Origin of the sequence: Vibrio hippocampi (assembly GCF_921292975.1) — a bacterium.
Lineage (GTDB): Bacteria > Pseudomonadota > Gammaproteobacteria > Enterobacterales > Vibrionaceae > Vibrio > Vibrio hippocampi.
In genome coordinates this window covers 1,326,441-1,383,641 of the sequence record NZ_CAKLCM010000003.1, presented here as the reverse complement: position 1 = coordinate 1,383,641, position 57,201 = coordinate 1,326,441, and the positions used below count along the sequence as shown (strand labels likewise).

Annotated in this window: 59 protein-coding genes and 2 riboswitches (2 of these 61 running past the window's edge); of the genes, 31 read left to right on the top strand and 28 right to left on the bottom strand. The window is 44.8% G+C overall.

Annotated features, from left to right (window positions below; genetic code table 11):
* Together L9Q39_RS19225 and L9Q39_RS20680 are read left to right on the top strand one after the other, a co-directional pair.
* Positions 1-492: the 3' portion of a DUF2058 domain-containing protein gene (locus L9Q39_RS19225; protein WP_237486750.1), read on the top strand. 30 nt of this gene lie to the left of the window's left edge; 492 of the gene's 522 nt are visible here — the last part of the coding sequence; its start codon lies beyond the left edge, outside the window; it ends in the stop codon at positions 490-492.
* A 131-nt stretch (positions 493-623) separates the two neighbouring features.
* Positions 624-1,181, top strand: coding sequence for a pilus assembly FimT family protein (locus L9Q39_RS20680; RefSeq protein WP_290369174.1), 558 nt, complete (start codon positions 624-626; stop codon positions 1,179-1,181).
* Positions 1,182-1,299: 118 nt separating this feature from the next.
* Here L9Q39_RS20680 and L9Q39_RS19215 read toward each other — a convergent pair whose 3' ends face one another.
* The 3 genes from L9Q39_RS19215 to L9Q39_RS19205 form a co-directional block, all read right to left on the bottom strand.
* Complete coding sequence (locus L9Q39_RS19215) at positions 1,300-2,913, bottom strand: methyl-accepting chemotaxis protein (RefSeq protein ID WP_237486748.1); 1,614 nt, start codon at positions 2,911-2,913, stop codon at positions 1,300-1,302.
* Between the two features lie 199 nt (positions 2,914-3,112).
* Entirely contained in the window at positions 3,113-3,406 is a 294-nt protein-coding gene (locus L9Q39_RS19210) for an ArsR/SmtB family transcription factor (RefSeq protein ID WP_237486746.1), read from the bottom strand.
* 91 nt (positions 3,407-3,497) lie between these two features.
* Positions 3,498-3,950 (bottom strand): DUF2850 domain-containing protein, encoded by a 453-nt coding sequence (locus tag L9Q39_RS19205; protein ID WP_237486744.1) that lies wholly within the window; start codon positions 3,948-3,950, stop codon positions 3,498-3,500.
* Positions 3,951-4,103: 153 nt separating this feature from the next.
* Between L9Q39_RS19205 and ppnP the strand changes: the two genes are divergently transcribed.
* From ppnP to L9Q39_RS19185, 4 genes are all read left to right on the top strand, one after another.
* Positions 4,104-4,385 carry a pyrimidine/purine nucleoside phosphorylase gene (gene ppnP / locus L9Q39_RS19200; RefSeq protein ID WP_237486742.1) on the top strand — a complete coding sequence of 94 codons (282 nt, stop codon included), beginning with the start codon at positions 4,104-4,106 and terminating at the stop codon, positions 4,383-4,385.
* A 53-nt stretch (positions 4,386-4,438) separates the two neighbouring features.
* A riboswitch (purine riboswitch) is annotated at positions 4,439-4,538 on the top strand.
* A gap of 90 nt (positions 4,539-4,628) precedes the next feature.
* Complete coding sequence (locus L9Q39_RS19195) at positions 4,629-5,642, top strand: adenosine deaminase (protein ID WP_237486740.1); 1,014 nt, start codon at positions 4,629-4,631, stop codon at positions 5,640-5,642.
* Between the two features lie 270 nt (positions 5,643-5,912).
* Positions 5,913-6,806, top strand: a complete 894-nt coding sequence (mepA, locus tag L9Q39_RS19190) for a penicillin-insensitive murein endopeptidase (RefSeq protein WP_237486739.1) — start codon at positions 5,913-5,915, stop codon at positions 6,804-6,806.
* Between the two features lie 379 nt (positions 6,807-7,185).
* A complete protein-coding gene (locus L9Q39_RS19185; protein WP_237486736.1) occupies positions 7,186-8,301 on the top strand; it encodes a GGDEF domain-containing protein in 1,116 nt (371 codons plus the stop codon).
* A gap of 111 nt (positions 8,302-8,412) precedes the next feature.
* On the opposite strand, the gene L9Q39_RS19180 is transcribed toward L9Q39_RS19185, so the two are convergent.
* Complete coding sequence (locus L9Q39_RS19180) at positions 8,413-9,018, bottom strand: leucine-rich repeat domain-containing protein (protein WP_237486734.1); 606 nt, start codon at positions 9,016-9,018, stop codon at positions 8,413-8,415.
* A 78-nt stretch (positions 9,019-9,096) separates the two neighbouring features.
* Positions 9,097-9,393: a YfcZ/YiiS family protein gene (locus L9Q39_RS19175; RefSeq protein WP_237486732.1), complete on the bottom strand. Its 297-nt coding sequence runs from the start codon at positions 9,391-9,393 to the stop codon at positions 9,097-9,099.
* A gap of 457 nt (positions 9,394-9,850) precedes the next feature.
* Between L9Q39_RS19175 and L9Q39_RS19170 the strand changes: the two genes are divergently transcribed.
* Positions 9,851-10,312, top strand: coding sequence for a TetR/AcrR family transcriptional regulator (locus L9Q39_RS19170; protein ID WP_237486730.1), 462 nt, complete (start codon positions 9,851-9,853; stop codon positions 10,310-10,312).
* An 82-nt stretch (positions 10,313-10,394) separates the two neighbouring features.
* Here the strand turns inward: L9Q39_RS19170 and L9Q39_RS19165 are convergent, their stop codons facing one another.
* The 6 genes from L9Q39_RS19165 to L9Q39_RS19140 all read right to left on the bottom strand — a co-directional run bounded on the left by L9Q39_RS19165 (position 10,395) and on the right by L9Q39_RS19140 (position 15,138).
* On the bottom strand, positions 10,395-11,183 hold the full coding sequence (locus L9Q39_RS19165) for a heme ABC transporter ATP-binding protein (protein ID WP_237486728.1): 789 nt from the start codon (positions 11,181-11,183) through the stop codon (positions 10,395-10,397).
* Positions 11,180-12,214, bottom strand: a complete 1,035-nt coding sequence (locus L9Q39_RS19160; protein ID WP_435532855.1) for a FecCD family ABC transporter permease — start codon at positions 12,212-12,214, stop codon at positions 11,180-11,182. The genes L9Q39_RS19165 and L9Q39_RS19160 overlap by 4 nt, the downstream gene beginning before the upstream one ends.
* A gap of 151 nt (positions 12,215-12,365) precedes the next feature.
* Complete coding sequence (locus tag L9Q39_RS19155) at positions 12,366-13,226, bottom strand: heme/hemin ABC transporter substrate-binding protein (protein WP_237486724.1); 861 nt, start codon at positions 13,224-13,226, stop codon at positions 12,366-12,368.
* A 16-nt stretch (positions 13,227-13,242) separates the two neighbouring features.
* Positions 13,243-13,659: an ExbD/TolR family protein gene (locus L9Q39_RS19150; RefSeq protein WP_237486722.1), complete on the bottom strand. Its 417-nt coding sequence runs from the start codon at positions 13,657-13,659 to the stop codon at positions 13,243-13,245.
* Positions 13,652-14,350, bottom strand: a complete 699-nt coding sequence (locus tag L9Q39_RS19145) for a MotA/TolQ/ExbB proton channel family protein (protein WP_237486720.1) — start codon at positions 14,348-14,350, stop codon at positions 13,652-13,654. The genes L9Q39_RS19150 and L9Q39_RS19145 overlap by 8 nt, the downstream gene beginning before the upstream one ends.
* Before the next feature lie 2 nt (positions 14,351-14,352).
* Entirely contained in the window at positions 14,353-15,138 is a 786-nt protein-coding gene (locus L9Q39_RS19140; protein WP_237486718.1) for an energy transducer TonB, read from the bottom strand.
* A gap of 167 nt (positions 15,139-15,305) precedes the next feature.
* Between L9Q39_RS19140 and hutW the strand changes: the two genes are divergently transcribed.
* The 3 genes from hutW (at position 15,306) to hutZ (ending at position 17,926) form a co-directional block, all read left to right on the top strand.
* Complete coding sequence (gene hutW, locus L9Q39_RS19135; protein WP_237486716.1) at positions 15,306-16,694, top strand: heme anaerobic degradation radical SAM methyltransferase ChuW/HutW; 1,389 nt, start codon at positions 15,306-15,308, stop codon at positions 16,692-16,694.
* A gap of 21 nt (positions 16,695-16,715) precedes the next feature.
* Entirely contained in the window at positions 16,716-17,222 is a 507-nt protein-coding gene (gene hutX, locus L9Q39_RS19130) for a heme utilization cystosolic carrier protein HutX (protein ID WP_237486715.1), read from the top strand.
* Positions 17,223-17,386: 164 nt separating this feature from the next.
* On the top strand, positions 17,387-17,926 hold the full coding sequence (gene hutZ / locus L9Q39_RS19125) for a heme utilization protein HutZ (protein WP_237486713.1): 540 nt from the start codon (positions 17,387-17,389) through the stop codon (positions 17,924-17,926).
* A 114-nt stretch (positions 17,927-18,040) separates the two neighbouring features.
* Here the strand turns inward: hutZ and L9Q39_RS19120 are convergent, their stop codons facing one another.
* Positions 18,041-18,220, bottom strand: a complete 180-nt coding sequence (locus L9Q39_RS19120) for a hypothetical protein (RefSeq protein ID WP_237486710.1) — start codon at positions 18,218-18,220, stop codon at positions 18,041-18,043.
* 245 nt (positions 18,221-18,465) lie between these two features.
* Positions 18,466-18,530, top strand: a riboswitch (Fluoride riboswitch).
* Between the two features lie 98 nt (positions 18,531-18,628).
* On the opposite strand from L9Q39_RS19120, the gene L9Q39_RS19115 reads away from it, so the two are divergent.
* The 3 genes from L9Q39_RS19115 (at position 18,629) to L9Q39_RS19105 (ending at position 21,141) form a co-directional block, all read left to right on the top strand.
* Positions 18,629-19,321: an iron-sulfur cluster assembly scaffold protein gene (locus L9Q39_RS19115; RefSeq protein WP_237486708.1), complete on the top strand. Its 693-nt coding sequence runs from the start codon at positions 18,629-18,631 to the stop codon at positions 19,319-19,321.
* A gap of 14 nt (positions 19,322-19,335) precedes the next feature.
* Positions 19,336-20,310, top strand: coding sequence for a GGGtGRT protein (locus L9Q39_RS19110; protein ID WP_237486706.1), 975 nt, complete (start codon positions 19,336-19,338; stop codon positions 20,308-20,310).
* A 147-nt stretch (positions 20,311-20,457) separates the two neighbouring features.
* Entirely contained in the window at positions 20,458-21,141 is a 684-nt protein-coding gene (locus L9Q39_RS19105; RefSeq protein ID WP_237486704.1) for a hypothetical protein, read from the top strand.
* Between the two features lie 48 nt (positions 21,142-21,189).
* Here the strand turns inward: L9Q39_RS19105 and L9Q39_RS19100 are convergent, their stop codons facing one another.
* On the bottom strand, positions 21,190-21,591 hold the full coding sequence (locus tag L9Q39_RS19100; RefSeq protein ID WP_237486701.1) for a hypothetical protein: 402 nt from the start codon (positions 21,589-21,591) through the stop codon (positions 21,190-21,192).
* Between the two features lie 177 nt (positions 21,592-21,768).
* Positions 21,769-22,653, bottom strand: a complete 885-nt coding sequence (locus L9Q39_RS19095; RefSeq protein ID WP_237486699.1) for a LysR family transcriptional regulator — start codon at positions 22,651-22,653, stop codon at positions 21,769-21,771.
* Between the two features lie 155 nt (positions 22,654-22,808).
* Between L9Q39_RS19095 and L9Q39_RS19090 the strand changes: the two genes are divergently transcribed.
* Positions 22,809-23,849 carry a porin gene (locus L9Q39_RS19090; protein ID WP_237486698.1) on the top strand — a complete coding sequence of 347 codons (1,041 nt, stop codon included), beginning with the start codon at positions 22,809-22,811 and terminating at the stop codon, positions 23,847-23,849.
* A gap of 169 nt (positions 23,850-24,018) precedes the next feature.
* On the opposite strand, the gene L9Q39_RS19085 is transcribed toward L9Q39_RS19090, so the two are convergent.
* The 6 genes from L9Q39_RS19085 to napF all read right to left on the bottom strand — a co-directional run bounded on the left by L9Q39_RS19085 (position 24,019) and on the right by napF (position 28,615).
* Positions 24,019-24,162 (bottom strand): TIGR02808 family protein, encoded by a 144-nt coding sequence (locus L9Q39_RS19085; protein WP_237486697.1) that lies wholly within the window; start codon positions 24,160-24,162, stop codon positions 24,019-24,021.
* Between the two features lie 9 nt (positions 24,163-24,171).
* The gene (locus L9Q39_RS19080; protein ID WP_237486695.1) at positions 24,172-24,750 is read right to left on the bottom strand and encodes a NapC/NirT family cytochrome c; all 579 of its coding nucleotides are present in this window, start codon (positions 24,748-24,750) and stop codon (positions 24,172-24,174) included.
* A gap of 26 nt (positions 24,751-24,776) precedes the next feature.
* The gene (locus L9Q39_RS19075; protein WP_237486693.1) at positions 24,777-25,238 is read right to left on the bottom strand and encodes a nitrate reductase cytochrome c-type subunit; all 462 of its coding nucleotides are present in this window, start codon (positions 25,236-25,238) and stop codon (positions 24,777-24,779) included.
* Positions 25,239-25,313: 75 nt separating this feature from the next.
* Positions 25,314-27,803 (bottom strand): periplasmic nitrate reductase subunit alpha, encoded by a 2,490-nt coding sequence (gene napA / locus L9Q39_RS19070; protein WP_237486691.1) that lies wholly within the window; start codon positions 27,801-27,803, stop codon positions 25,314-25,316.
* Positions 27,800-28,108 carry a chaperone NapD gene (locus L9Q39_RS19065; protein WP_237486689.1) on the bottom strand — a complete coding sequence of 103 codons (309 nt, stop codon included), beginning with the start codon at positions 28,106-28,108 and terminating at the stop codon, positions 27,800-27,802. The genes napA and L9Q39_RS19065 overlap by 4 nt, the downstream gene beginning before the upstream one ends.
* 27 nt (positions 28,109-28,135) lie before the next feature.
* Complete coding sequence (napF, locus tag L9Q39_RS19060; protein WP_237486688.1) at positions 28,136-28,615, bottom strand: ferredoxin-type protein NapF; 480 nt, start codon at positions 28,613-28,615, stop codon at positions 28,136-28,138.
* 221 nt (positions 28,616-28,836) lie between these two features.
* Here napF and narQ point away from each other — a divergent pair, with 221 nt between their 5' ends.
* From narQ to L9Q39_RS19045, 3 genes are all read left to right on the top strand, one after another.
* Complete coding sequence (gene narQ / locus L9Q39_RS19055) at positions 28,837-30,561, top strand: nitrate/nitrite two-component system sensor histidine kinase NarQ (RefSeq protein ID WP_237486686.1); 1,725 nt, start codon at positions 28,837-28,839, stop codon at positions 30,559-30,561.
* Between the two features lie 4 nt (positions 30,562-30,565).
* Positions 30,566-31,180, top strand: a complete 615-nt coding sequence (locus L9Q39_RS19050) for a response regulator (protein WP_435532866.1) — start codon at positions 30,566-30,568, stop codon at positions 31,178-31,180.
* A gap of 253 nt (positions 31,181-31,433) precedes the next feature.
* On the top strand, positions 31,434-35,315 hold the full coding sequence (locus L9Q39_RS19045) for a chondroitinase-B domain-containing protein (protein WP_237486682.1): 3,882 nt from the start codon (positions 31,434-31,436) through the stop codon (positions 35,313-35,315).
* 143 nt (positions 35,316-35,458) lie between these two features.
* Here L9Q39_RS19045 and L9Q39_RS19040 read toward each other — a convergent pair whose 3' ends face one another.
* Entirely contained in the window at positions 35,459-36,358 is a 900-nt protein-coding gene (locus L9Q39_RS19040) for a LysR family transcriptional regulator (RefSeq protein ID WP_237486680.1), read from the bottom strand.
* Positions 36,359-36,474: 116 nt separating this feature from the next.
* Between L9Q39_RS19040 and L9Q39_RS19035 the strand changes: the two genes are divergently transcribed.
* Positions 36,475-37,686: a multidrug effflux MFS transporter gene (locus L9Q39_RS19035; RefSeq protein ID WP_237486678.1), complete on the top strand. Its 1,212-nt coding sequence runs from the start codon at positions 36,475-36,477 to the stop codon at positions 37,684-37,686.
* On the opposite strand, the gene L9Q39_RS19030 is transcribed toward L9Q39_RS19035, so the two are convergent.
* A complete protein-coding gene (locus L9Q39_RS19030; RefSeq protein WP_237487086.1) occupies positions 37,676-38,569 on the bottom strand; it encodes a chemotaxis protein in 894 nt (297 codons plus the stop codon). The two genes, L9Q39_RS19035 and L9Q39_RS19030, sit on opposite strands and share 11 nt — an antisense overlap.
* Positions 38,570-38,797: 228 nt before the next feature.
* Between L9Q39_RS19030 and ppiC the strand changes: the two genes are divergently transcribed.
* On the top strand, positions 38,798-39,076 hold the full coding sequence (gene ppiC, locus L9Q39_RS19025) for a peptidylprolyl isomerase PpiC (RefSeq protein ID WP_237486676.1): 279 nt from the start codon (positions 38,798-38,800) through the stop codon (positions 39,074-39,076).
* 133 nt (positions 39,077-39,209) lie between these two features.
* On the top strand, positions 39,210-39,566 hold the full coding sequence (locus tag L9Q39_RS19020; protein ID WP_237486674.1) for a YibL family ribosome-associated protein: 357 nt from the start codon (positions 39,210-39,212) through the stop codon (positions 39,564-39,566).
* 91 nt (positions 39,567-39,657) lie between these two features.
* On the opposite strand, the gene arfB is transcribed toward L9Q39_RS19020, so the two are convergent.
* Positions 39,658-40,068, bottom strand: a complete 411-nt coding sequence (gene arfB / locus L9Q39_RS19015; protein WP_237486672.1) for an alternative ribosome rescue aminoacyl-tRNA hydrolase ArfB — start codon at positions 40,066-40,068, stop codon at positions 39,658-39,660.
* A gap of 272 nt (positions 40,069-40,340) precedes the next feature.
* Here arfB and pfkB point away from each other — a divergent pair, with 272 nt between their 5' ends.
* Positions 40,341-41,291 (top strand): 1-phosphofructokinase, encoded by a 951-nt coding sequence (gene pfkB, locus L9Q39_RS19010; protein WP_237486670.1) that lies wholly within the window; start codon positions 40,341-40,343, stop codon positions 41,289-41,291.
* A 159-nt stretch (positions 41,292-41,450) separates the two neighbouring features.
* Here pfkB and L9Q39_RS19005 read toward each other — a convergent pair whose 3' ends face one another.
* The 3 genes from L9Q39_RS19005 to L9Q39_RS18995 all read right to left on the bottom strand — a co-directional run bounded on the left by L9Q39_RS19005 (position 41,451) and on the right by L9Q39_RS18995 (position 43,731).
* Complete coding sequence (locus L9Q39_RS19005) at positions 41,451-41,921, bottom strand: Dps family protein (protein WP_237486668.1); 471 nt, start codon at positions 41,919-41,921, stop codon at positions 41,451-41,453.
* Between the two features lie 301 nt (positions 41,922-42,222).
* Positions 42,223-43,353 (bottom strand): HlyD family secretion protein, encoded by a 1,131-nt coding sequence (locus L9Q39_RS19000; protein WP_237486666.1) that lies wholly within the window; start codon positions 43,351-43,353, stop codon positions 42,223-42,225.
* A 3-nt stretch (positions 43,354-43,356) separates the two neighbouring features.
* Positions 43,357-43,731 carry a DUF3302 domain-containing protein gene (locus L9Q39_RS18995; RefSeq protein WP_237486665.1) on the bottom strand — a complete coding sequence of 125 codons (375 nt, stop codon included), beginning with the start codon at positions 43,729-43,731 and terminating at the stop codon, positions 43,357-43,359.
* 435 nt (positions 43,732-44,166) lie between these two features.
* Here L9Q39_RS18995 and L9Q39_RS18990 point away from each other — a divergent pair, with 435 nt between their 5' ends.
* From L9Q39_RS18990 to L9Q39_RS18975, 4 genes are read left to right on the top strand one after another with little or no spacing between them, the layout of a single operon-like run.
* A complete protein-coding gene (locus L9Q39_RS18990; RefSeq protein WP_237486664.1) occupies positions 44,167-45,120 on the top strand; it encodes a YbgA family protein in 954 nt (317 codons plus the stop codon).
* A 35-nt stretch (positions 45,121-45,155) separates the two neighbouring features.
* Entirely contained in the window at positions 45,156-45,965 is an 810-nt protein-coding gene (locus L9Q39_RS18985) for a MerR family transcriptional regulator (protein WP_237486662.1), read from the top strand.
* Positions 45,962-47,371: a deoxyribodipyrimidine photo-lyase gene (gene phrB, locus L9Q39_RS18980; RefSeq protein WP_237486659.1), complete on the top strand. Its 1,410-nt coding sequence runs from the start codon at positions 45,962-45,964 to the stop codon at positions 47,369-47,371. Before L9Q39_RS18985 ends, phrB begins: the two co-directional genes overlap by 4 nt.
* The gene (locus tag L9Q39_RS18975; protein WP_237486657.1) at positions 47,371-48,288 is read left to right on the top strand and encodes a L,D-transpeptidase family protein; all 918 of its coding nucleotides are present in this window, start codon (positions 47,371-47,373) and stop codon (positions 48,286-48,288) included. The genes phrB and L9Q39_RS18975 overlap by 1 nt, the downstream gene beginning before the upstream one ends.
* Before the next feature lie 85 nt (positions 48,289-48,373).
* Here the strand turns inward: L9Q39_RS18975 and L9Q39_RS18970 are convergent, their stop codons facing one another.
* Positions 48,374-48,619 carry an Lpp/OprI family alanine-zipper lipoprotein gene (locus tag L9Q39_RS18970; protein WP_237486655.1) on the bottom strand — a complete coding sequence of 82 codons (246 nt, stop codon included), beginning with the start codon at positions 48,617-48,619 and terminating at the stop codon, positions 48,374-48,376.
* A gap of 727 nt (positions 48,620-49,346) precedes the next feature.
* Between L9Q39_RS18970 and L9Q39_RS18965 the strand changes: the two genes are divergently transcribed.
* From L9Q39_RS18965 to L9Q39_RS18940, 6 genes are all read left to right on the top strand, one after another.
* A complete protein-coding gene (locus L9Q39_RS18965; protein ID WP_237486654.1) occupies positions 49,347-50,678 on the top strand; it encodes a DEAD/DEAH box helicase in 1,332 nt (443 codons plus the stop codon).
* A 368-nt stretch (positions 50,679-51,046) separates the two neighbouring features.
* Complete coding sequence (locus L9Q39_RS18960; RefSeq protein ID WP_237486652.1) at positions 51,047-51,868, top strand: phosphate ABC transporter substrate-binding protein; 822 nt, start codon at positions 51,047-51,049, stop codon at positions 51,866-51,868.
* An 83-nt stretch (positions 51,869-51,951) separates the two neighbouring features.
* Positions 51,952-52,881, top strand: coding sequence for a phosphate ABC transporter permease subunit PstC (gene pstC / locus L9Q39_RS18955; RefSeq protein ID WP_237486650.1), 930 nt, complete (start codon positions 51,952-51,954; stop codon positions 52,879-52,881).
* A 5-nt stretch (positions 52,882-52,886) separates the two neighbouring features.
* Positions 52,887-53,750: a phosphate ABC transporter permease PstA gene (pstA, locus tag L9Q39_RS18950; RefSeq protein ID WP_237486648.1), complete on the top strand. Its 864-nt coding sequence runs from the start codon at positions 52,887-52,889 to the stop codon at positions 53,748-53,750.
* Positions 53,751-53,835: 85 nt separating this feature from the next.
* The gene (pstB, locus tag L9Q39_RS18945) at positions 53,836-54,585 is read left to right on the top strand and encodes a phosphate ABC transporter ATP-binding protein PstB (RefSeq protein WP_237486646.1); all 750 of its coding nucleotides are present in this window, start codon (positions 53,836-53,838) and stop codon (positions 54,583-54,585) included.
* Between the two features lie 423 nt (positions 54,586-55,008).
* Positions 55,009-56,577 (top strand): ABC-F family ATP-binding cassette domain-containing protein, encoded by a 1,569-nt coding sequence (locus L9Q39_RS18940; RefSeq protein WP_237486645.1) that lies wholly within the window; start codon positions 55,009-55,011, stop codon positions 56,575-56,577.
* Between the two features lie 305 nt (positions 56,578-56,882).
* Here L9Q39_RS18940 and L9Q39_RS18935 read toward each other — a convergent pair whose 3' ends face one another.
* Positions 56,883-57,201, bottom strand: partial view of a LacI family DNA-binding transcriptional regulator gene (locus tag L9Q39_RS18935; RefSeq protein ID WP_237486644.1) — the 3' portion only. 707 nt of this gene lie beyond the right edge of the window; only the last 319 of its 1,026 coding nucleotides appear in the window; the start codon falls outside the window, past its right edge; it ends in the stop codon at positions 56,883-56,885.

Sequence of the window (57,201 nt, the reverse complement as noted above, 5' to 3'; positions counted from 1 at the left end):
CTAAAAGCGGGTCTGGTCAACGAGAAGAAACTTAAAAAAGCCAAAAAAGGTTCAAAGAAATCTCGTGTGCAGGCGCGTGAAGCCAAAGAGGCGGTGTTGCAGAACAAAACTGAACAAAAGCAGCGAGATCAGGCGCTAAATAAACAGCGCGACCAGGTTAAATTGTCGAAAGAGATGCAAGCTCAGGTTAAGCAGCTTATTACGCTTAATCAGATAGATTTAGGTGATGGTGATATCAAATACAATTTTACCGACGGTAGCTTGGTCAAGTCGGTCTATGTGAAAGCGGATATCCAGAAACAGTTAAGTCAGGGTGTACTGACGATTGCTCGCCTAGAACAAGGCTATGCGGTTATCCCTACGGTTGTGGCAAACAAGATCCTTGAGCGTGACAGCGAAGCGGTAATTCAAAATGAAGCGGCAACGACTGAGGTTGCTGAAGAAGACGACCCTTATGCACAATATGTCGTTCCTGATGATCTAATGTGGTAATTCAGTACTAGGTTGGTATTGCACTAATTCCAAAGATGGTAGGTTTAAAGTTTACTAAATTGTTGATGTTTTGTAACATGCGTAAGCTTAAGTTGTGGCAATAGACAATGATCCATGGAGGGGAGCTGCGCATGACAACCTATCATCTTAGAGGTTTTACCTTAATCGAAATGGTAATTTCGATTGTGATAATGGCCGTTTTAGCCGTGATTGCTGCTCCGCGCTTTTTGAATTTACAGCAAGACTCAAAGCAGGCGACGGTTGAAGGTGTCAGTGCTGCCCTCGCTTCCTCACTTAAATTGGCAGAGTCACGTATCATCATTGATAATGCGACCCAATCCATTGATTATGCCGGAGAGAACATTTCTTTAACGGGCAATATGCCAGCGGCCAGCGCCGATACGTTAAGGGCTTTGTTGCATATTGATGTTCCTAGCTCTTGGACCCGCAACTGGTGGGAAGATCCATGCGATGAACCGGAGTTTTGTATCTTAGGCAATATGTACGTTGGCAAGGGAAACTACGTTGAAGTGCCTGGTTTCCCACTCGACTCCAATGGTGGGTTAGACAGAGCTTCTTACATTTGGCCCAGAGGCTACACTTTGCAGTCTGAGGGTTGTTATGCTTTTTACATTAACAAAGCCAGCGCAGAGGTGTATCACACGGGTGCTATCGTGAGTGGTTGTTAGGGTGATGGGTGGTTGTTAAGGTGATGCGCTTTTCCAAATTTGCATCACGGTAAAAATACCGTTGAGATATAAAGAAAGCGACGCGCTAAAACCGCATCGCTTTTTGTTGGTGCAACGGTTAGCTGAAGTAACCGAGCTTTTGGTTTAAGTCATCACTGGCTTCGGCCATTGATTGAGACTGTTCCGCTAAGCTCAAGCTGGCTTGGCGAATTTCGTTAATTGATAGGTGAACGACGTTGACACTTTCATTGATGTCGTTGGCAACGATACCTTGCTGCTCGGCAGCTGCGGCGATTTGAGAAACCATATCGTGACTGCTGTTGAGCTGGATAACGGCGGTATTTAACTCTTCTTGTGTTTGAGTCGCTAGCTCAACACTCTCAGAGATTTTTGCTTGATTAGAAGACATCACCGCGATAACGCTTGCCGTACGCTGATTCAGTTGTTCAATCGTTGTCTGTACCTGAGTCGTTGACTCTTGAGTTCGACTGGCTAGGTTGCGAACTTCATCCGCAACGACAGCAAACCCACGCCCCTGCTCTCCAGCACGAGCCGCTTCAATCGCTGCATTCAGCGCCAGTAGGTTGGTTTGCTCTGACACTTCATCAATCACGACAAGCACATTGCCAATATCATTAACGCCTTGCTGCAATGCTTCCATCAGTTGTTGGGTATTATTAATGTCGTCGGAAACGGCTGCAATATTGGTTAGGGTATAGCCCATACTGCGACTCCCTTTCGCCGCATATTCTTTGCTTTCTTCCGTCGCGCTTGCTGTTTGGTCGCAATTTGAAGCGATATTTTGAATGGTACTCGTCATTTCATTCATTGCCGCTGACAATTGCTCAAGCTGTTCGCTTTGAGATTGGATGCTGGTGGAGGTCTGTTCACTGGCGGCGGCAAGGCTGCTTGAGAGCATGCTGGATGATTGCGACGAAACTTTTGCGGTATCTATTGTGCTGTTGAGCACGGACACCATACGCTGTAGCTCGGTTGCTAAGGTACCAATCTCATCACCACGTTGTTGTTTGTTTTTTATGCTCAGTTGACCGTTAGCGATCTGCTTGACATCCTTCACTAAGTCTTCGATAGGAATAATGATATTTCGAGCGACGGCTAAACAGATGACAATAAGCAAAAGTGCAGCGAGTGAGTTAATAATGATCTCTTCCCATATACTTGAATTAAAGGCGGCTTGAATATCAGAGGTCTGCACGCCGGAGCCAATAATCCAATTCCATTCTGCAACGTAACTAACAAAGGAGACTTTTTCATCGTCTACTCCTTTTGCATTGCGCCAGTGGTAAGTAAGGAAGCCTTGTTGTTGAGTTTTGGCAATGTTGCTCATCTCTTGCCACATCAATTTGCCTTTCGAATCAGTCTTAGATGTTGCATTAACACCATCGAGTTCAGGGCGGGTAGAGTGCATTACAATTCGATTGCTACCATCGGTGATCCAAAAGTAGTTATTGCCATCGTAGCGGAGAGATTTTATGGCTTGTTTTGCGGCTTGCTGGGCTTGCTCTAGACCCATGGATGAAGCTTGCTTTTGGTAGTATCTAACGAGATTTGTTGCAATCTCTACATTACTTTTGACTGAAGATTTTCGTTGTTCATAGTTGACATTATTTTGCACGATCAGGTTAATAATACCTGTTGAGAAAAGAATCAACATAGCGATAACAACGATCCCCTGTAACTTGGTACGGATCGATAAGTCTTTAAGCCTCATTTTAATATCACCTTTTACGTCCTTGATTTTTTGGTGTGTACGCGCTGCTTGCGTAATTAAACGAATGAGGATTATGTAATGAAATAAGACAAGTGTTAACCGAAAATGAAAATAAATGGCATTTAGGCGATTTATCGTGACTCATGTCACTAATTTGGTTCTTTTTCCTTATTTATTAAGTGGTTAAGTTTCCTGGTTATTAGCAAGATTCGTCAACGCAGCACTCGTCCTGAAGAAAACCGATCACTTGTTCTAGATGGTTATATTTGGCGACACAATACAAGACTCTACCTTCACGGCGTTGTTCGAGCAGTTGAGCAGACGCAAGACTGGATATGTGGTGGGAAAGTGTGGAGGCAGGGATCTGTAATCGTTCTTGAATTTCACCGACGGGGATGCCTTTATGCCCTGCTTTGACGATTTGGCGGTAGATTGCTAGACGAGTGACATGACCGAGTTCTTTAAGAGCTTTAGCAGCAGTTTCGATTTGCATAATAGAAAGCCTAACGACAGTTAACAGAGTATTTCGATAATAATGGAAATTAAATATCAGCTCTAGCTCTTTTTCACTCCTAAGCGGATTATTAGTCGCCAAAGTGTTTTTTAACGGCGTCACGCCTGTTGGTGCCAGAGCCACTTGAACTACCAGAAAGGGTATGCTGGTAACCTTTGAGTATAAATCGTTGTGGTGGCATGCGAGGTGTAATGCGGCGCAATTGCGGGGAACTTTTTGACCCCACTTTTTCATAAACCCACAGTCCACTACCGGTTTTAACGGTGGCAATTCGACCATTGAATTGGTATTTGGTCGCAATAAGTTTGTAGTCTCGATGAACGCCACGGTCAGAAAATTGCAACACCTCTGTTTGCTGGTTAGGTGTACCAATTTCTATCCATTCACCATGGATATTATCTGGCGCAACGTAGGTTCCTTTGCTGGTTACAAAGGCCATCACGATAATGATCACTAAAGAGAGAAAGATCGTACCTAAGCCAATCATCATGTAGGTTTGTCGACTGTCCCTATAAACTGCCACAACGCACACCTTCCTGTGTCTAAATCCAATATTACTGAGCGAATGGGATTGTTAATTAAATTACAGAAGGCTCAATTAAATAACAACTTGTTTTAATAGATTTAGTGCGGTAAAACCATAAATCCAATTCGGTTATTAATTTAGGAAAGTCGTATGATTAAGGAAAATAGCTATTTTGACGCTCAGGTCAAGTCGCTTGCTTTTAGACAAGATGATGGCGAGAGCAGTGTTGGTGTCATGTTGCCGGGCACTTATCAATTTGGTACAGGCAAGCCAGAAAAAATGACCGTAGTAAAAGGTGAGTTGATCGTTAAACGTGAAGGCGAACAAGAGTGGGCAAGCTTTAAGGCTGGTGACGCTTTCAATGTCACTGGAGACTCTTTCTTCGACGTAGAAGTTAAAGTGGCGACGGCTTATCTTTGTGAATATTTATAATCGTTAATTACGATTAACTTCAACGGTTTACTTTTTTTCAAAAGCAAGCTCGGTTATAGTGATCGGGTTTGCTTCGTATAACCCCAATGATATGGTTTGGGGGTTTCTACCAGTCCCCGTAAAGTGCTGATTACGAAGAGTAAAGGTAATTAATTTTTCCTGACTCTTTGTAGTAGCTAAGCCAGTTTTCTCTTAATACTACCTATACTTAGAGTCAGTCTATCTGGTGTATTAAGGGCAATTATGAAAACATTTATTCAATCTCTTCCTAAAGTAGAACTTCATATACATATTGAAGGCTCTCTTGAACCGGAACTTCTATTTAGCTTGGCGCAGAGAAACCAAATTTCTTTGCCATACGCATCGCCAGAAGCGCTTAGGAAGGCCTATGAGTTCGAAGACTTACAATCGTTTTTAGACATTTACTATCAAGGTGCGGGTGTATTGCAGCAGAAGCAGGATTTTTATGACCTGACTTGGGCTTACCTGCAAAGATGCAAGCAAGACAATGTTATTCACACAGAAATCTTTTTTGATCCGCAAACGCATACTGATAGAGGTGTTGCTTTTGAGACTGTGATTGAAGGTATTGATGCTGCTTTAAAGGCAGGGCAGCAACAACTTGGAATATCATCAAACTTGATTATGTGTTTTCTGCGCCATTTGTCAGAGGAGCAGGCGATAGAGACGCTGAGACAAGCCTTGCCGTACAAAGACAAAATCGTGGCTGTCGGACTTGATTCTTCGGAACTGGGTCATCCACCCGAGAAGTTTCAACGTGTGTTTGAACAAGCTAGAGAACAGGGTTTTTTGACGGTTGCTCATGCAGGGGAAGAAGGACCAGCACAAAATATCGTCGATTCAATCGAGTTACTGGGCGTGAGTCGGGTTGATCATGGGGTACGTTGTGTTGACAGTGAATCTTTGCTGGCACGTTTGATAGCCTCAAAGATGCCGCTCACCGTTTGTCCGCTGTCTAATATAAAGCTTTGTGTCTTTGATAACATGCAGCAGCACAATATTGTTGAGTTGTTGCGACAAGGGGTTGCGGTCACGATTAATTCCGATGATCCGGCATACTTTGGTGGGTATATGACCGACAATTTTAACGCGGTAGCCAATGCGCATACGATCACCATGCAAGAGTTGGCTCAGTTCACCATTAATGCAATAGAGGCCAGTTTTATTTCCGACAGTCAAAAGCAAGCCTATCGCTTGTTAGTCGACCGTTACCTCGAAAAAGCAGCATTAATCTAGTTGTTCATCCACAGCACGCAAGACTAAAACCTCAGACGCTGCTGTCATTCAGTCCATGGGACAATGGGCTGAATGTCTTGTTATTTAGTCTCACTGACTTTATTTATTATCCTTTGCAAAAAAACGACCGTAAAGTTTCCTATCCTAATGATGGCGTTGTTGACACCACAGGTACGAGGCAAAAGTATGAGTACAGTTTGCGAAAAATCTATTTGCGAAAGAGCTATTATCGAAAGAGCCATTAGCGAAAGAGCTATTGTTGAAAGAGCTATGATTGATAGAACTAACGCACTCATTAGCAAGGTAAAGCTGCGTGCATGGTGGCTTGCCTTAAGCTTAATATGCTTGCCCTTGGAAGCGGCATACGCTGGTTATCAAACTTGGTCAGAAGTACTGACACCCACTCAGGGGACTTCTGATGCTATCGGCAGTTATGCTAATGGTTGTCTTGTCGGAGGAAAAAGTTTAGCGCTGAGTGGTGATGGCTATCAAGTGATTCGCAGCAATCGAAACCGTTACTATGGGCATACGAGTATGATTCGTTATCTCACTGACTTAGCCAACAAAACTCAAAGGTTGGGCGTAGGGCAGTTATTAGTGGGCGATATAGCAATGCCGAGAGGGGGACGATTTACCTCTGGGCACACGAGCCATCAAACCGGTTTAGACGCTGACATTTGGCTGCGATTACCATTAGCCCCTCTTGAAGCCAACCAGTTACAAGATCCCACGCCATATCCCGTTGTCGATATTAAAAACTATCGTTTTAAAGAAGATAAATGGACAGATAATCACTCGCTATTGTTGCAGTTAGCAGCCGACGATCCCCGTGTTGCCCGTATTTTTGTCCATCCACTGATCAAAAATAAATTGTGTGAGCAGGAGTGGAAGCAACGCGATTGGTTAAGAAAAGTCAGACCCTGGTGGGGACACTATTATCATTTTCACGTCAGACTTAACTGCCCAGAAAACAGTAGCGAATGTATTGAACAGGCGGTCCCGCCCAAAGGGGATGGCTGTGGTGCTGAATTAGCTTCATGGCGACCCACGGCTAAACCTAAAACGGCGGTCGATAAACCCAAAGTGAAAGTAGTTAAAAAAAGCCCGCCGAAGCAATCTAAACCAACGTACCCAACGTGTATTGCTCTTCTATCAACGCCTTAACGGAGAAAAGTTAAAATTCACCCAAACTTCATAGGGTTATTGATGAACTCAAGAGGTTACTGTCTGTGATTTTTGTCACAAAAAATAATATTATCAGTGTTATTAATACTAATATCGACAAGTGACTTGGATTTATAAACTATAGTGCATAGTGTGCGCCGTTGTTGTCCTGGAAGATACAGGTCGCTATAGATACCCAAGTCACCTCTGAAACTCTGCATCTTGAGGTAACTTGGGTATAAGAATGAGTTTAGCGCGTGGTGTTTAGATTTTAGTTTCAATGACCATTCGAGGTACCTGCATGGACGCGTTTTCTCTCGACATGAGAACGCTTAATTTCATTATAATTTTGTTCTCCTTTATTTACGCGCTCGGCTTTATGTTGTTTCAGAGAACTCAATTGAGAGTTTCTGGTCTCACCATGTTTGCAGTGGCTATTTTAGGTATAGGCTTAGGACCAATGCTTATTGGTCTGCGAGGAGTCGTGCCTGATTGGGCGAGCATTGTTGTCGGCAATCTCATTATACTGATGGCTTTTCAATTGAATTTGTACAGTTTGTGCATTATTCGACAATACAACAAAAACATGGCTTTTGCGGTTGCAACCGGTCTGCCGCTCGTCATTACCTTTTTAGTTTATTTTACTACCCAGTTTCCTTCGACCAGAGCTCGGGTAATGATCATCAGTTTCTATTTATCGACGATTTGTATAACGACTGCGTATGTCGTTTACAAAGGCCAACGCAATGACTTTAAACTTGCGGTTAATATGCTTTCAGGGTCATTTGCTTTTTTTGGCTTGTATATGTTGTTTCGTACCATTTATACCTTCCTTTCTGCAGAGATTGACGACTATATGGAAACGGGAATGGTTCATCAGTTGACCTTCCTGTTTAGTATCATTTTGGTGGTTTCGATCAGTTTTAGTATGCTCTGGTTGCTGTATGCGCGGTTAGTGCAGTCGATTCATGAGTTGTCTTATTTCGACCCTTTGACTAAATTAAGAAATCGTCGTGCTCTTGAAATGCATGTTAGAAAACGTTTTGCGGGTCGTTTGATGCGATTAAAACCCATGAGCATCATTATGCTGGATGTTGATCGCTTTAAGCGCATTAATGACGACTGTGGTCATATCGTTGGTGATAGAGTATTGCGTAAGGTGTCGGAAGTGATTCGCCAGCAAATTAACGCTGATGCTACGGCATTCCGGTTCGGTGGCGATGAGGTCATGATTGTTATCGATGGAGCAAATCTAGACAGTGCCATCGAGTTAGCGGAGACGATTAGAAAACAAGTTCTTCTGATCCCTCAAAACGAAATAGCGGGACAGACAGTGACGTGCAGTTTTGGAGTGGCTCAACTCAACCAAAATGAACTTTGGGACTCCTTGGTAAGTAGGGCTGATAAAGCACTCTATCAAGCGAAAGAACAAGGTAGAAACCGAGTGAGCGACGGTGATCTCCTTAGTGAACAACCTATTGCTATTAAAGCCTAATGGTGAGAACTTTCATTATCTTCAAGCATTATCTTCGAGAACTATCGCCAATAACTCACTGCAAGAACTCACTCCAACAACTCGCTTGAAGAACGGCAGCAATCACTTCCATTAAGGTGCGACAGCGCCCCCTAAATTCAACGTCTCTGGCCATTGAGTTATTTTATTTCCGCCAAGGTAAATGTTGCCTCCCACTGTCATGGTGGTTGGAAACTCAGAAATATTTGATCCCCCAATATAGAGGTCACCCTGAACATATAGGTTTTCTGGGAGTCGTGTGAGGGGAGTTCGTAATAGACTTAAATCGCCTTTGATACGCATATTATTAGGGAGCTGTTTGATTGGCGTATCATTCAGGCTGACATAGCCACCAGGAACAAAGCCTCTTGGCCATGAGGTCAGTTTGCTTCGAGATAAATCCACATAGCCCAATATTTGCGTGCCAGTTGGAATAGTGACCAATTGACAGTCTTGCGCTTTAAGGCTTCCCTGAACAATCAGTTGCTTGGGTAGGGATTGTATTCGCGTTCGAGAAATATCGAGGTTACCGCTCACAGTGAGGTTGTCGGGTAACTGGGCAAATTGACGGCTGCGCAGGTCTAGGTTGCCGTAGCTATCTAAGTGATTGAGTAACTGGTGGCGCGATAACGGCTCTGCAACACTCAAACAGGGTAATAGCGCTGTGGTAACAAGCAATGCGAAGGAACGTTTGAACATCTCGAGCTCAGTCTTAAAGTGTTACTGTCAGATAAAATTAAAGCGAGCATATCGCTCGCTTTACAGGCAGAGATAATTTTACGCTAAAGAGCGGGTCTTTAGTTCGAAAATTAGCTTTTCTGCACTGACTTCAAATTTAAATTGAGCGGTCAATTGTTTTGATTCTTCAGTAAGTTCAGTCAAATCGTACTGAACTTGCGCAGAGACTGACTGAGCCAATTCAATGTACTTTTGAATTTCTGCTTCGAGTTGAGCTTTGGATTCCGCAAACAGTTGTACCTGTGCGACTTCATCACCTTCTTTGATCACAAAACCCATTTCGCCTGCAACGCCACAAGCGTCACATACTGTTGGCTCTTCGTATGTATTAGACATGTTGATACCTCTTACAAAATATGCCCTCATTCTATCTCTGTGTTATCACGGTATCCAGCAATATATCGGCAATAAGATCAATTTTAGTTACCAATAATGAAGATTATTCTGGCGGTTGGTTAGGCTTTAGGATGAAACTGCATGCGTATTTTTAGATGTTTAACAGTGATTTCGATCACATAAATGGCTGGGTGATAAGGGAATTATTGCTGGGATGGAACATCGTGAGTTGATAGATGGTACACTTTATAGAATGTAATAAGGTAACGTATTTGTTTTATAAAAGAATGGTTTGTCTTTGTATTAACTCATTGAGAAAGTCCACTATTTCTGTCATTTCTGGGTCAATTCGTTACAAATTGTCACCACTAATAATAGTAATTTCCTATGAGTGTGCTTTAATTATGGTATAGCATACAGTGATCGCAAGACAACCGATAAGGGAAGAACTTTAGATATGCCAAAGCGTAGCAAAGAAGATACTGAAATCACGATTCAGAAAATTATGGAAGCCGTCGTGGATCAAATCATCCGCCTAGGTTACGACAAAATGTCATACACAACATTGAGTCAGCAGACGGGGATTTCGCGTACGGGGATTAGTCACCACTTCCCTAAAAAAACGGATTTTACTGCCGCACTTGATGGTCGAATTTTTAAGATGTTCATTGAACACTTGGAGTTCGAACAGGGTATGGAAGGCTTTAGCAAAAGCTGGGTCGCTGCACTAGAAGATTCTGAGTTTTTAGCGATTTTAAGATTACTGTTCCACCATGTCGTCACATCGGAAACCTCTCACGAGTTCGCTCAGCAAGGCATTGCCCGCTTGTATAAATTAGTTGAGACTCGTTACGGTGAAGGTAGTGATAAAGAGCTTGAGTGGTTAATGGGGCGTTCATTAATTCAATTAAGCCGATAGATTCAGTAGTCTGCGAACACAGTTGAAAAGAGCCGATACATGTATCGGCTCTTTTTTATTTCGACTTTTTATTTCGGTTTTCTTATTTAGGTAATACCACGGGAATATCTTTTTCAGGGTGGCTATTAATGAGGGTTTCATAGCCATATACGTCGGCAATCATTTTACTGGTAATGGTCTGCCAAGGCGTACCATCAGCGACGATTTTCCCGTTATTAAGTACCAAGATTCGGTCGGAATATTGCGCCGCTAAGTTCAGATCATGCAGCACGATAACCACGGCACAGCCCTGCTCGGCAAGCTCCTTTGCCAGCGCTAACGTATTGTGCTGATGAGCAAGATCCAGTGCCGAAGTTGGCTCGTCTAACATCAAAATCTTTTTGTCGCCAGCATGATGCAGCTGGGTCAACACTCTTGCAAGATGGACGCGTTGTTTCTCGCCCCCAGACAGGGATGGATAGAGTCTATCGGCGAGATGAGTGACATCGGCTCTTTGCATATATTGCTGAGCAAGTTGCTTGGTTTCACGATGGGTCGTATCAAGAGGAATTGCCCCTAACTCTACGACTTCTTGTGCTAAAAAAGGGAAAGAAAGCGTACTATGTTGCGGGAGCAAGCCAAGGTGTTTGGAAAGCTTTTCAGGTCCCCACTTCTCTCGAGTCTCTCCGAAATATTTTACTTCACATGAAGAAGTCGTTTCGCCACAAAGTAATTTAAGCAGTGTACTTTTGCCTGCGCCGTTTGGTCCAAGCAACGCCGTCACTTGACCTGAGTAAAGGCTTATGTCGAGGTTATCGAGGATGACTTGATGCCCAAACTTGATCGACACATTAGAGACAGATAATGCACGATTTGACTCGCCGGTAATCATAGAATTCGCCCTTTTTGTTGAAGCAATAAATATAAGAAGAAAGGCGCGCCTACAATTGCGGTAACAATACCGACAGGCAGTTCAGCAGGAGTGACAGCGACTCTGGCAAACATATCTGCGGCGGTCAGTAAAAGGGCTCCGAGCAGAGCAGACAAAGGGAGCAGTGTTCGATGATCTGGACCGGATAGCATACGACACAGATGCGGAATGACTAAGCCGATAAAACCAATCATCCCTGCGATACTCACCGTTACACCCACACCAATTGCCGTTAGCAGGATAAGCTGGCGTTTGAGGGCTTGCACATTGATGCCCAAATGCTTGGCTTCGGATTCACCCAATAGCAGCGCATTGAGTGCCATGGATTTTCGGTAGAAGTACACGAAAAGCGCCACGAGTGTCACTGCGGCTAAAGCGATATTACCCCAGCTTCCGCCAGCGAGTGAGCCCATAGACCAGAGAGATAAATCTCTTAGCATTTGATCATCGGCAACGAAATTTAAGTAGCCGATGCCCGCCCCAGATAAGGCACTAATGGCAACACCTGCAAGCAGCATGATGGTGACGGACGTCCCCATTTTGCTGCTACCTAATGTGTAGACCAGAATCGTGGTTAGAGCGCCGCCTAGAAAAGCAAACACAGGTACGATGGCTAGAGTGAGTAACTCAGGGAATTGAACACCAATGGCAGAGAAACCAACGATGGCAATCGCGGCTCCCAAAGAAGCGCCCGCGGACACACCAATAATTCCGGGCTCTGCTAATGGGTTGCGAAATAACCCCTGCATCACTGCGCCACATAGTGCCAGGATAGCGCCCACAAGCATACACAGTAGGGTTCTTGGCAAGCGAATATCGTGGATCACCAAGTTAATATGAGGCGCTAAAGAGTTGGATCGAACCAACAATGAGGTCAGGCTCTCTTTAAAAGAGATCGCCATTGGACCAACGGTGATTGAGTAGACTGCAAATACAAACAGCATGGCTGCAAATCCACAAAAAACTACGGTACTGGGAACACGTCGTAACATAAAAAATTAACTAGCTGATTAGATAATAGGTAAGACACTGAGCCATCTTTAGTAGACGCTATTTACAGTGAATCGTTTCTCTTGGAATCGTTTTTTTGTAAATAGCGTCGCCGTGATTAGTGTCATCGAGACTGGTGCCATCGAGATAAAATCAAGGATAAAGCAGTTCGTTGATACGAGCCGCTTCACTTAAACTGCGTAGACCAAGCCCACCGACAATCGCATGACCGTCTACCGTCAGAATTTGCTTGTTCTGACCAGCAGGCGTCGCGGCAAGCGATGGCAGTGCTTTCAGCACACCGTCAACACCACCCAGCGTTTGATAGCTGCGACCACTGACGAGAATGACGTCAGGTTGCATGGCGATCATCGCTTCGTTAGAAAGCGGCTTGTAAGATTCAACCGAATCGGCAGTGTTGATGCCACCAGCGAGTTTGATGATGCCATCCGGAATGGTATTCAGTCCCGCCACATTTGCTGGGCGTCCTTCATGAATGAGCAGGAATAATACTTTTTTCGCTTCGGTGGCTTTGGGTTGATTCGCTTCGAGTGCCGTGACTTTGTCGTTGACCTGATGGTGGAGTTCAGCCACTTTGTCTTCACGAGAAACGAGCTTGGCTATCTGTTCAATACGCTCTTTGAGTCCCGCCACTGTTGGTTCTTCATTGGTTATTTGAATATCAATCCCAGCACGTTGCAGTTGATCCAGTGTCGATTTAGGACCCATCACCTCCGAGCCGATCAGCCTATCGGGTTGAAGGGCAAGTAAACCTTCCGCGGATAGCGCACGGTGATAGCCCACTTTTGGGATCTCATCGCCTTCAGTGATACTGGTGACATCGACGCCGACCAATTGATCTTGCGCATCAAGTGCATAGACGAGCTCGGTGATGGCATAGCCAACACTGATGATTTTTTGTTGCGACTCAGATTCAGCCGCAGTCACTGAAAAATTGCCCAGCAAAGAAGCAACGGCAACCAGTCCTATCTGTTTTATTGTTTTTCTATTCATTATCTTACTTTCCTTGCTAATGAGACTCTTGTTCAGTTAATAACTGAGTCGCTGGGATATTGTTTTCTTGCATAAAAGCCAACAGTTTCACCAGATGTTGAACGTCAGCGGTTTTTTCAGCCCCAATAATGATGGGTTGCTTAGATGATTGAGATTGTTCTAGCAGAGCCAAAGTGAAGTTATCCCAGTCGATATACTGGTGCTTGTTAATTGCCCAATACGGCTCATTGGCGAGTATATTGACGGTGAGTGATTGGCTATCAACTTCCGTGACGGCACTGCTGTCTGTCGTCGGTAAATCCACCTGTAGGGATTCCAGTTTGACCGATGCCGTCAGCATCAGAAACACCATGACGATAAAGATAATATCCAGTAATGGCGTGAGATCTGGAAAGAGGCTATTCGATTCCGTGGAGTTTGAGGCTCTAATCATGTTGCGCTGTCGCCTGAAGTTTATCGATGTTGTCTACCTTCACAGGATCACGGCGAGAGTGTTGAATCTCGACACCCTCAAGCCATAAGTTGGCATAGTTGAGAGTGTGCTCCAACTTAGCGATGATTCTGTCTGCCCAAAGACCAATGAGTTGTGCGCCCGAAATAGCAGGAAGCGCAATGATCAGACCGACCGCTGTCGTGCGCATTGCTAGCCCAAGACCATCGGCAAGATCATTGGGTGTGACGTTACCCGAAGCCGCCGCAATCCCTTTGAACATCTCAATAAGACCAAGTACGGTACCCAAAAGACCGATAAGAGGGCTAATGACACCAATGAGCGAGAGCAATCTCAGTCCAGAATGCAGTTGGTGTCGTTTGTCTTGTAGCCAAATAGAAGCGGCATCTTCGCGTAGTGATTTAGCGAATGAGTGATGCGCTAACAGCATAGCGACGCCTTTGTAGAGTAAAGGGCGCTTACTGCTAAAGCTCTTTGCTAGCGCTTCGATCTCTTTTTCACTATGTGCGGAGGTCTGTTTTAGAGATTGGCGCAGCGCACGGTGACCGCTGCCAGCACTAATCGCGATTTGAAATAGGCGCTCGATAATGATCATAGCGGTAATCGCTGAGCAAATAATGAGTGGCCAAGCCATCAATCCGAGTTGTTGTTCAATGTAATGCAGTTGTTCCATGATTAATCCAAATTAAAGCGAACAGGGATCCGAATTCGGTGTGCAATCGCGACACCGTCTATTTTATGGGTGGAAAACTTCCACTGTTTAATGGCATCAAGCGCCGATTTATCGAGGATTTCAGCACCGGATGATGAAATCAGAATATGTTGTGTTTGCTGACCTTGAGCATTAATCCAAATCTCATAGGTGGCGGTGCCTTCAATGCCTCTTTTTCTTGCGATACGTGGGTATCTTGGACTAACGGGCTTGCTCAAAAACGAAGGTTTTTCAACAACGATAGGCTTGCTCGAAACCCCGCTATTGACGATTTGTGGTGTTTCTTCTGGTGTTGGCTCAGTCGTATTTTCTTTGGGCTCCGGTGGTTTTGGGGAAGTTTCCGGTGGCTTAGGCTTTTTCTGTTTCTGCTGGGCGACGGGTTTCGGTTCGACCGGCTTTTTAGGTTTTGGCTTTGTGGTTTTTTTCTTAGGGACTTTTTTTTCTACGGGCTTTTTCACCGTTTTTTCAACGGGTTTCGGTGGCGTAGGTGTCGGTTCCACGATTTGTTTTTTTGTTTCAACGACTTCTTGAGGTTGTGATGTCTCTGGTTTAACTGGCTCTGGCGCAGGCTCTTTAATCGGTTCCTGGGCTTGGGCTTTAGGTGTTGGGGCAACAAAAGAGAGAGAAACAGACGTAGACGTGCTACCCGCAGGCATGGCAAAAACAGGCTTAGTTTCATTGGCTAACATAAACGCAAGGTGGAGGCCCACCGAAATCGCGCCAGCAACGGCATATCGTGCAACGTTCACTTTTAGAGAACCTCTAATAACATCTCTTCAAAACAATCGCGTAAAGTATGCAACGAAATATAAATGAAAGCAATTATCAATTGCATTATCAATTGTCACCAATTATGATCGATCGAGATTTAAATTTGGCCTACTCGGTTTAGGCTATCTGTAACAACGAGTACGTTATGAAAATAGACCTGAATCAATTAGACGATTCACATTTTGGCACCTCCACCCCTGACCCTCTCCGCTATGCCTTTGTTAAGAAGCATTCTGCCCATGCTGGTGGTATGAGCATGCCGGTGAGCCAGCAGGATAAAGAGAGTATTTTCCAGTCGATCACCTCGGTAAATGAGCAGCGGACTAAAAGCCGCTGTCTTTATATCCACATCCCGTTTTGTCGTGTTAGATGCACGTTTTGCAACTTTTTCCAGAATGCGGCGAGTCGTCAGTTAGTTGATGACTATTTTCAGGCATTGCTGACGGAAATTAAGCAGAAAGCCTCATTACCTTGGACGCAGGCTGGTCGTTTCAATGCCGTTTATATTGGCGGCGGAACACCGACCGACCTTTCACCTGTTCAGATTGAACAACTTGGTAAAGCGATTCGTGAGAATTTCCCTCTGACGACAGATTGTGAAATGACCCTAGAGGGACGAACGAATCGATTCAGCGATGAGATGTTTGAGCGGGCGTTGGAAGGTGGTTTTAATCGCTTCTCTTTCGGAGTACAGAGCTTTGATACTAAAGTTAGACGTAGTGCTAAGCGATTGGATGATCGAGAAGTGGTTTTGGAGCGTGTCGCCGCATTGAGTGCTCGAGATGAAGCGCCCATCGTGATCGATCTACTTTACGGATTACCGTATCAGACTCTTGATGTTTTTGAACAAGATCTCATTGATTTTCTTGATACAGGGGCGCACGGCGTCGATCTTTATCAATTAGTGATTGGTGGCGATGCGCCTATGCTTAACATGGTTGAAAAAGGACGTATTCCCTCTCCAGCATCAACGGTAGATAAAGCCAGTATGTATGAGCTTGGAAGCGCTTTTATGGCTAAACACCACATCAAGCAGTTGAGTGTTAACCACTGGGCGAGAAGTAATCGTGAGCGCAGCCAATACAACAGCTTAGCAAAAACGTATGCCGAAGTTTTGCCGATCGGTTGTGGTGCGGGTGGTAACATAGGCGGTTACGGAGTGATGCATCATCGTTCATTAGACACCTACATGAGTGCGATGCAAAAAGGTGAATCAACGATTGCCATGATGATGAAACAAGGACCGCTGCAAGAAATTGAGTCGGCAATAAAAGCGGGATTTGATAGCGGTATTATTAGGCGCAGTCAGCTACCTCAGTTTCAGGGACATGACACTTTTGACCTACTCAAACCTGTGTTTGAGGTCTGGCAACGCAACCAATTAGTCGAAGTACAAGAGGACTATCTTGTCCTGACTCTGGCTGGCAGTTTTTGGGCAGTGACTTTGGCTCAAGCCGCCATTCAAGCCATGAATACATTAGTCAAATCAACAGCAAACAATAAGTCTATGGGGCACCATAGGCTCGCAGGATAACAATTAACAATGGAACATAAGATGTCAAATCAACTAAAGCAAAAAGTGGCTGCAGTATTGGAAACTGAGCCTCAACTATTGCCAGCCGCAATTGCAGAAAAGCTGTCTGTTTCAGAGAAAGAGGTTGTTTTTGCACTACCGGATGAGATGGTAGCGACCGCATCCGGTGACATGACACAAGAACTGCTAGAGTCACTACCTGAGTGGGGTAAAGTGACCACTATTGTTCACTCATTTGGTTCAATATTTGAAGTTAAAGCGTCTTTTCCTAAGGGAAAAGTGGCACGCGGCTACTATAACTTGATGGGTAAAGAGGGCGAGTTGCATGGTCACCTTAAGCTTGATCTGATCACCGATGTCGCGCTAGTCAGCAAGCCTTTTATGGGCAGCGAGAGCCACTATTTTGGCTTCTTTAATGCCGACGGAAACAGCGTATTTAAAATCTATCTTGGACGAGACAAAAAGCGTGTCTTGATTCAAGATCAAGTGGATCGTTTTAAGGCACTACAGCAACAATTGAAAAACTAATTAAGCCAAGTTAAGCCAGTCATACTGGCTTAACTTGAGGGCTTTATGTACGGAAATGCTCAACAGCGCATACAAAACTAAAAGCGTTCAAATTCCGTTATTAAAGCCGAATTCATAAATAGAATAATGGTGCTCGCACCAGACAGGAAAGTGAGGTAAAGAACATGGATCAACAGGTTAAACAAGAGCGTTTGCAAGGACGTCTCGGTCCAGAAATTAAAGAGTTTCGCCAACAGAAGAAGACCATTCAATTAGCAACGGTTGATGAAAATGGGCGCCCAAATGTGAGTTACGCCCCTTTTGTTCAAAATCAACAAGGCTACTTTGTGCTGATTTCTCAAATTGCACGCCATGCTAGAAACCTTCTTGCTAACCCCAATGTGTCGCTGATGTTGATCGAAGACGAAGCAGACAGTAAACAGTTGTTTGCACGTAAGCGTTTAACCTTTGATGCAACAGCGTCGGTCGTAGAACGTGACAGTGAACAGTGGACACAGGTTGTCGGTCAAATGCAAGAGCGATTTGGTGAGATCATTGATGGTCTAAGCCAGCTTGAAGATTTTGTACTGTTTAACTTAAAGGCTGAGCAAGGTCTGTTTGTAAAAGGCTTTGGCCAGGCATATCAAGTATCTGGTGATGATCTTGTCGATTTTGTCCATCTTCAAGAAGGGCATCGTAAAGTGAAAGACGAGACAGAAGCTTAATTTTATTAGTTAAAGCAGTGGTACCGGTAATAATACGGCCCAGTCGATGATTCGACTGGGCCGTTTCTTTAAGCCATGCTGATCAATATGTTTTTGTTTTACTGATCACTGTCCTCAACCCTTGCTGATCAATTGCAAGATAGCCTTGTTGATGCCAATCAGGTCATTGATACAGGATGCACTATCAAGTGCGGCGATGAGCGATTCCTTGCTGCAACGAGGGATAACGTCAATGTTTTTTACTTTCCCTTCTAATGTATTTTTCATTAACTGAAAGTTTTTATCATCCAACATAATTGAGTTTAGCCTTTCAACGTTGTAGTTTAATTTCACCGATAGGTTAGCGGTATTTTATGACATTTTAGTGGTGAACAATGTTAACTTTTAGCCAATTAATCTAATAATTCACTGCTAATGTCATCCGCTGGCGAATAATACGCAAGTATCCAAAAAGATAAATTGAATAACTCCTCAGTTTTTTATAATTAATTGGTCTAGTGTTTCTTCTTGCGGGAAAGTGTGATCTAGATCTACTATGTTTGGCGAAAGGTGATGGGGTTCCACCTACTTAACCGCCATTCTGGCTGATGACTCCTACAGTTTTGAAAACAGGTATATCTGTTTTGCCTCGCTATCGTGGGGAGCAAACTGTGGGTGAATGCCACTCTTCTATACCTGTTTTCCTGCTTTTAGGAAAACGACATGCAATACACTCAAGATATTCAATCAATGTGCCCGATAGCGCGGGGTGATCTCCACGCGTCTAGTCCTATTCCTATGGAAGGGCGTTGGGTTAATCCCAAAGACGTGATTGCTATCTCCGGCTTAAGTCACGGGGTCGGTACTTGTGCTCCACAACAAGGCGCAGCCAAACTGACTCTCAATGTCAAGCAAGGTGTTATTCAAGAAGCGCTAATCGAAACGATAGGTTGCTCGGGTATGACACACTCTGCAGCAATGGCTTCTGAAATACTTGCAGGTAAAACGATATTGGAGGCGATGAATACCGATTTGGTGTGCGACGCGATCAATGTGGCGATGCGGGAGATCTTCTTGCAATTTGCTTATGGGCGTACCCAGTCTGCGTTTTCTGCCGATGGACTTGAGGTGGGGTCAGGGCTGGAAGACTTGGGGAAAACTCAAAGAAGTCAGGTCGGAACGAGTTACTCGACGGTGACGAAAGGACCCAGATACATGGAAGTGGCGGAAGGGTATGTGATGGAGTTAGCTCTCGATGAGCAGCGCGAAATTATCGGCTATCGCTATCTAAATTTGGGTTTGATGATGAACAAGATCACGGATGGAGTGAGCGCCGAAGAAGCGATGGAGCAAGCAATAGGCACTTATGGTCGCTTTGAAGAGGCCGTTACAACGATCAATCCACGTCAGGCGTAACCGAGGGTATGAATATGAATAGCAAAATCGAATCGCTACTGAGTCAAATCCATCTTGATTCAATTGAACAGGCACACCAGTACTGCTTACAACACGGTATTAATGCAAAACAGTGGGTGCTTGATACCCAACCCATTGCTTTCGATAACGCAGGCGACGCTTATACATTGGGCACGGCACTGGCTCTCTATCGACACGCGTCATCGGCAGTAGAAGCCGCACAGATACTGGGTGAAGGGCTACAAGCGTTTTGTAAACCGGGTAGCGTTGCACAGCAACGACAAGTGGGGTTAGGTCATGGTGCACTGGCCGCTCGCTTATTGAGCGAAGAAACACAATGTTTCGCTTTCCTTGCCGGACACGAATCTTTTGCAGCCGCAGAAGGGGCAATTAAAATCGCTCAGAATGCAAATAAAGCGCGCCAAACACCACTGACAGTGATCCTTAATGGTTTGGGGAAAGATGCAGCTTATCTGATCGCGAGAATCAATGGTTTTACCTACGTGCAGACTCAATTTGATTACGATACCGGCGAGTTAAATGAAGTGAAACGTAGAGTCTTTGGACAAGGAGAGCGTAGTCAGATCCTCTGTTACGGTGCAGACGATGTACGTGAAGGCGTCGCGATTATGCACGCTGCGCAGGTGGATGTCAGTATTACCGGTAATTCGACCAACCCGACACGCTTTCAACATCCCGTAGCAGGGATCTATAAATCTGAACGCTATCGTCAAGGCAAAACTTATTTTTCCGTGGCGTCTGGTGGCGGTACAGGTAGAACGCTACACCCAGACAACGTTGCAGCAGGACCCGCTAGTTATGGTTTAACCGATACCATGGGACGGATGCATGCTGATGCTCAGTTCGCAGGAAGTTCGTCAGTGCCGGCTCATGTTGCGATGATGGGATTTATAGGGATGGGCAACAACCCTATGGTCGGGGCTTCAGTCGGTCTTGCGGTGGCGATTGATCAACATCTCAATCATTAACGAAACTCAATCTGCAGATAATGGTTAACTATGTTCAAGATAAAGGTAACCATGTTCAGGGTAATGGTAACTATGTTCAGACAACAGTTAACTATCTTGTGATTTGGTCGATATAATAATGAGCGTATTAACGGATTGGTATTAGGTGTGAAGAAACTGGTGATTGTATTAGGTGTGATCTGCTTACTTCTGGGCGGTGCAGGGGCAGCTTACTATTTTGGTGTATTTGATAAGGGGTCATCGGATTCAGATGTGATGACAGAACCGCCGGAGTCGTCGCTTGAATCTGAAATTGCGCCAGCAACGAACAGTCAAGTGACCGAAAGCAAAATAGAATTACCGGTAGTGCCTAAGGTTGATGCTTATTATGTCAATCAAACCACGACGTCAATTAAGATTCGACCTGATGACCAAGCGCCGGAAGAGGGAATTGCGTATTACGGTGAAAAGCTCACACCACAAGAAATACAAGGTGATTGGATTCGTATTGCGCCCATTTATCAGCTAGAGCCCGGCAGTGAAGAAATTTCACAATGGGTTAAGGTGTCAGATTTATCCGTCGCGCAAGTACCGTTAGAAGGCGATAAATGGGCAGAGGTTCTGGAGCAGTATTTAAATCAAAGTGATGATTATTTGCTGTATAGCGATGAGTTTTTGAAAGTATCAACCCAGCTCTTAAAGCAAGGAGAGTGTCGATTAGCTGACTTTGAGCAGGTAGGTGGCTGGATTAAATCCATTAACCATCCTCAGGATGTTTACTTTACTTATTGTGGTGGTATTGATGCTCGACATAAGAAATACTTTAACGTCGCGACCCAAAAAATATTTTAACCTTTCGATCTATTTCTAACCTATCAATCTAGACAGGACGGGTCTCAATTACCAAGGAGACTCATCTTGCTCTGCCGTTCTTGCCATCTCTTTCACACACTGCTTAAGTCGCTTAAGACCGGTAAGTTCTCCGGCTTCAATATGTTCAATCGGCGCATAGCCGTTAAAAATGGTGGAGTTATTGCGAACATTAATGAAGTTATTGATAAAGTGAGGACTTTCAAACGCGGTTCTCAGATAGCCATCAATTTCGACAATAAGATGCACGCGCTCAAAGGTATTTGGCCCCACAGGTACAGTGGCGGGTGACACTTTAAGTCGAGCATGTTGTTCCACTGAGAGTTCTAAGATCGCTTCTGTTTGTAAGTTAGAGGCCCCCCAACTATCAAGTATATTCAATGCATACTTAATCAGAGTGACTCTTTCATTTGAAGACAGGTCTGTTGCCATTTCTTCTCCACCACTGCAAGATTTATTGATTTGTCTATTGTGATTATAGGTTGTTGCTTAGCAATGACTTAGATAAATTTCAGTGAAACATTTTCACCATGATAATCAAGTCAGATAACGAGTTATTTATGCTACAAGTATAGCAAACACTTCACTAGACGCAGCGGATATCCTCCATTAGTGGTACTCAGAGAATATTTGTTCGAGTTGTTCAATGACCCATTTCAACGCTGTGTCGGTTGGGATGTTTTTTCTATAACTGAGATAAATAGGGACTTCGACCCTTTCTTTGAACGGTAGTGGCAGAATGGACAACCCCAGAGCTTGCTTAAATTTCTCGGCATGATGCGTGAACGCTAAACAGACCAAGTCACTCTTGGATACCATATAAAGAGAGGTCAGCATGGAGTCTGATTGATAGACAATATTTCGGGTGTCAGGTTGGTTTTTTAGCATGTTTTGGAACAGGCGTTTGTGGTTTTGTCGAGTGGTGTAGGCGATGAAGTCGAGTTCAAAAAAGCCTTGCTCGTCAGTTAACTTTTCCTTGTATGGGTGATCAGTGCGACACACTGATACCGGCTCTTGTTTTAATAACACAGTGCTTTCGTAGCCAGTAAATTGCATCGGTTGAGTGGAGAGAATAAAGTCGGCTTTACGTTGTACCAATTCATCAAACCATAACTCCTCGTTCACTGAGGTGGTGGTGTTGAGCAATGATATATCAAACCCAGACTGGCTGACTCTTTCCAATAATTGTGGATAGAAGAGTAAATCAACATCTTTATGGCTTAAAAATGAAATGGTGCGTTTCGATTTGGTTGGATTTTTATGTGCTTTTGCTTGGGAGGATAACTCTTCGACAGCAGGTTTCACTGAACGATATAAATTCATGCCATTGGTCGTGGCAACGAGTGAAGTTCCGACTCGAACAAACAGTACATCGTTATAAAATTCATTCAACTTAGCAATATTTTGACTGACTGCAGAAGGTGTGACACCGAGTGCTTTTGCTGCATTGGAGACCCCTTGCTCCTCTATTACAGCGATAAAGTACTTAAACATGTTTAAATCCAAAGCCTATTCACTCCATCTATACCAGTCGCGATCACGAAATGCTTTATTGTAAGTATTTCTTAAATAAGCTTTAAGTACAACTAAAATTGTAACTGTTAGTGTCATTGCCCAAGTTAATACATCGTTTACATTAAGGAACTACAGTGAAAAAAACGATTCTTGCGGGCATGATTGCAGCGATTTCTACCTCTTCTTTTGCCGCCACCGAGCTTTATAAAAATGATGACACGACAGTGACGTTTGGCGGTGAAGTTGACGCTTACCTAGCAACAATGGATATTCAAGGTGAGAAAACGGATCCCGATGTCAACGTTTGGGCAAAACTTCAATTGAATGCTGAGCAAAAGCTAAGCAATAAGTACACGGCCTTTGCTTCGTTTGAAGTAGAATCCGGCTCTTGGTATGACGGCACAAACAATGACGCAACGTTTGACGATGTTTACGTTGGTGTAAAAACTGACACTTGGGGTGTTGCTGTGGGTGAAGTTGGCGATCTAGCGGACTCAAGCGATGCGATTGAAAAAGACGATATCACCAATGAAGGTAACTATATGGGTGGTATTGGTGGTCATCACAAAGAGTCATCAGGTCATGGCATCGTAGCAAAAGCTAAGCTCGCTGATTTTACTCTAGTGGCTGACATGCATACTGAGTCTGATGAAAACATTGACAGCCTATATGGTGTTTCAGCAGATTACGCTATCAACGGTTTAACGGTTGGTGCTATGTATCAAGCTGCGGAAGCAGAAAAATTGAACGATGATGGTGATCGTCAATATATTACCGATTTTCAGGCTTTCGGTGCTTCTGTTTCTTATGAAATTGCCGGTTTTTATGCTGCCATGACCTACACCCAGTTTGAAGGTGTTGATGGCTTTGGTTTCTTCTCTTCTCAAGAGCTAGTTGATGGTCAATCACTAGGTCTTGCTGCAAGCTATTCATTCGATAAAGCACGCGTATACTCGACCTATGCAATGGCTGATTTAGATAAGCTTTCACACACGGGTGCTGCTTTAAATGATGGTGATGTGACTAACTTCGTGATCGGTGTTGATTATGAATTAGCGGACAATATTCTCACGTTCGTTGAATACCAGACAGGTGAAGCGGATGGTGAAGTGACGGGTGACGTTGCTAAGCAAGACGGTGAGACAGTTGTTGCCGGTGTTTACTACAGCTTCTAATCGGCGCACTCACTAAGCGTCAAATAAAGGTCGACACTGAGTTGACGGTTTTTATTGCTGGCTTGAGAATCATTGTCTGATTGAGAATATAAAAGAGGACGGCTTAAAACCGTCCTCTTTTCATTGTTCGCCAAAATCGGTCTTTTTCTTATCTCAACCTTTCTTTTGTCTACTTTTCTTCTATCTGCTTATCTTTGCCAAGCGAGAGTATCCAAAGCGATACGGCGGCAACGCCCACAAATCCAGATAAAATGATGACTGGCATAGCGGCGTAACCTAACACGTGCCAAATGACAGATTCTAATGTACTCATGAGGGCTCCTTATTGCCAACCTTCTACGCCGTGCATATCAGGCAAGCGGTGGGCGATACCTTTATGACAATCGACACACGTTTTTTCACCAGATGCCAGAGCAGTCGAGTGCTGCTGTACACTTCTTGGACCTTGTTCGGAAAAGTCCATATATTCAAATTCGTGGCAGTTACGACACTCAAGAGAGTCGTTGTTTTTCAAGCGCGCCCACTCACGTTCGGCTAGATGCCCGCGTCTTGCTTGGAATTTTTCTTCCGTGCCAATAGTGTCTAACACGTAATAGGCAAACAACTCTTTGGACGCCTGTACTTTACGAACAATCTTATCGGTCCAGTTATGGGGAACGTGACAGTCAGAGCAGATGGCACGAACACCGGAACGATTGGAGTAGTGAATCGTCTCTTTAATTTCTGCCACAATCGGTGCGTGACAGCTTGAACAGAACTCTTCGGTATTGGTGGCTTCCATCCCAGTGTTGAATGCCCCCCAAAACAGTAGACCGCCGGTAAAACCAAGGAACAGCACCAAACCAGCCGCCGCTTTACTCGGCGTGGTTAGGCGATTCCAAAACGCTTTAATAAATTTCATAGATAGCCTCTCTTCACTTCATATGGCTATTCGTCGCGCAGTGAATCAACACGCTCAAAATTGTTGTTGATCAGTGGCTTAGCATCCACCTGCGTAACGTGGCATTGCAAACAGAAGTATCGGCGAGGTGACACATCTGCAAGCACAGCGTCTTCACGGTTCATAAAGTGAGTTACGCTGATTTTGGTGGCACCTGAGTCCTTGGCGTTTTTCCAACTGTGACAAGATAGGCACTTGTTGGCATTTAATGACACCTCATAGTTACGTATTTGATGAGGAATCAAAGGAGGTTGATAGACGTAGTCAGTTTCAACGACTTGGTCTTTTGGCGTATGTTTAAAGCTATCCGCAGGTCGAGTCTCTTCTAATCGGGTATCACCACGCAGGGAGTTAAGACCACCTACACCACCGGGATCATTAAATTCTGCTTGAGCGACCCCCATTATTAGGGCGCTTACCGAGAACAGAGCGACTAAAATTTTCTTCATTTTGTTATCTCCGCCTAATGGCTATTTCTTCGATGGCTGCTGAAATCAGCAGCCATAATTTCAATGTATTGTCTGTTAGACCACTTTGGTGATCTTAACAGGGCACTTCTTGAAGTCCGTCTGTTTGGACAGCGGATCGGTCGCATCTAGGATCAGCTTGTTGATCAGGATACGAGCATCGAAGAATGGTACGAATACCAAGCCTTGTGGAGGACGGTTACGACCGCGCGTTTCGACACGAACACGAACTTCCCCACGTTTGTTAGACATAAGCACTTCATCACCACGACGAAGCCCTTTTGCTGTTGCGTCGTCAGGGTGCATATAACACACGGCATCAGGTACGGCTTTGTACAATTGAGGAACACGACGAGTCATGGTCCCAGTGTGCCAGTGTTCAAGAACCCGACCGGTACATAGCCACATATCGTACTCTGCATCTGGCACTTCCGGTGGCGCTTCATACGGAGCGGAGATAATCCATGCTTTACCATCTGGCTTGCCGTAGAAGTCCCAATCTGAGCCTGCTTTCGCATAAGGATCCGACCCTTCTTTATAACGCCAAAGGGTTTCTTTACCATCCACGACTGGCCAGCGAAGACCTCGCACCTCATGATATCTATCGTACGGTGCTAAGTCGTGACCATGACCGCGACCAAATGAAGCGTATTCTTCGAACAGACCTTTCTGGACGTAGAAACCGAAGTGGTGCGCGTCATCGTTAAGCGCTTTGGCTTGCTCAACCGGGAACTGATCAACCTGACCATTTTGGTACAGCACTTCATACATGGTTTTGCCACGATATTCAGGCATTTTAGCGAGTAGATCTTCAGGCCACACTTCTTCCATCTTGAAGCGTTTTGAAAACTCCATCAGCTGCCATAAATCAGATTTCGCTTCGCCTACTGTTTCAACTTGCTGATACCAAGCTTGAGTACGACGCTCGGCGTTACCATAAGCTCCTTCTTTTTCTATCCACATTGCGGTAGGAAGGATCAGATCTGAGGCTTGTGCGGTTGCCGTTGGGTACGGATCAGAACAAACAATAAAGTTGTTTGGGTTGCGGTAGCCGAGTAGACGTTCCTCGTTGATGTTGGGACCCGCTTGCAGGTTGTTATTACATTGGATCCAATAGCAGTTCAATACGCCATCATGCAGCATTCGGTCTTGCTGTACTGCGTGGAAACCTGGCTTCGGTGGAATGGTGCCTTCCGGTAACTTCCAGGTTTTCTCTGCAATAGCACGGTGTTTTGGGTTGGTCACCACCATATCTGCGGGTAGACGGTGAGAAAAAGTCCCGACCTCACGAGCGGTACCGCACGCTGACGGCTGACCTGTTAGTGAGAATGGACTGTTACCGGGAGTAGCGATCTTACCCGTTAATAGATGGATATTATAAACGAGACCGTTCATCCACACCCCACGCGTATGTTGGTTCATACCCATGGTCCATAGCGACATCACCTTAACGTTCGGGTCTGCGTATTGCTTCGCCAGTTCGATTAGCTTATCTTCTGAGACGCCAGAAATTTCTGAGGCTTTCTCTGCGGTGTAAGGAGCAACAGAAGCTTTGTACTGCTCAAAACTAATATCTGAAGTCGCCCCTGAGTTGGCATTTTTCGCCGCGACTTGCAGCGGGTCATCATCGCGTAAGCCGTAACCGATATCGGTCGCCGCTTGCTTGAAATTAGTGTGCTTGTTAACGAAATCCCAGTTGACAGCATCGTTTTCAATGATGTAGTTGGCAATAAAGTTGGCGATTGCAAGGTCAGACTGTGGATGGAAAATGTAACCATGGTCAGCCAATTCAAATGATCGGTGTTCGTAGGTAGAGAGTACGTTAACACGGACATGGGGGTTACTGAGTCGTCGGTCAGTGATACGAGTCCAGAGTACAGGGTGCATCTCAGCCATATTTGAGCCCCAAAGCACAAATGCGTCAGCGTTCTCAAAATCATCGTAACAACCCATTGGCTCATCAATACCAAAAGCACGCATAAAACCAACGACCGCCGATGCCATACAGTGGCGCGCGTTAGGGTCGATATTATTTGAGCGGAAGCCGGCTTTCATCAACTTAGCTGCCGCATAACCTTCCATAACGGTCCATTGCCCAGAACCGAACATGCCGATACTGGTCGGTCCTTTCTCTTTGAGAGAGGCTTTCCATTTTTCGGCCATGATATCGAACGCTTGATCCCACGAAATAGGAGCGAAGTCGCCGTCTTTATTGTATTTACCCTCTTTCATGCGCAGCATAGGTTGCGTCAAACGGTCATTACCGTACATGATTTTGGATAAAAAATAGCCTTTGATACAGTTTAGACCCTTGTTGACAGGCGCTTCAGGGTCGCCCTGAGTCGCAACAACTTTACCGTTTTGAGTACCAACAAGAACAGAGCATCCGGTACCACAAAAGCGACAAGGCGCTTTGTCCCAGGTGATCTTAGTTTGGTCTGAACTCGCGATCAGGTTTGTCGCGGAAGCGGGTAGGGTGATACCTGCTACTGCGGCTGCCGACGCCGCTGCGTTTGCTTTGACAAACGCTCGTCTTGTCATCTTCATACTTCACCCTCTATGTGGGATTGGTTGTTTCCAGTGATGTTCTGTTCGTCATCCTCAAGGTTTGCTTCGATTTGATGAAACACCAAAGCCGCGTTAAGGACGTCAGGTAGTTGGTTGATAGCGTCGATAGTGTCAGTGACAAAACCTTGGTTTTCTGTTTCCAGTACCACAACGATCTTGCCTTCTTCACTTTCTCCGTAGATTTCAGCATTATCAAATGTTTCGATTTCTGCCTTAACCGCTGCTAAACGATCCGCTTTGCAGTGGACTATCAAACTCGATATATGCACTTCATTTAGTGACATAATGCTTCGTTCTCGTATTGTTATTTATTATTCATTGCTCACCGAGATCGAGTTGCTTGGGCATGTAGAGACACACGCACCACAGCCATTGCAAGACTCAAGCTCAAGTTGGGGTTGGGCAACCCCGCCCGCACGAAGTTGAAAGCGTATCGCCATTGGCTCGCAACTATCACCACAGCTCCGGCACTCGATGTTCTGAGTGGCAAGGCAGGTGTCTGAAATTTGCGCTTTCGCATCCCATGCAGGTTGTTGTTCACTACTAAATATAGGTTCTGGACATATTTCTGCACACTTGTAGCAGAAGGTGCATTCGTCAAGGCTGAAATCCACTTGAGGAAAGCCGCCATCTCCCTTGACGATGATTTGCGTTTCACAGGCTTGTTCACATTGACCACATCGGGTACAGAGCTCAGTAAACCGCTGGGCTTCCTTGATCCATGGAAGCCTTACCATATTGTAATTTATAGACTTTCGGGTAAAAAAAACACGTCTCGAAACGTCTACCATTCGTCGCACCTGATATAATTGTTTATAGTAATTAAGTGTAGACCAATTTATCTGTTCACATTTTTTCATTAACAGTCATATCAATTGTAGTTTTTGTCATAATCGGATAAATAACCCTTAGTGGTTAATTAGGGTCTATCCTTGTTTTGGATCAACTAATTGCCGTCACTGTTCTTCTAAACGTGATGCAGGTTGGTGTTTGTTGGAAGGAATAATGATTAATGAACAGAGCCAATAAGTCAGTCACAGGCGTGATCGCAAAAGCCATGATAGCGATATTGCTGCTGTCATTGGCCACCACAAACTTTGCAATCGTGACATTGGCTTCCAGTCTTAATGATGCAGAAGCTGTGAATATTTCTGGTTCAATGCGTATGCAAAGCTATCGACTTGCTTATGACTTGCAAGCTGACTCGCCGCTATTTCCCGAACATGTTGCTCAGTTTGAACAGTCATTACACTCACCCTCTATGCGAGCTTTACAGTCTTGGGATGTCCCCGACACCATTGGTCGTGATTACGCTGGGCTGATAGAGCGTTGGCAACAGCTCAAGGTATTACTGCAAAGCGATAATAGAGCAGACTATCTTTATGTGGTTGCTGATTTTGTCGACCGTATTGACCACTTCGTCTTAAAGCTACAGGAGCATTCAGAAAATAAGTTGATGCGCTTGGCTTGGGCGGGTGGCATTGGGTTAGGCGGTATTTTAATTGTTGCTGTCTATGTGGTTTTGTTTGTACGCAAACAGATCGTTAAGCCTCTGGGGCAGTTAATTGTTGCCAGTGAGCAGATCAAAAATCGTTCTTTTGATGTCAACGTTGATATTCGCTCTCACAACGAGTTGGGTATACTCGCGCGCGCCTTCAGCAATATGGCTCATGATCTGGGTAAGCTGTATCGAGGGTTGGAGCAAGCCGTGGACGAAAAAACCCATAAACTGCAACACGCACACCAATCGTTGCAAGTGCTTTATCAGTCTTCACAAGAGTTGACGGGAACTCGCATTTCACATGAGAACTTCCGGGCTATCGTCACTTATATCTCCAGCGTTGAGGGCATCACGGCCGTCGAGCTGCAAGTGGATGAGGTTGAAGGAAGACCATGGGTTGCTACCGAGGGCGAATTTAGCGGGGGTCAAGAGCGAACCAAGTATTTGCACCTCGATGGCGACGCGCTTGGGCATCTGCGCTATCAGTTTGCCCCGCCTATACCCGACGAAAAGCTGATGGACAACTTTGTGCAGATTTTATCTCGCGCGGTGTATTACAATAAAGCACAAAGGCAGACGGAGCGGATTATCCTGATGGAAGAGAGGGCAACGATTGCCAGAGAGTTGCATGATTCATTGGCGCAATCTCTTTCCTATCTCAAAATTCAAGTGACGCTGCTTAATCGCTCGATTCAAAAAGAACTTACTCAGACGCAAAATAGTCGCTCTGTGACGGTTTTGGAAGATTTGCGGCAAGGCTTGGATGACGCTTATACCCAACTAAGAGAGCTTTTAACCACCTTTAGGTTGTCGATTAAAGAGGGTACATTTGGTGAAGCGATCACTGAGATGTTGCAACAAATTAATGAACAAACCGACGTGCTCATCAAGTTAGAAAATAATATTTCTTCTCTTGAACTCGGTGCAAACGAGCAAGTTCATTTACTACAAGTGATACGTGAAGCGGTGTTAAACGCTGTAAAACATGCGCAAGCACAGACTATTTCGGTCTACTGTGTTGAAGATGAGCAGGGAGCAGTCACCGTAAAAGTGACCGATGATGGCATTGGATTTGACAAAAATACCGAGAAATTAAATCACTATGGCATGAGTATAATGCAAGAGAGAGCTGCTAGGCTTAATGCAGACTTGTCGATTAATTCGGCTGCAGATCATGGCTGTGAAGTGACGCTAAGTTTCCACAGAATTAAGGAGCCCCTGAGTGAACCAGTATAGAGTGATGTTGGTGGATGACCACCCATTGATGCGTCGTGGCATCGGACAACTTCTCAATTTCGAAGACGATTTTGATGTCGTTGGCGAAGCCAGCAATGGTGCAGAGGCGATCGCGTTGGCGAAAGAAAAACAGCCTGACCTTATTTTGCTTGATCTCAATATGAAAGGCATGTCTGGCTTAGACACACTAAAAGCATTACGTGAAGATGATTTTGATGGTCATATTGTGATATTAACGGTATCTGATATTCCCGCTGATATTGAAGCGCTGGTAAAAGCCGGTGCTGATGGTTATCTATTAAAGGATACCGAGCCGGATGACATTATTGCGTTACTGCAGCAGTTAGCTTCTGGTAACAAGGTATTTAGCCGAGCAGTAGCAAAGTACCTGGAAGAACGCGCAAACTCTGACGATGTGTTTACAACATTGACGGAAAGAGAAAGCCAAATACTGCAAGAGGTAGCGAAAGGATTTCGCAACAAACAAATCGCCGACAGACTCTTTATATCAGAATCAACCGTCAAGGTTCATATGAAGAGCCTGTTACGAAAACTGCAAGTTCCGTCAAGAACCGCGGCGACAATACTGTATCTAGAACGATTTGGTGAAATAAAATAACATATTACAAATACCATTTTGACAGATTTTATATAAGCAAACTCAATGCATTAGAAGAATAATCTGACAGAGCTGGTGCAAATAAAAAAGTGGCATATTGATTTATTGCCACTTTTTTTGTGATCTAATTCGGATATTGATATTAATTTGCCGTCACAACTCTCACCGTGTTCCTTACGGGTTAGCTTTTTCTATATTCCTCGTCATTATTTCTCTATGTAATGTTGTATTACAAAACTGGGGGGAATAAACAGTGAAAGCTAAGTATTTTGTGTTATCCGCACTGACATTAGCGATAATGGGTTGCGGCAGTGATTCAGACTCAGATTCTGGATCGAATTTAGTAACGATTAGCGGATTTGATGGTTATTTTAAAAATGCCGTTGTATTCGACGACTCAAATGACAATGGTGCACTAGACGTAGGTGATGAAACAATATTTGGCTTGACCGATTCAAGTGGTCAGTTATCGATAGAGCAAGATTCCGACATTCGCTTAGCTTTACAAACATTGACCGCTGGTGGCTCAGTGCAAAGTGCTCTGATTAGTCATGATTCTTCCACATATGCGGGTGTTTACACCGTTGATATGGATCATGCCGATCAACCCATGGCCCATGAGGTTGTGTTTAGAGCGCCATCGAGTTCACAGGTCATTTCGCCAATTACCGATCTTATTGTTCTAGAAATGGAAGCAGGTGCAACGCAAGAAGAGGCCGAGCAAGCCGTCGTTGCGGTATTAGGTGACTTAGTTTCCGGTTCGGATGACTTATATGAGGACTACATTTCGGGTGAGGCACAAAATACTCAACTGCACAAAACAGCCCAGATACTGACCGAATCGAAGATCGCAAACCCTGAAACTTATGAGAGCAAGTCTACTGAATTTGCCGAGGCGGCAGGAGATGTTGTTGAGGACTTAACCGACGAGCAGATAACTGATCCGGATTATAAACCAGTGATTGAAGATAGCGGACAGGTTGGTGAGGCACTTGATCCGACAACCGTGGTCAATCATAAACTCGTCCTAGATGCGACCGAAGTCGGTGCAGTACAAGCGGACCTAGATGCTTTAACGATTGAGACCGAAGTTGATTTTGAGACCAGCAACATTGATATCGCAGACTTATACAGTGATTTGGATGTAACTCAGGTGCAAATTGAGCTAGACGATGAGACTGATGTCAGTAGTTTGGGTCTGGCAGTGAGTGTTGATAGCGACACCAATACGCTCGTGGTTTCTCAAGCATCCGATCTCGTCGCTGGTACAGCCACAATTGTACTGAGTGCTGAAGACGTAGACAGTAGCGGCAAAGTGCGCGCTACTTTGAAGAGCGAATTTGAGGTCATGGTTACGGAAAGCGAAGAGCCAACCGATCCGACAGACCCAACCGATCCGACGGACCCAACTGACCCGACGGACCCAACTGATCCGACGGACCCAACTGATCCGACGGACCCAACTGATCCGACGGACCCAACTGATCCGACGGACCCAACTGATCCGACGGACCCAACCGATCCGACGGACCCAACTGATCCGACAGACCCAACCGATCCAACAGACCCAACGGGTCCCAATAAAGACCTAGCCGCCGAGTTACTTCCTGCTGGTATTTTGACTGTGCCAGAGGTCGTGTGTACGGAAGTCTATACTTCAACCTCGGATCTTGAGGACGCTGTCTCTGACGATATGGTCGCGGGTACAACAGCGTGCCTAGCTGATGGTGAATATCAAGACCTAGAAATTAAATTCGGTGGTAATGGTACGGAAGAGGCTCCAATTAAGGTAGCCGCAGAGAATCCGGGTAAAGCTATCATTAAAGGTGATGCGCAAATCTCAATGGGTGGTAGCTATGTTCAGCTTCAAGGTTTAGTGTTTGATGGCGGTAATAGCTCAAGCAGCAACCTTATTGCGACGCGCTTTGGGACGGGTAATCTGTGCCATAACTGTCGTATCACAGAGATTGCGGTACTTAATGTTGATGCGGATGAAGGCATTACTTCTGATGATTCATCATCAGGCGAGTGGTTGAATATCTATGGTAAAAATATCTGGATTGACCACAGTATCTTTAGTGGAAAAACCACCGCATCCCCAATGCTCTCGTTCGTACGCTGGGCTGATGATGAGTGGACAGAAGAGGCGCAAATTGCTGAGTTGGCTCAGGGTATTGTGGTATACAAAAACTATATCGCTAACCGTGCCCCAGCGGAAGGTCAGATGTATGCAACAAGCAGTGATAACAACTATGAAGCGATTCGAACGGGTTTGAGTTTCACTCATCACTATCCGGGTGATTCGATGATTATTGGTAACCTGTTTGAGAATATCCAAGGCGAAGCCGAAGTGATTTCCAATAAGGCAGCCAATAATAACATTAGCTTCAATACTATTCGTAATAGCTATGGCTCACTGACGACTCGTCATGGTGGCTCAGCGGTGATCAGCAATAACTTTATTATTGGTGATGACTATCCATTGTCTGGTGGTATTCGTTTGGTTGATGGCGATCACACAGTGACCAACAACTATATCGAAGGCGCTCGCTACAAGGATACGACCCATCATGGCGGTATTGTTTTGATGGGCTCGGATGGTGCAGGTGATGGTGATAATGGTTATCAGCAATTTGAAAATGTGCATGTTGCTCATAACACCATTGTCGATAGTGTTAACAGCTTAAACATCGATGGTGGTAGTAAGTCTGATAAACCAGAAAACGTCTATCTAGCCAATAACATCATTGATGCAGCGATTGGTCCGGTCATTACTGAAGCGGAGCGAGGTCTGCCGGAAAACTCCTATATTACGGGCAACATTGTTTATGGTCAGGCGTTCTCTGATGATGATGCTGTTGCACTAGGAACCTCTGGATTCGAATTTGCTTCAGCGGCTTTAGTCAAAGGTGACGATGGCTTGTATCGTGCATCGAACGATTCACCAAACCTGGATGCGAACAGTAGCTATGAGAAAGGTGACTTTGACGTCGTTGAGATTGATATGGACGGCAACCTTCGTTCGGAAACGACGACAGTAGGTGCTGATGAAACGGTGGATGCAGATAATCTGTATCAACCTCTTAGCTATGAAGATGTTGGTCCAACGAGTTACGCCATCGACAAGCCAACGGCCATCATGCAAGAAGAGACGATTGTTAACCCAAGCTTTGACAATGGTCTAGAAGACTGGAGTTATGGCAGTGTGACTTTGGTTTCTGGGGATGAAGCTTTCTCTCGTGACGCTAGCATCAAAGTGACCGCGGGTGGCAGTGCAACTCAGACCATTGCTCTAGACGCTAATACTCGCTATGCGGTGTCAGCGTTTGTCAAAGGACTCTACAATGTTTCTGTTGGTGATTTAGCTACCCTGCAAGGGCAGGCGGACAGCAGTGATTATACCTGGGTTAGCAAGGAGTTCACTACGGATAGTACAACGTCGGCACTATTGACGTTGACGCTACCAGAAACTGTCGAACAATTTGCAAATATTGCCGATCCTCAACTTGGTCTATGGCGTAAGAACAGTGGTAGTTCTGACGTTTGGGATACCTATGAAGGTAGTGATGCTGGTTTAGGTGATGTTGGTAGTTCAGGCGATAGCGCATTTACCGATAGTGAAGGCTCTAGTGGTTCAGCGCGTATCCGATTTAGGGCTGACCAAACGAGCTATCCTCATGATTTCCAGTCGAAACCGGGTATTAGCCAAGTCGTAGAAGGCTTACCGCAAGATACAGAAATGACCTACGCTCTCTATTATTGTGACAACAAAGGGGATGATTCATTAAGCACGCTGCATTTTGGTGTAAGGGAAGTGGACACTGGTACTATCATTGCGGACGCAAGAGAGCATAGAAAAGATCTCGATGATGCGCCTGAGGGTTCAGTGAAAGATTGCTTTAAGCAAGTGAGTATGACCTTCGATAGTGCGAGTTATTCATCGGTAGAGATCTTTGCGCTACTTGAGATTGATAGCTCGCTAAGTGATGCAGAACTTTATGCCCATGAGCAATACATGGATGACGACCTAGAAGTTCGAGTTGATGAATTCAGCTTAAGTTATCAAGGCGAACCGGGCGACGACTCTGAAGGTTATCTAGACGATATTCGTTTAATCAAGCGTATCGACCAATAATCGACTCCACCCATAAATAACCCAAAAGCACCTTTCCATCGCAAGATAAAGGTGCTTTTCTATTTCCTAGCCCCTAGCCCCTAGCCCCTAGCCCCTAGCCCCTAGCCCCTAGCCCCTAGCCCCTAGCCCCTAGCCCCTAGCCCCTAGCTCCTAGCTCCTAGCTCCCCTAATTCTTCAATCTTTGCCTTAATAAAATCCAGAAACAGCTTGGTTCGAGTATGTTCGTAATCCAGATTGGGATAATACGCATACACCGTGGTGTCTTGAGCATGCAGTTCCGGCAAAATTCGTTTTAGCTCGCCGGATTTAATCTCTTGTTTAATCATGATGTCATTGCTGATAAGAATGCCCATACCGCTTTTTGCTGCGGAGTACAGTGCTTCAGGGTTAGTCGTTGCAAAGTTGCCGGATAACATCACACGTTGAGTTTTAGAGATCTTATATTCACGCTGTGGACGCTCACCCCAAATCAGAACATTGTGTTGTTTTAATTCTTCAATGGTTTTGGGTTCGCCATGTTGTGCGAGATAACTATCAGAGGCATAGAAACCGATTTTCTGCTCAAACAGGGGAGTCTGCTTCATGCTTAGACTGTTCATCGTTTCCAGTTCGCGACTGATAAAAACATCGAGATTACTATTCGGTATTTGACCCGGCACGGTCGTGATCAATTGCACCCGAATATCGGGATACAGCTTGAGAAACTGTTCCAGATATTGAACCAAAAACTTGGAACCCACTGCGATAGTCGCGCCAATTTTTAACAAGCCTGCTGGCGATTGACTGACTGATCGTGTTTCGTCAATGATGGATTGAAAGCGGTCGAGCGAATCTTTTGACCGTTCATAGAACAGTGCTCCTGCCTCGGTTTGAGTGACTGAGCGCGTTGTGCGCTTTAGCAACTGCACCCCAATTCGTTCTTCTAACCAGTGAATGCGTTTGCTTACCGCAGAACTGGTGGTATTTAAACGCCTTGCCGCACCATTAAAACTCCCCTCTTCGACCACTTTAATATAGGTGTTGATATTTTGTATCCAGTCCATGGGCGCTCCTTGTTTATAGGGTGCTATTGGTAATGAAGTATTAATTCCCATTAGGACGTAATTTAATTCCAAAAACGGATATTATCATTATTGAATACGCAATATACAATGAAGCCATGAAAACTGATATTGCTAATTCATTCAACAAAACCCCTATGCTGCTTGCCATGATGATCATCGCAACCGGGCAAGTAGGCGTGAGCATTTACTTACCATCGTTACCGATGATCAGTGAGGCTTTGTCTATTGATGCCGGACAAGCTCAGTGGCTAGTGACGCTATTTTTGGTGGGATTTGGTTTATCTCAGCTAATCTATGGTCCATTGTCGGATGCGATTGGGCGCAGACCGGTGTTTATTCTTGGTCAAGGGATCTACTTACTTGGCACCTTGTTGTGCGTTCTATTTAGCCAGAATATTTATATCTTGGTACTTGGACGATTGTTACAAGGCTTAGGTGCGGGGAGCGCGTCGGTATTGGGAAGAAGTGTGCTGCGAGACAGTTATGATGGTGCACAATTGACGAAAGCGTTGTCATATATCTCCATGACAGCCTCGATTATGCCGATCATTGCTCCGGTTTTTGGCGGATGGATTGCATTTCATTTGGGTTGGCAAGCCGTGTTTTGGTTTGTGATGGTTTATCTGTTGGCGATTTTTGTTCTGGGTTGGTTTATTTTGCCCGAAACCTTGCCTTATCAACCGAGACGTTTTGAACCCAGTAAATTGCTCAGTACCTACGCCAAGCTCATTATTAACCCACAGGTCATCGGCAGCGCAAGCTATAACTGGATTAGTTATTTAGGTGCGGTTGTTTCGTTGAGTTTGTTTCCATATTTAATGCAGCAAGAGTTGGGTTTGACCGCAGCACAATATGGCAGCTTGATGATTATTCCTTCGACAGGTCTGCTCGTGGGCAGTGTTGCGCTTAATGTATTTAGTCGTTACGTGTCGACGAGCAAGATGCTAGCGGTGGCGATTGCGATTAGTGCGTTTTCTGGGATTTGGTTGTGGTTTACTGAGATGACGGTATTCAACTTACTGTTCGCGTTTACGTGGTTGACCGTCGCGCAAGGGCTTTCGTTCCCGATTTCAATTTCACTATTGTTAGCGCCACATAAACGCCAAGCTGGAGCGGTATCCGCGTTGTCGGGCTCTATCCAGATGGTGATTGCCGGTGTCTTTGGTGCCTTGTTAGTCGAAAACTGGGTCACAAGCCAATCAACATTGGCCGTTTTTTACGTGGTGTCGGCAATGGCAATGGGACTTGTGCTGGTTTCAAGCCAATGGCGCCAGCACCAAGTCAATGCGGTGAATGTTATAGATTAGCGCACTTATTGTGGTTTTGGGTTTTATCTAGCTCTTCAGCCCCACGCAGCATCGCTTCGATAAGTTCTCCTGCGTTGAATTTTTCTAACGCTTCATGAGCACCTACTTGATGAGCGCGATCGGTCGACATTTGACTTGACAATGAGGTATGCAAAATCCGATAGCAGTGGCTGAGTTCGCTGCTGTTTTGTACCTCAAATGCCAACTCGTAACCATCAAGACCCGGCATCTCAATATCGCTGACTAAGATGTCTATAGCCGTATTACTGCGGGCTTTTTGTTGCATAAACGCCAGGGCGCTATTGCCATCTTTGCAGACATCATAAGTGATATTGATATTATCTAAGGCATCGCAGAGCTGTTTTCTGGCGATGGATGAGTCATCGACGAGAAGAATATTGAGTGCTTTCATTCGCTCACGCTGTACATCGGTCAGCATGGGAATGTGGTTGTCAGCATATTGAGGATAGATCTTCGAAAGTAGTAACTCGACATCGAGTAGTTGAACGATTTTGTCTTCAAAACGGGTTACGCCAGTGACAAAGACATTGTGTCCTACGGTTTCTGGTGCCGGCTCAATGTTTTTCCAGTCGCAATCTATGATTTTATCTATGTCTCTTACCATGAAAGCTACCACCGTGCGTAGGCAGTCAGTCACGATCAGATAACTGGTTGCATACTCTTGTGGGTCAATGGGTCTAAAACCAATGGCTGCAGCCATATCAATGACAGGGGCAGTAAATCCTCGGATACTAATCGTTCCGATGACATTGTGGTGAGAATAGGGGATCTGTGTTGTTGGTACATAAGGGATAATTTCCCTTATTTTTAAGGTACCTATAGCAAAACTCTGCTTCTGCGCGTTTAGAGTAAACATCAACATGCCTTGCGACTGGTTAGCTTTATTTGTTTTCACTTTCATGGCTCTTTGCCTTAATACAACACCTGTTTATGGTATAGAGGTTTAACTCTAAAGTTAACGACGAAATACTAAATATTATTAGCTCGGAACAAACTAAGCGTGATTTGAATCTCATTTTCTATTACACTTTGCGCCACTTAGGCTCCACATTTAACTTCTTCTCCTGATAACACCGAGGGTTCGACAACGATGGCAAGAACAGCAGCCGCTTTGCATATTCTGGTTAAACATAAAGAACAAGCAGAAGATATTATTAAGCAACTAAAGAAAGGCGCTAAATTTCAAACGCTTGCTAAAAAGTACTCGACCTGTCCTTCGGGAAAAAAAGGCGGGGATTTGGGCGAGTTTCGCAAGGGGCAAATGGTCCCTCAGTTTGATAAAGTCTGTTTTAGTGGCGAGGTGCTGACCCCACATTTAGTGAAAACTAAGTTTGGTTGGCACGTGGTTAAAGTGCTATACAGAACATAGCCATAACAGAACATAGTCATAACAGAAAATAGCCACAGCAGAATACAGTCACAAAAGAATACAGTTAAAGTAAACTTGGTCGCTCGACTTGAGCGCTGATTTATTTATCACTATCTCAACAAGGTTAATTGCGATGAGCATCAAACAAGAAATTCAAAACTTAAACAACCGACTAGACAAGTGCAACCACAAGCTTGAAGGTGCAAAATCTAGAGGGGATAGTGAACTGATCACTCGTTTTACCGATGAAGCGGACAAACTGAGCAAAAAACTGGCTCAGTTAAAACATAAGCAGCAATATGAGCTTAATAAAGAGCGTAGAGGTCTTGGTGATATGGCTTTCTCGCGTGAGCTTACCAAGGCTGAGCAAGCGGATCTGGGTAAACTTAAAAAGTCAGTGAAAGGCCTAGTTGTCGTTCACCCGATGACTAAAATCGGTAAAGAAATGCGTCTGGATGTCATCACAGGTTTTGCGCCGAAAGAGTTTTAATGGCGGCTTTGACGCACCGATAATCGAGTTTGTACAAAAATGGGGTATCTTCGGATACCCCATTTTTTAATCCGTTCACCCAACCACTTGGCTATTTTACTCTACTTCTTAACGCTTTGGTTTGGCTTCTCTGTTTCTTTGCGTCAACTCTACGTCTCTGTGAGGCTTTGGTCGGCTTGGTTGCTCTGCGTGCTTTCTGAACGACCGTCGCGGTGAGAATGAGTTGTTTAAGGCGTTCAAGCGCATCTTCGCGGTTTTGTTCTTGAGTTCTGAATTGCTGAGCCTTAATAATAATGACGCCTTCTTTGGTGATTCGAGAATCGGTCAAAGCAAGCAGCCTTTCTTTATAGAATTGAGGCAAGGTTGAGCGTTTGATATCAAAGCGTAAATGTATTGCCGTGCTGGTTTTATTGACCTTTTGTCCACCCGCCCCCATTGCCCTTATTGCGGTGAGTTCGATCTCCCAAGCTTGTAGCGTGACTGTGTTGGATATTGTTAACATAAGGTTTTGTACCAGTGGTTATTTTGGTGGTGCGCCGCTATTTTTTTGAGTGCGCTTAATGTCTTTGTGGTCACCACTTGAGCGAACATTGACAACAAGTTCAAGGGTATTGCTGGTGATTAATTTGAACGACTGAGGCAAAGGATTGATCTTTAAGCGTTAAAATGCAAGTAATCGATTGTCGCCAAACGAGGTCAACTTCGTTTGGTTTAACAGATTGAGCGACAGAATTGTGCTTGGTAAAACCATTGGCATTGGGTAAGGGGTAAGAGATGAAAAATGTAAAAACCAACAAAGTGGTGACGGTGACGTTAAATCCGGCGCTGGATCTTACCGGTCATATGGACTTGTTGAGAGCAGGTCATGTCAATCTGGTTGAGAAAGGTTCGTTACATGCGGCAGGTAAAGGCGTCAACGTGGCTAAGGTGCTGACGGAACTGGGCGCTCAAGTCACTGTGACGGGTTTTTTAGGTGCGGATAATCCTGAGCTATTTCATCAACTCTTTAGTGATCTCAATGTGGATGACCAATTTATTACGGTAGCCGGTGCAACGCGCATAAACGTCAAACTGGTCGAGAACGATGGACAAGTGACTGACATCAATTTTCCGGGAGTGCAGGTAAGTGCTGAAGATATCCATCGCTTTGAAAGTCAGTTATTTGAGCTTGCGCAGAGCCATGACTTTTTTGTGATTGCTGGCAGTCTCCCTCAGGGTGTTACACCGGAGCAGTGCGCCAAGTGGATAGCCGATCTACAAGCCAAAGGCAAAAAAGTCTTTTTTGATAGCAGCAAAGCGGCATTGCAACAAGGTATCAACGCCACTCCTTGGTTGATCAAGCCAAACGACGAAGAATTGGCAGACCTGATTGGAGAACAACTGCAAACCTCAGAGCAACTGATGTCTGTGGGCAGGGAGCTCGCAAACAAAGGAATCGCTAACGTGGTCATTTCGCGAGGGGCTGATGGTGTGCTTTGGCTTCGAGATGGACATTGGATACAGGCGACACCGCCAAAAATGGAGTTGGTCAGCACGGTAGGAGCGGGAGATACCTTAGTCGCTGGACTATGTTGGGGGGAAATGCAACAGATGCCCGCTGAGCAACACCTTCGCTTTGCAACCGCGTTATCAGCATTAGCGGTAAGCCAAGTGGGGGTTGGCGTGCCTGAGCAGAGCATGATTGATGCAGCGTCAAGGCAGGTCATATTGACTCGATTTCGTTAACCGTCTCGACAACACCTGAAACTGCCACAACACGAGTAGCGCTATGATGACGGTTATCTGTGCCGCTTTCTTAATGATACTTGACCCTTGTTAGAGCCAGATAGACAAACAGCCCTTAGGTGTCCCTAAGGGCTGTTTGGTTTGGCGATCATTTAAACGTTATTGGAGATAAGCGTTCATCATCCAAGTCTCTTTTTCTTGCTGACTGATGTAGTCACCCAGCAGCGACACGGTACCTTCGTCGCCTAACTCACTCGCAAATGCCAGCAGTTGACGCTGTTTTACCAGCAGAATTTTGTAAGCATCCAGAATTTGTTCAATGGCAGCTTTACCTTCCGTTACATTGGTCTGCTCTGGGATCTCGGAGAGTCTCAAATAAGCAGAGTAACCGTGAACAGGGGTGACTTCGAGCGTCAAGATACGTTCTGCAATCTCATCGATTTGGTCAATAAAAGCGGTATAAATTTCTTCAAATTTTGCGTGTAACTCGTAGAAATCACGCCCTTTAATGTTCCAATGATAACCACGCACGTTCATATATAGAACCTGGTAATCTGCCAATAGTTGGTTGAGTTTCTCACCGAGTTCAACGGTTTGTGCCTTGTCTAGGCCAATGATATTCTTTTCCATCACGGATTCTCCAAAGTAATCATTCATGTTCATGTTCATGTTCATGTTGGTATAGGCTTAGATTACGGAGAAATGACAGTAAGTTGAAATCGATTGTTTGTATATATTTGATAGGTATTTTCTATCTAAAACGGCCAGCAGCCAGCAGCCAGCAGCCAGAACCAATGAAACACTTTGTGGATTTTGTCGTTTGAGAATAGAAAACAAAAAGTCGCTTAAAACAGAGCGTTTAAGCGACCTTGCGTTTAGTCAATGATTTTACGTTTACTCTATGCCTTTACGGTGCGAGATTGATGGATTATCAATGGTCTAAGTAAAGGTAGTTTTGCCAACTTTTCATTCTAATCAGCACCTTACGCATAATAGAGACATGAGTAAAACTGTCTGAGTAGACGGCGATTTCAGCGTTGGAACCTGTGGGCAGTACATAGCTTGACATATCGTCTTCCATTATCAGTTTCACCATAACACGGCCTGATGTGTTAAAGCTTTGGGTCGTGCGCAATGTTCCGCTTGCACTAATTTGACCTTCCGCGATGGTGGGCAGCACTTCGACCACTTTGCCTTTAAATACCCGTCCCGGTAGAGCCTTGAATACAAACTCGGCTTCAAAATCCGCTTTGAGTCGCTGTAATGAATTTTGACGGAACGCACCAACAAAATAGATTTGTTCGGTGTGAACAAACGTCATCAGCGGCGCGAGGGGCAGGGGCACAGCCATCATACCTGGACGTAATGCGAGCTGGGTAACGTAGCCGTCGGTAGGAGCTCTGACGGTGGTTTCATTCAGGTTGAATTCTGCTTCGACGACCTGAGCTCTACGCTGAGCCACTAAGGTATTCTCACCAAAGATCTGTGACTCATAAGCCAGTCTTGCGCTCTCTTCTTTCGCTTGTGTTGCCTCAACCGTTGCTTGGCTTGCTTTGAATGTTTGCAATCGGGTATCGACTTGTTGCGCTGTGAACGCGCCTTTATTGAAACCCGCTTGATAACGATTGTATTCCCGCTCGGCTTTATCTCGGTCAGCAATAGCTTTAATGGTGTCAGATTGGGCGGCTTTGTAGTCGCTTTCCAACTGCAACACATCTTGCTCTGCTTCGGCTAATGCCGCTTTAGCTTGGATTAATGCCGCCTCAAAAGGGATAGGATCGATCTTAAATAGTGGATCGCCTTGTTTGAGCTGTTGGTTAGCCGTGACATCGACCTCAATCACTTTACCCCTAACGCTAGAAACGATCGGTGTGGTGCTGTAGACCTGCCCACCGATTTGGCTGAATGGGTGGTTATAGTTCATAAGAAGAATGAGGGTTCCAACCAATACAACGCCACCCAGTACCGCCGTAGGTACTGTCCATTTGTTTAATGGGATCTTGAAGATCTTAAAGACAGCAATACACAGCGCGGCATACGTTAAAATAAGTAATAGATCCATGGGTTACTTCTCCTCTACCACTTTCTGAATATCTGCGGATGACTGCTTACCTTTTAAGTAGGAGACCTCATTTTCTAATTCAGAGACCTGATCGATAAGGGTTTCTAAACGATGGTGAAGGTCGTGCTGTTCTTGTTCGAGTTTCTTGAAACCCCAGCCGCGATCTTCACGCCACAATGTCGCCCATATCCATAGAAACGGCCAGATAGTGTGCAGGGTAAACAGACTAACCCAGCCTGCGACATGAATAGCATCTTGGTGAGGGTGGTCGCGTTCTTTGGCGATTTCATAAGGAATGTCGTGGATCACTATGATTCCATAGAACAGTACCAGAGCGACAAATATCAGGAGTCCCAATGCAAAATAGTCTAAAAACATAAATGTCCTTGTTAACGGATTGATGTGTTGGGGTGAATATCGGTTTAAGTATTTGTTATGTTGACATTCTTTGCAATAAATTTATATGGGTATGATGATTTTGTGCCAACGATTTTAATATAACTATTTCGATAAAATTCTTAATAGAACAGGGGATTGAAAGGTTGTTCGCCTAAAAGTTGTTATCCAAGGTGATCCAAAGTCACTGCTGTCCATAAAAGTTGTACAAGTTAAATATTTGTATCACCTATGTGGCTGTGCTAATTGTTATAGATAGACAAACACACAAACGGTGTGCTCGGTAATCATAGATAAACAGGGCACTCAAGCATCCTCCGATAAAGTATTTAGCGACACTAACTGAGTGAGTGAGCAATGTGACCACTCGAATATTGTCATAGCTAGATAGAGAGGCGTTGAAAACAGGAGCGCGTGATGGAAAACCAGCAAATTAAAGTCGGCATTAGTTCTTGTCTATTGGGCGAGAAAGTCAGATTCGATTCAGGGCACAAGCAGAGTAGCTATGTTAACAAGGAATTGCGGGACTATTTTACTTTCGTGTCGGTGTGCCCAGAAGTGGGGATGGGCTTGCCTGTGCCCCGTCCCACCATTCGACTTATCTCTGACAAGGAGCGCATTGCTCTGGTTGAAACCAAAGATGCGGATAAGGATTACACTGACGGTATGATGCGCTTTACGACTCAGCGTGTTGCCGAGCTTCAGGACGAGCAGCTTTGTGGCTACATTGTTTGCGCTAAGTCTCCAAGCTGTGGCATGGAGCGAGTCAAAGTGTATGGCAATGGACATGCCTCGACAGATGGTGTGGGTTTGTATACCCAACACTTAATGCAGCAGATGCCTTGGCTGCCTGTGGAAGAAGATGGCAGGCTGAACGACCCGGTACTTAAAGAAAACTTTATTTCACGCGTTTATGGGCTTAAGGATTTTTATAGTGCGATGGATGGTGCGCCGACACCAGGGAAAGTCGTCGCTTTTCACTCTCGCTATAAACTCACTCTAATGGCGCATAGTCCAACGGCTTACAAAGAGCTTGGACGACTTGTTGCGCGTCAAAACGAGTACGAGCCAGATACGTTTTATAACGAATATCGCTTGGGTTTAATGTCGGCGCTGAAATGTCGAGCATCACGCAAAAATGTGACCAACGTGCTGATGCATATTCAAGGTTATTTCAAGCGCTCACTGAATCAGAATGAAAAAGCCGAGTTGGCTAAGGTGATTGATGACTACAGGACGGGGCTGTTACCTATCTTGGCACCGCTCACTCTATTGAAACACTATCTTAATGCTTATCCAGACGACTATTTGTTACAGCAGCAGTTTTTACAACCCCATCCGCAGGATATGCGATTGAGATATGGTCTTTGAGAACATGGTTTTTGAGAAAATGGTTTTTGAGTAATATGGACTTGGAGCAAAATCGATATGCAATAAGGGAGGTAGCCAGCATTACGGGCGTCAAGCCGGTAACACTGCGCGCCTGGCAGCGAAGATACAATCTGCTGCAACCTCAAAGAACAGATAAGGGTCATCGACTCTATACAGACAACGATATCGAGCAAATTAAGTTGGTGCAAAGTTGGCTTGCGAAGGGTGTTTCTATTGGTAAAGTCAAACAGTTGCTCGATGACCAAAATCTGCTTGTTGAGGGCGTTGATAGTGAGCAACTGCAAGAGGTCGACTGGCTATTGGAAGCACTCTCTACCCTTGACGGTAAGAAAGTGGAAGAGATCATTGCGGTTGTGCTGAAAGAGTATCCTCTCGATATTGTTGAACAGCAGTTTATCTTACCGAGCCTTAGTTCTATCGATTTAGTCAAAGCCGGCAGGCAGGTGTTGCAGGCTTCACTGTTCAAAACGACTTTGATCAGGCAGATTTCCGTGGCGCTCAAATCTCTCGATAAATCAGCCTCTAAGCATAGGCACTTATTTGTCAATGTGGACAGTAGCGGACACCCGATCGCATGGATACGCTGCATGCAGCGTGCAGAGAACGGCGACAGAATGATACTGCTTGATGGCATTGAAGATTTATCCGCTTTGTGCAGTCAAGATATTGCTCAGGGCTATCACAGTTTGGAGTTATTCAGTGAGCGCCCATTAACCGAAAAGCAACTAAGTGTGGTCGCCATGCCTGTTAATCAGTTTTACTCGGACGTTCGTTTATCGCCCATGATTCAACATTGGGTTGACCATTGGAGACAACAGCGATGAGAATGGTTTTGCTGTATCGTGACTTAAGAAGTGTTGACAATCGTGCCTTGGATTATGCCATTGATGGTGAAACAGAGGTGGTCACTGCCTTTTGTTCAACGCCGAAGCAGTGGTTGCAGCACCATTTGTCACCGATGCAGGCGGATCTGATTTTTCGGCGTTTAAACTCGCTAAGCGATGAACTGCGAAATCTCAATATTCCATTGCTCTACCACGAATGTGATGACTTTACTGCGGCGAATCAGTGGCTAGTGAAAAAAGCACTTGAGTTGGGCGTCAACGAAGTGGTGCTCAATAAAAACTATGAAGTCAATGAGCGTCAAAGAGAAGAGACGCTTGAACAAGCCCTCACTGAGGTGGGAATCACGCTCACTTCAATCGACGACAAATGCGCAGTGCCGCCGGGTAGCGTGGTCAACAAGCAAGGCGCTTATTACAAGGTATTTACGCCGTTTAAAAAAGCTTGGCTGGCGTTGGGTTATACTCCCCAGGTTGTTCCAAGCCGAGCCTCTGTTCCGGTGAAACAGCCCTTATCAGACTGCTTTACAGATAAGGTGACGTATAGTTATCCGCGGCAAGACAGCCGTTTGTGGCCGGTGGATTCAACAGCAATATTACAACGCTTGAGAGCGTTTTCCGCTGCACGTGTAGACGATTACCAACGGCAACGTGACTTCCCGGCTGTCGATGGAACCAGCCAATTAAGCCCATACCTAGCGATTGGGGCGCTGTCCGTGAGGCAGTGTATTGCTCGACTCTATTACGACCAACCTAGCGCGTCGCTATCAGAGGGTGCGGTGGTGTGGTTAAGTGAATTGATCTGGCGAGAGTTCTATCAGCATTTAGTCTATTTCGAACCTAAACTGTGTAAAGGTGAGGGCTATCTGGACTGGGAGAAGCATCTCGATTGGAGTATTGGCTCTGAAGTGACTTTTGAGCACTGGTGCCGTGGCGATACCGGTTACCCCATTGTCGATGCAGCCATGAAGCAGTTGAACCAAACTGGCTGGATGCACAACCGCTTGAGAATGATTGTGGCTAGCTTTCTTACCAAGGACTTGCAGATCGATTGGCGTAAAGGCGAACGTTACTTTATGACCAAGCTTGTGGATGGTGATTTCGCGTCAAATAACGGGGGTTGGCAGTGGTGCGCGTCAACAGGGTGTGATGGTCAGCCTTATTTTCGTATTTTTAACCCCATTACTCAGGGGGAGAAATTTGATACCAAAGGAGACTTTATTCGCCACTGGTTACCCGAGTTGGCAGAGGTTCCAGAACGCTACATTCACAAACCGTGGGCTTGGCAAGGGTTTGAAAATCTACAATATGTCGCCCCGATAGTTGATCACAAGACACAAAGAGAGATAACCTTACAACTTTACAAAAATGCAAAGGATAGACACTGATGTTTCGTAAAGCCACCTTGCTAGTAGGCTTACTGTTATCCCACACCCTTTCCGCCGCGACGTTCTCCCTACCCACCGACGGCAGTAATATGGTTGGAACGATTCAGTACCATAGTGTGGAACAGGGTGAAACCATGGCGAACATTGCCAAGGAATATGACGTTGGCTTTTTGTCTCTTATGGCTGCCAACAAAGGTGTCGATCCATTCTTACCTCAAGATGGTTATGTATTGACGATCCCAAGCCAGATCATCCTGCCACATGTTGATTATCGTGGCATTGTGATTAACTTGGCGGAATTACGACTCTACTACTTTGAACCAGACAAAGGCGTGGTGCATATTTTCCCCGTCGGTATCGGACGTATTGGGCAAGATACTCCCGAGATGACCACTAAGATCAGTCAATTACGCAAAAACCCAACATGGACACCGCCAAATTCGATTCGTAGAGACTACCTGGCAAAAGGTATCGAACTACCGAGAGTGGTTCCTGCTGGTCCTGAAAACCCGCTCGGTGATTATGCGATGCGTCTTGCCTATGGCACAGGCAGTTACCTTATTCACGGCACCAACAAAGATTTTGGTATTGGGTTGCGAGTGAGTTCCGGTTGTATTCGTATGGAGCCAACGGATATTGATTGGTTATTTCAACAAGTCGATGTAGGGCTGCAGGTGCGAATTATTGATGAGCCGATCAAAGTAACGTTAGAGCCGGATAGAAGCGTCTTTATCGAGGCCCATGAACCTCTCACTCGTACCGATGGAAGCAAGAAATCAATGGATATTCCAAAAGAGTTAGCTTGGTGGATTGACGAATATCAGGTCTCTGATCAGTTGATTAAAGCGGTACTCTTGGCGCAAAACGGTGTGCCGGTTGAGGTGATTTCAGCGAGTGCTATGACACAACAAGAGTAAGTTTAGGGATAGGATTTAAAACAAAAAAAAACAGCGCTAATGATTAGCGCTGTTTTGTTATTCGTTGCTCTTGTTTGAAGAGTGCTTACTTAGTGTAAGACTGAGCAATGTTATCAATGCGTTCGTTTGCACGTGCTGCTTCGTCTTGTGCTGTCATAGCATTCTTGTTGCTTGTCATCACTTCATTTTTAAGTGCTTGCACGTCTGAGCTTAGTTGGCTTACTTGGTTGCTTAGCTCGTCCATTTTTGCTGTTGCTGCTTCGTCTGGACCAGATGCACAACCTGCAAGTAGTAGAACTGATGCTGATGCTGCAATTAAAACTTTCTTCATTATTAGCTCCTTTAGGAATTAGTATTTAAAACAGCCCTGCTACCTATTTGGTACGTACCTAGGCTATTTGAGAGTTTAGTGCTTAATTATAAGAACGCAAACTAATTAAAAGTCAGAAAAACCAAAAAATTACCATTTTTCTGGTTAAATTAGTGTCAGTCTTAGTTTTGAGATGCACCAAGTGTCACTCGGATTGTCTCTCCGCACTTAAATCTATTAATGCGGTAATTAAGTTACTGTAAAATAGAAATATTACAACTCATAGTTGATGAAAAACTGAATCTACACCACAGCAAATGACTTTTCACTACATTCGGTAAGAATTTCCTGAGTAGAGGCAAGGGGAATCACTACGAAAATTGATAATAATCGACCTTTAATGATCTCTTGCTCAGTATTTGGGTTAGCTGAGTTTAGGGGGATGAGCTAAAGTTAAACAGCAGCGGCTAAACGGTAACTTGGGTAAAGATAGATAATCATGTATTATGCGCATCCTCTTATGACATCAAGCTATTTTGCAGCACTAAGCTATTTTGCAGCACCAAGCTATTTTGCCGCACTAAGCTATGTGTGGCACCAAACCATGTGTAGCACCAAGCTATCTGTAATACGAAACAGGGTGCAACACAAAACCAGGTGAGCAACGTGGTTCATGCAAACATCGCATGGTTGATGTAGATATTAAAGACAACACCATTTTAGCAACACGCTTTTAGGAGTATTGGCATTGCAATTTAAAGACCTTGGTTTAGACAATCGACTACTGAAAAACTTGAAACATTTTAACTTCAAGCAAGCGACGGACATTCAAAGACAAGCGATTCCGGTGGCGATTGCAGGTAAGGATCTAATGGCATCTTCCAAAACGGGCTCGGGTAAAACCTTGGCGTTTGTGTTGCCGATTCTGCACAAGTCTCTTAAAAACAAATCTTTTTCTGCCAAAGATCCTCGCGCCTTGATCCTTGCGCCGACTCGCGAGTTGGCAAAACAGGTTTATGGCGAGCTGAAATCGATGCTCGGCGGTTTGTCTTACGACGCGACGCTGGTTCTTGGCGGAGAGAACTTTAACGATCAGGTCAAAGCACTGCGTCGTTACCCTAAATTTATTGTTGCGACGCCGGGACGCTTGGCGGATCACCTAGAACATCGTTCGTTGTTCTTAGATGGTCTTGAAACCTTAGTGCTGGATGAAGCAGACAGAATGCTCGACCTTGGCTTTGCGCCAGAACTGCGCCGTATTCATAATGCCGCTAAACACCGTCGTCGCCAAACGTTAATGTTCTCTGCCACGCTGGATCACGCAGAGGTGAACGATATTGCCGGTGAAATGCTCAATGCACCTAAACGTATCGCAGTCGGCGTCTCCAATGAAGAACATAAAGATATCACTCAAAAGTTCTACCTGTGTGATCACCTAGATCACAAAGAAGCCATTCTAGAACGCATTATTTCAACCGCTGATTATAAGCAAATGATCATCTTTACCGCGACGAGAGCGGATACGGATAGACTCACCAACTGGTTAAATGAGAAGAAACTGAAGGCCATTGCCTTGAGTGGCAATCTTAACCAGACTCAGCGTAATACCATCATGAGTCAGTTTGAACGTCATGTCTTTAAGATATTAGTGACGACAGACGTTGCCTCACGAGGTTTGGATATTGCGACGGTGACTCATGTCATCAACTTTGATATGCCCAAGCATACCGAAGAGTATGTCCACCGAGTCGGTCGAACGGGTCGTGCGGGCAATAAGGGCGATGCGGTTTCTTTGGTGGGTCCAAAAGATTGGGATAGCTTTAAGCGCGTTGAAGCCTTTTTACAGCAAGACATCAGTTTTGATGTGCTTGAGGGGCTGAAAGGGAAATTTAAAGGGATAAAACCTAAGAAGCCGACGTTCAGCAATAAAGGTCCGAAAGCGAAAGCGGCACCGAAGAATAAAAAGGTGGCGAATAAGAAACCTGTTAAGCGCGATAAAGCCTTTTATCAAAATGTGGCGGTGGGCGATTCGGTATTTATTCCCAAGAAAAAACCAAAGCCAGCGGCAGACAGTGAGTAACATGAGTAATATCACTGTTTAATTGTTAATCATATTTCAGTTTGAACCGTGAATTGAAGAAAAAAAGGTGATGTGTCGCCTTTTTTTTTGATCTTTTTTTCCAGATTTTTGCCACGCAAAGTGGCAGAAATTTCAGTTTCTCAAAAATGTAAAATTAGCGCTCAATGCTAGCTATATCAAGGCTTGGTTAAGCATGTCATCACTTACTTGCATTGTTTTTGTGATCTTGTTCTAAGTTTAGCGCTCAAAAAAAATCTCACCTGTCATACACCTTTCAACGAAGTGAAACACAACTGTCATATTTCCAAACTAATCTGTCACCGTTCAAACAAACAACGGCAATCAAGCCAACAAAGGAAGAATTTGTGATGAAAAAGACAGTTATCGGTGCAATCGCTCTGCTAGGTGCTATGACACTGACTCCAGCTCAAGCTAAGGAAACAATCTCAGTAGTAGGTTCTAACAGTGCTTCACCACTGGTAGAAATTTTCGCAGAAACTTACATGAACAAAGGCGAACCTGTGTTCATCGAGATTCAAGCACCGGGTTCTTCAGCGGGTATCAAAGCAGCTAAAAACGGCAGCGCTGACCTAGGTATTTCATCTCGTGACCTAAAAGCAGAAGAGAAATCTGCAGACCTTAAAGAGCTTGTTATTGCTCGTGACGGTATCGCAGTTGTTGTTAACCCAAAAAACAAGGTTGACTCTCTAACTGCTGAGCAAATCACTAGCATCTATAAAGGCGACATCACGAACTGGAGCCAAGTAGGCGGTGAAAACAAACCGGTTGTTGTTATCACTCGTGATACGGCTTCTGGTACTCGTGGCGCATTTGAAGACATCTTGAAACTGAAAATGGAAATCTCTGGTAAAAAAGTATCAGCAATTTCTCAACGCGCACAAGTGGCTAACGGCAACGGTGCTCTAAAAGTTTCAGTAGCAAGCAACCCATATGCAATCGGCTATATCTCTCTAGGTACAGTGGATAACACAGTTCAAGCTCTAACTATCGACGGCGCACCAGCGACAGTTGATAACGTTAAGAACGGTTCTTACAAAGTTGCTCGTCCATTCCTTGTTCTTTACAAAGACGGCGCACCATCTAAAGAAACTCAACGTTTCCTTGACTGGATGGTTGCTGACGAAGCTCAAGAAATTGCAGCTAAGAAAGGCTACATCTCTGTAAACTAATTACAGACTAGAATATTAAAATATTGCTCAGCCTACTATTTCGGGCTGAGCCTTTTGTGTCTATATAACCAGACAGTAAATCTATGACCATCGCAACCAATAGTGAGAAGCTTATGAATTCAGCGACTCAGTCCGAGCCACGCGGCTTAAAACAGAATAAGCGCGTAGACTGGAAAGAGAGAATCTTCCACGGACTTTTCCTCTCAAGTGCAGTAATCGGTATCGTTTCTTTAGCGATCATCGCTTACTTCATTGTTAAAGAAAGTATTCCAGCATTCCAAGAAGCTGGCGTTAGTGGCATCGTTCTAGGACAACATTGGTTACCGCCAGCACTTTATGGTGTTGCAACCATGATTGTCGCTTCGGTCGTGTCAACTTTAGGTGCTGTTGTTGTTGGTGTACCTGTTGGTGTACTAACGGCTATTTTTATCGCCGAAATTGCGCCTAAGCGTTTAGCCGATATTATTCGCCCAGCAGTCGAACTGCTTGCGGGTATTCCATCGGTGGTATACGGCTTCTTTGGTCTTGTCATCATCGTTCCTTTGATTCAGCAAATCTTCAATGTCCCTGCGGGTAACACCATTCTTGCTGGTATTATTGTTTTAGGTGTGATGATTCTTCCTACTGTTATTACGGTTTCTGAAACTTCGATTCGTGCGGTTCCTCGTACCTATAAAGAAGGTTCACTGGCACTTGGTGCTTCAAAAATTTACACCATCTTTAAACTTCTCGTCCCCGCGGCGCGCTCAGGCATCATGACCGGCGTGATTTTAGGTATCGGTCGTGCACTTGGTGAGACCATGGCGATCATCATGGTAATGGGTAACGCTCCAGCTATGCCAAGTGGCATTCTAGAGTCAGCTCGTACTCTAACGGCAAACATTGCGATTGAAATGTCCTACGCGAGTGGTATCCACGCCAATGCCTTGTATGCAACAGGTGTTGTGCTATTGGTGTTTATCATGTCGCTAAACGGCGTACTACTTTACCTAAACCGTGAAAAAGCGAAGTAATTATTATGGATACAGTAAAACTAAAAAAAGCGCGTCAAAATAAAGACGCAATCCTGAATGGTTTTATTTGGCTTGCCGCTGCAATGACGGTTGGGTTTCTGTTCTGGATTATCTGGTACATCCTCTCTAACGGTCTGCAATATGTAGATTGGAACTTCATTACCGACAACTACACACGTACCGGTGATGAGCAGGGTATCTTCCCTATGATCGTGTCGACCATCTATATGGTGATTGCCTCGATTTCGGTGGCAGCACCGCTGGGTATCATGACCGCTATCTATTTGACTGAATATGCCAGAGTTGGCAGTCGTCTCGTCAAAGTTATCCGTTTCTGTACCGAGTCTCTTGCCGGTATACCGTCGATTATCTTCGGTCTATTTGGTATGACTTTCTTTGTGACGATTATGGGCTTTGGTTTCTCGATTCTATCGGGTGCACTGACGCTGAGTATTCTGATCTTACCGGTTATTATCCGAACGACAGAAGAAGCATTAATGGCTGTCCCGCAAACCTACCGAGAAGGTTCATATGGTTTGGGTGCGTCTAAAATTTATACCATTTGGCGTCTTATTCTTCCGAGTGCGATGCCGGGTATCTTAACCTCGGTCATTCTTAGTATTGGTCGTGTAATTGGTGAATCTGCACCTGTATTTATGACAGCAGGTATGGTGGCACGTATTCCAGAGTCTCTATTGGACTCAGGTCGTACCCTAACGGTTCACCTTTATAAACTCACAACGGAGCTATTCACTATGGATGAGTGGAACCAAGCATACGGTACAGCGACAGTACTGATTGTTGTGGTGCTATTGATTAATATGGTGACCAAGCTACTTGCTAGACGCTTTAATACAGCGACTTATTAATTTGAGAATTTATAGCTCAAAGCTGGCCAGAACATAAAGAGCACGGCTTTGAGAAAACACGATAAAGAATTTAGAGACCAAGATAATGAACAAATTTAATATTGAAAACCTAGACCTATTTTACGGCGAGAACCAAGCACTTAAGTCGATCAATCTACCGATCCCGACTCAACAGGTAACGGCACTGATCGGTCCTTCTGGTTGTGGTAAATCAACGCTATTGCGCTGCCTAAACCGAATGAATGATTTGATCGAAGGCGTAACGATTACCGGCAAGCTTGAGATGGACGGTACCGATATCTACGGCAACATCGACGTAGCGGATCTGCGCATCAAGGTGGGCATGGTATTCCAAAAGCCAAACCCATTCCCAATGAGCATCTACGAGAACGTCGCTTACGGTCTGCGCGCTCAAGGTATCAAAGACAAGAAGCACATCGACATGGTGGTCGAGCGTTCATTGCGCAGTGCCGCACTGTGGGATGAAGTCAAAGATCGCCTGAAATCTCACGCGTTCGGTCTTTCTGGTGGTCAGCAACAGCGTCTATGTATTGCGCGTACGATTGCCATGGAACCCGATGTCATTCTTATGGATGAACCGACATCAGCACTTGATCCAATCGCAACGCACAAGATTGAAGAGCTAATGGAAGAACTGAAGAAAAACTACACCATTGTTATCGTTACCCACTCAATGCAGCAGGCACGTCGTATTTCAGACCGCACCGCCTTCTTCCTAATGGGTGAGTTGGTTGAACATAACGACACGCAGATCATCTTTTCAAACCCAAGTGATGATCGCACCCAAGGTTATGTCAACGGTGACTTCGGTTAATCCAAAATCCAAGGTGTTTGCTTTTGTTGGGTCTCGAACTTGAACCCGCTTAAAAGCTCAGAATTTACTGGCATATCACTATAACTATAAGCGATGGTACTCTTGCCCCTCTTTATGAGGGGCTTTTTTTTTGCTCATCGTAGAAGCATTGATCAGGATCTTGACTAAGCGAGTATGAACCAGTAGCCTGTTCAAATCATTTCTTTAGGAGATTACGCCAACATGAACAACTAAACCTGTCATCCATTCTCTTATTTTATTTTTGGATTTACAGGGTTAGTCGGCGTAGCTCACTCTCCGATACTTCTTTACAAGTACTTTTTAACTATTTTAATCGCTCGGATAAGAGCGCGTATTTGCATTGATTTCATCTCTATAACTTTGTTGCTACGGCTGATGTCCCTGTCATACAGGAGGCAAAATATGCCAGTATTACAGGCTTACAACATAAGTCATCAATTTGATAACGGCGAGAGGCTGTTTCAACAATTATCATGCACCATGATTAACAATCGTATTGGTTTGGTTGGTCGCAATGGTGTGGGTAAATCGATATTAGCTTCGATTTTAAGTGGTGAACAAAAGCCATCGAGCGGAACGGTTACATTACCAAGGTCTTTCTCGGTATATCGTCAGCAGCCATCTCACTTGTTGTCTGGTGATATTTCTATTGCGCAATTCTTGGGTAAACACGACGTACTTGAAGCGTTAAAGCGGATTGAATCGGGAGATTGTTCAGAGCATTGGTTTGACGTGATTGGGGATCAGTGGGATTTATCCGTGCAACTTACTCAGCAACTTAAAGCATTGGGGTTGCCACCAGAAGCAGACTTTCCGTGCGCTCAATTGAGTGGTGGACAATTGGCGCGATTACAGCTTTGGCAGATGTTTGAAAGCAACGTTGAGTTACTGATTCTGGATGAGCCTTCCAACCATCTTGATGACCAGGCAAAGCAGTGGCTATTGGAATCGATGCAAGCGTTCAAAGGTGCGATTTTACTTATTAGCCATGACCGAATACTACTGCGTGAAATGAAAGAAATTTGGGAGCTATCTGGGCTTGGGATACAAGTGTTTGGTGGTAACTACGATGTATACACTGAACAGAAATGTACCGAGTTGCATGCAGTAGAGCGGCAACTCGCCAGTATTGATAAGCAAAGAAAAAAGCTGGAAGTACAAGCACAGCGTAACCGAGAAAAGGCAGCGCAAAAAGCTACCCAAGGCAACAAATTACGCAAAGAAGGTAGCCATGGAAAAAGCTTGCTCGATTCTAAAAAAGATAAAGCCACAGCACGTGCCTCAAATCGCACTAAAAACGAGCAACTGAGGCAAGTTCACCTACAAGATAAAGAGCAGTCGCTAAAGTCGAGAAAAGAGCAGCTGAAAGGGCAAAAGCTCTATCTAGAAGACAGCCCAAGCCGTTTAGGTAAAGTGGTTTCGATTCTTGAGGGTGTATTACCTTTTGGTCGTGAAAAACCTATTACGCTACAAGTTTATGCCAATGAAAAGATTCATCTAACCGGAAAAAATGGTAGTGGTAAATCAACGCTGTTGAAAACGCTATTAGGTGAATCCTCCCTTCAACAAGGGGAACTGCGACTGAATACGCCGTTGATTTATCTTGACCAGCATTTTGGTACAGTTCAACCCAAGTTATCGATACTGGATAATTTGATGCAACAATGTAGTGGCATCAAAGAAAGTGACGCCAGAACATTGTTGGCCGGTATTGGGTTTCGTCGCGATAGTGTATTTCGTCTTGGTAGTATGCTTAGTGGCGGAGAGAAAATGAAGTTAGCGATGCTTATCGTCAGTCATCAACCCGATAACCCATTGCTACTACTCGATGAGCCAGATAATCACCTCGATCTCGAATCAAAAATCACGCTGTCGCAGGCATTGTTCAACTATCGTGGCGGTTTAATTCTCATTAGTCATGATCCTGACTTTGCCAGTGAATCAGGAGTGCAACGCCAAATTATTTTGTAACTTACCTACAATAGGATTTGAAACATAAATGAGGTCAAAAGCGTTAGTTTGTCATCAAGTTTAAGGTGTAGTGGTGCTGTGAATTTAGTCAACTGAATCGCCACTGACACATACCTACCAGTACAGTACCTTGCAGATTGGGGCGGTGTAGCGCGAAATTGCCCCATTATGTGTTTGGAATAGTCAGCGACCCCCTTCATCAAGGCATCATTTGACTTACTTTTTCTAATGCAAGTGAAGTGTTGACAGTAGTGTAAAGGCAGTATTTTCTGAGCCCTTAACTATGAAGCTAGCCATTTTTCCGTTTACGCTTTTGTTGTGCTTCGTTCAATCAGTTTGACCGGTATCATCAGCTTCACCAAGCTAGTGTCTTGTTCTTTAATCTGGCTCACCACAATTTTTACTGATTCGCGAGCAAGGCGTCTGAAATCTTGTTTGAAAGTAGTGAGTTGGTAATTGAGCCACTGTGCTTGTGGAATATCATCAAAGCCGATCACTTGTAGATCTTCAGGGATACGTAGCTTGAACTCTAAGCGTGCCACATCCATGACCGCCATCGCTAGGTTATCTGTCGCACAGAAAATCGCTTGAGGATGTGTTGGTTCTGAGAATAGAGTCCGAATG

Coding starts and splice junctions, on each gene's coding strand:
- L9Q39_RS19035 (WP_237486678.1), top strand. CDS start 36,475: ATGAAAACTGATATTGCTAATTCATTCAACAAAACCCCTATGCTGCTT.
- L9Q39_RS18990 (WP_237486664.1), top strand. CDS start 44,167: ATGGAAAACCAGCAAATTAAAGTCGGCATTAGTTCTTGTCTATTGGGC.
- ppiC (WP_237486676.1), top strand. CDS start 38,798: ATGGCAAGAACAGCAGCCGCTTTGCATATTCTGGTTAAACATAAAGAA.
- L9Q39_RS19110 (WP_237486706.1), top strand. CDS start 19,336: ATGAATAGCAAAATCGAATCGCTACTGAGTCAAATCCATCTTGATTCA.
- L9Q39_RS19150 (WP_237486722.1), bottom strand. CDS start 13,659: ATGATTAGAGCCTCAAACTCCACGGAATCGAATAGCCTCTTTCCAGAT.
- L9Q39_RS19115 (WP_237486708.1), top strand. CDS start 18,629: ATGCAATACACTCAAGATATTCAATCAATGTGCCCGATAGCGCGGGGT.
- L9Q39_RS19100 (WP_237486701.1), bottom strand. CDS start 21,591: ATGGCAACAGACCTGTCTTCAAATGAAAGAGTCACTCTGATTAAGTAT.
- L9Q39_RS19195 (WP_237486740.1), top strand. CDS start 4,629: ATGAAAACATTTATTCAATCTCTTCCTAAAGTAGAACTTCATATACAT.
- L9Q39_RS19215 (WP_237486748.1), bottom strand. CDS start 2,913: ATGAGGCTTAAAGACTTATCGATCCGTACCAAGTTACAGGGGATCGTT.
- L9Q39_RS19085 (WP_237486697.1), bottom strand. CDS start 24,162: ATGAGTACATTAGAATCTGTCATTTGGCACGTGTTAGGTTACGCCGCT.
- L9Q39_RS19095 (WP_237486699.1), bottom strand. CDS start 22,653: ATGTTTAAGTACTTTATCGCTGTAATAGAGGAGCAAGGGGTCTCCAAT.
- pstA (WP_237486648.1), top strand. CDS start 52,887: ATGGATACAGTAAAACTAAAAAAAGCGCGTCAAAATAAAGACGCAATC.
- L9Q39_RS19210 (WP_237486746.1), bottom strand. CDS start 3,406: ATGCAAATCGAAACTGCTGCTAAAGCTCTTAAAGAACTCGGTCATGTC.
- hutW (WP_237486716.1), top strand. CDS start 15,306: ATGAAAATAGACCTGAATCAATTAGACGATTCACATTTTGGCACCTCC.
- L9Q39_RS19020 (WP_237486674.1), top strand. CDS start 39,210: ATGAGCATCAAACAAGAAATTCAAAACTTAAACAACCGACTAGACAAG.
- L9Q39_RS19155 (WP_237486724.1), bottom strand. CDS start 13,226: ATGAATAGAAAAACAATAAAACAGATAGGACTGGTTGCCGTTGCTTCT.
- narQ (WP_237486686.1), top strand. CDS start 28,837: ATGAACAGAGCCAATAAGTCAGTCACAGGCGTGATCGCAAAAGCCATG.
- L9Q39_RS19175 (WP_237486732.1), bottom strand. CDS start 9,393: ATGTCTAATACATACGAAGAGCCAACAGTATGTGACGCTTGTGGCGTT.
- L9Q39_RS19145 (WP_237486720.1), bottom strand. CDS start 14,350: ATGGAACAACTGCATTACATTGAACAACAACTCGGATTGATGGCTTGG.
- L9Q39_RS18985 (WP_237486662.1), top strand. CDS start 45,156: ATGGACTTGGAGCAAAATCGATATGCAATAAGGGAGGTAGCCAGCATT.
- arfB (WP_237486672.1), bottom strand. CDS start 40,068: ATGTTAACAATATCCAACACAGTCACGCTACAAGCTTGGGAGATCGAA.
- L9Q39_RS19050 (WP_435532866.1), top strand. CDS start 30,566: ATGTTGGTGGATGACCACCCATTGATGCGTCGTGGCATCGGACAACTT.
- hutZ (WP_237486713.1), top strand. CDS start 17,387: ATGGATCAACAGGTTAAACAAGAGCGTTTGCAAGGACGTCTCGGTCCA.
- L9Q39_RS19185 (WP_237486736.1), top strand. CDS start 7,186: ATGTTGTTTCAGAGAACTCAATTGAGAGTTTCTGGTCTCACCATGTTT.
- phrB (WP_237486659.1), top strand. CDS start 45,962: ATGAGAATGGTTTTGCTGTATCGTGACTTAAGAAGTGTTGACAATCGT.
- L9Q39_RS18975 (WP_237486657.1), top strand. CDS start 47,371: ATGTTTCGTAAAGCCACCTTGCTAGTAGGCTTACTGTTATCCCACACC.
- L9Q39_RS19180 (WP_237486734.1), bottom strand. CDS start 9,018: ATGTTCAAACGTTCCTTCGCATTGCTTGTTACCACAGCGCTATTACCC.
- napF (WP_237486688.1), bottom strand. CDS start 28,615: ATGGTAGACGTTTCGAGACGTGTTTTTTTTACCCGAAAGTCTATAAAT.
- hutX (WP_237486715.1), top strand. CDS start 16,716: ATGTCAAATCAACTAAAGCAAAAAGTGGCTGCAGTATTGGAAACTGAG.
- L9Q39_RS18940 (WP_237486645.1), top strand. CDS start 55,009: ATGCCAGTATTACAGGCTTACAACATAAGTCATCAATTTGATAACGGC.
- L9Q39_RS19040 (WP_237486680.1), bottom strand. CDS start 36,358: ATGGACTGGATACAAAATATCAACACCTATATTAAAGTGGTCGAAGAG.
- L9Q39_RS20680 (WP_290369174.1), top strand. CDS start 624: ATGACAACCTATCATCTTAGAGGTTTTACCTTAATCGAAATGGTAATT.
- L9Q39_RS19160 (WP_435532855.1), bottom strand. CDS start 12,214: ATGTTACGACGTGTTCCCAGTACCGTAGTTTTTTGTGGATTTGCAGCC.
- L9Q39_RS19065 (WP_237486689.1), bottom strand. CDS start 28,108: ATGTCACTAAATGAAGTGCATATATCGAGTTTGATAGTCCACTGCAAA.
- L9Q39_RS19080 (WP_237486695.1), bottom strand. CDS start 24,750: ATGAAATTTATTAAAGCGTTTTGGAATCGCCTAACCACGCCGAGTAAA.
- pstC (WP_237486650.1), top strand. CDS start 51,952: ATGACCATCGCAACCAATAGTGAGAAGCTTATGAATTCAGCGACTCAG.
- ppnP (WP_237486742.1), top strand. CDS start 4,104: ATGATTAAGGAAAATAGCTATTTTGACGCTCAGGTCAAGTCGCTTGCT.
- mepA (WP_237486739.1), top strand. CDS start 5,913: ATGATTGATAGAACTAACGCACTCATTAGCAAGGTAAAGCTGCGTGCA.
- L9Q39_RS19030 (WP_237487086.1), bottom strand. CDS start 38,569: ATGTTGATGTTTACTCTAAACGCGCAGAAGCAGAGTTTTGCTATAGGT.
- L9Q39_RS19170 (WP_237486730.1), top strand. CDS start 9,851: ATGCCAAAGCGTAGCAAAGAAGATACTGAAATCACGATTCAGAAAATT.
- napA (WP_237486691.1), bottom strand. CDS start 27,803: ATGAAGATGACAAGACGAGCGTTTGTCAAAGCAAACGCAGCGGCGTCG.
- L9Q39_RS19005 (WP_237486668.1), bottom strand. CDS start 41,921: ATGGAAAAGAATATCATTGGCCTAGACAAGGCACAAACCGTTGAACTC.
- pfkB (WP_237486670.1), top strand. CDS start 40,341: ATGAAAAATGTAAAAACCAACAAAGTGGTGACGGTGACGTTAAATCCG.
- L9Q39_RS19120 (WP_237486710.1), bottom strand. CDS start 18,220: ATGTTGGATGATAAAAACTTTCAGTTAATGAAAAATACATTAGAAGGG.
- L9Q39_RS18960 (WP_237486652.1), top strand. CDS start 51,047: ATGAAAAAGACAGTTATCGGTGCAATCGCTCTGCTAGGTGCTATGACA.
- L9Q39_RS18970 (WP_237486655.1), bottom strand. CDS start 48,619: ATGAAGAAAGTTTTAATTGCAGCATCAGCATCAGTTCTACTACTTGCA.
- L9Q39_RS19075 (WP_237486693.1), bottom strand. CDS start 25,238: ATGAAGAAAATTTTAGTCGCTCTGTTCTCGGTAAGCGCCCTAATAATG.
- pstB (WP_237486646.1), top strand. CDS start 53,836: ATGAACAAATTTAATATTGAAAACCTAGACCTATTTTACGGCGAGAAC.
- L9Q39_RS19000 (WP_237486666.1), bottom strand. CDS start 43,353: ATGGATCTATTACTTATTTTAACGTATGCCGCGCTGTGTATTGCTGTC.
- L9Q39_RS18995 (WP_237486665.1), bottom strand. CDS start 43,731: ATGTTTTTAGACTATTTTGCATTGGGACTCCTGATATTTGTCGCTCTG.
- L9Q39_RS19165 (WP_237486728.1), bottom strand. CDS start 11,183: ATGATTACCGGCGAGTCAAATCGTGCATTATCTGTCTCTAATGTGTCG.